The sequence below is a fragment of the Curtobacterium sp. CFBP9011 genome, from assembly GCF_034045095.1.
In the GTDB taxonomy this organism is placed as follows: Bacteria; Actinomycetota; Actinomycetes; order Actinomycetales; family Microbacteriaceae; genus Curtobacterium.
Map to the genome: position 1 here is coordinate 573,196 of NZ_JAXCWN010000002.1, position 56,991 is coordinate 630,186.

The window sequence follows — 56,991 nt, forward strand, 5'->3', positions numbered from 1 at the left end:
GCCGTCCGCTGCCGGTGGCGTCGAGCGCGGCGTCGATCCGGGCCGGGATCGCGTCGGCGGCGACGAAGCGCGCACCGCCGAGGACGTTCGCCGTCATGCCGGAGGACCGGTAGCGGCTCGGTGCGACGACGACCGGGTCCACGCCGAGCCCGGACGCCGCGGTGAACACCGTCTCGGAGCGCAGCCACCCGGCGGGCACCTCGGTGTCCCACCCGCTCAGCAGGTTCATCACGCGGGACTCCTCCGGGTTCCAGCCGCTGTAGCCGACGACGCCGTGCTCGCCGGGCTGCCGGCCGGTCGTCAGCGTGGTCAGCGCCGCGGCGGTCGTGGTCGGGAAACCGCTGCGCAGGCGCTTCTTCGTCGCGGTGAGGAACCGGGCGTGGCCGGCGCGTGCCGCGAGGGCGTTCGCACCGAGGCCGTCGACCAGGACGACGATCGCGGAACGGGCGGGGCGGAGGGTGATCCGGGCCTCCCGTCCGGTGTCCCGCAACCAGGCGTCGTCGGCGGCGCCCAGCGCGACCAGGCAACTCGGCAGCACGTCGGCGAGGTTCACGGCGGCGTCGGGGGCCGTCGGTACGCTTGTTCCCACCCCCAGAGTCTTCCAGATCGAGCTGGGTCGGCAGAGAGGTGTCATGGCACGCACGGACGTCGTCGGGCTGCCCGACGGTGAGCGCATCGAGGACGTCGACGTCTCGGAGGAGATGCAGGGGTCGTTCCTGGAGTACGCGTACTCGGTCATCTACTCCCGCGCCCTGCCCGACGCCCGCGACGGCCTGAAGCCGGTGCAGCGCCGCATCCTGTACCAGATGGCGGAGATGGGCCTGCGGCCGGACCGCGGTCACGTGAAGAGCGCCCGCGTCACCGGCGAGGTGATGGGCAAGCTGCACCCGCACGGTGACGGCGCCATCTACGACGCACTCGTCCGGCTCGCGCAGCCGTTCACCATGCGCGTGCCGCTCGTCGACGGCCACGGCAACTTCGGCTCGCTCGACGACGGCCCCGCTGCCGCCCGGTACACCGAGGCCCGCCTGGCCGAACCGTCGATGGCGATGACCGAGGGCCTGGGCGAGGACGTCGTCGACTTCGTCCCGAACTACGACAACCAGATCATGCAGCCGAGCGTGCTGCCGGCGGCGTTCCCGAACCTGCTCGTCAACGGCGCGTCGGGCATCGCGGTCGGCATGGCGACGAACATGGCGCCGCACAACCTGGGCGAGGTCGTCGAGGCCGCGAAGCACCTGCTCATGCACCCGCACGCGACCCTCGACGAGCTGATGGAGTTCGTCCCCGGGCCCGACCTGCCCTCCGGCGGCACGATCGTCGGGCTCTCCGGGGTCCGTGATGCCTACGCCACCGGCCGCGGCACGTTCCGCACCCGGGCGAAGGTCTCGGTCGAGAACCTCACCCCCCGGAAGACCGGGCTGGTCGTCACCGAACTGCCCTACCTGGTCGGCCCCGAGCGGGTCATCGAGAAGATCAAGGACGGGGTGCAGTCGAAGAAGCTCATCGGCATCTCGGACGTCAACGACCTGACGGACCGCAACCACGGCCTCCGGCTCGTCATCGGCATCAAGTCCGGCTTCAACCCGACGGCCGTGCTCGAGCAGCTGTACAAGCACACGCCGCTCGAGGAGAACTTCGGCATCAACAACGTCGCCCTGGTCGACGGCTCGCCCCGTACCCTCGGGCTCCGCGACCTGCTCGACGTCTACGTCAAGCACCGCCTGTCGGTCGTCACGCGGCGCTCCCAGTACCGGCTCGCCCGACGCCGAGAGCGCCTGCACCTGGTCGAGGGGCTGCTCATCGCGATCCTCGACATCGACGAGGTCATCCAGGTCATCCGCACCTCGGACGACTCCGAGGCCGCGCGGAGCCGACTGCGGGACGTGTTCGACCTGTCCGAGGTGCAGGCCGAGTACATCCTCGAACTCCGCCTGCGCCGCCTGACGAAGTTCTCGCGCATGGAGCTCGAGGGCGAACGCGACCAGCTGCTCGCCGACATCGCCGCGCTCGAGGAACTGCTGGCCTCGGACGACCGCCTCCGGACCCAGGTCGCGACCGAGCTCACCGAGGTGTCCGAGAAGTTCGCCACGCCCCGCCGCACGCTCCTGACCGAGGCCGACGCCCCGGTGCGTGGTGGTCGGAAGGCCACGGTCGACCCGGAGTCGCTGCAGGTCGCCGACGCCCCCTGCCGGGTGATGCTCTCGACCACCGGGCGCCTGGTCCGCGTCGACATCCCGGCGGCGGAGTCCGGCATCGTCCACGTGCCGAAGCGCTCGAAGCACGACGCCGTCCGTTCCACCGTCGTCAGCACCGTCCGCGGGCAGGTCGGGGCGCTGACCTCCACCGGGCGTGTCGTGCGGTTCTCCCCCGTCGACGTCCCCGCCGTGCCGCCCGCGTCGGTGCGACTCGACGCCGGGGTCCGGGTCACCGAGTACCTCGGCGTGCCGAAGAGCGAGACCGTCGTCGCCCTCGTGTCCCTCGACGCCGCCGTCGCGGACTCCGTCGCCATCGGAACCGCCCAGGGCGTCGTCAAGCGCGTCGTCCCGGCCGCCTGGCCCGACAAGCCGGACTTCCCCGCCATCGGACTGAAGCCCGGCGACCACGTCGTCGGCGCCGCCCAGGCACCGGAGTCCGACGACCTGGTCTTCGTCACCTCGAACGCCCAGCTGCTCCGGTTCCCGGCTGGCGCGGTCCGTCCGCAGGGGCTCCCCGCCGGAGGCGTCGCGGGCGTGTCGCTGGCCGGGAGCGCCAGCGTCATCTGGTTCGGCTCCGTCGCCGTCACCGAGGACACCGTCGTCGCCACCGTCTCGACCACCTCGAGCGCCCTGCCGGGTACCGACGCCGGTCGCGCCAAGGTCTCGGCGCTGACGGAGTTCCCGGCGAAGGGCCGCGGCACCCAGGGAGTCCGGGCACACGCGTTCCTCAAGGGCGAGGACGGGCTCTCGGTCGCGTGGGCCGGCGTCGCGCCCCCGCACGCGGTCGGGTCGGACGGCGCCGCTCGGACGCTGCCGGACTGGCTGTCCAAGCGCGACGGATCGGGTAGCCCGCTCGACGCCGAGGTCGTCACCATCGGTGGCAGTGCCGCCGCGGTGGACGGCACGCGCGGCGAGGCCTGACGCGGGCGTTCCGTCGTCGGGCGCTACGTCGGCGCCGGGTCAGGCGTCGATGCGCTCGCGGTCCAGGCCCTCGCCCGCCAGGATGAACTCCTTGCGCGGCGCGACGTCGTTGCCCATGAGCAGCTCGAACACCTTCGCGGCCGACTCGGCGTGCGACACGTTCACCCGGCGCAAGGTGCGGTGCGCGCGGTCCATCGTCGTCTCGGCGAGCTGGTCGGCGTCCATCTCCCCCAGGCCCTTGTAGCGCTGGATCGGCTCGAGGTACTTCTTGTTCGACCGCTCGAGCTTCTTCAACAGGGTCGTCAGCTCCTGCTCGGAGTACGTGTACAGCGTGTCGTTCGGCTTGCCGCGGTTCACGACCACGACCCGGTGCAGCGGCGGCACCGCGGCGAACACCCGGCCCTGCTCGATCATCGGGCGCATGTAGCGGAAGAACAGCGTCAGCAGCAGGGTCCGGATGTGGGCACCGTCGACGTCGGCGTCCGACATGATGATGACCTTGCCGTACCGTGCCTGGTCGAGCTCGAACGTGCGGCCGGAGCCGGCGCCGATCACCTGGATGATCGACGCGCACTCGACGTTCGAGAGCATGTCCGACACGGACGCCTTCTGCACGTTGAGGATCTTGCCGCGGATCGGCAGCAGCGCCTGGTACTCGCTGTTCCGCGCGAGCTTCGCGGTGCCCAGGGCCGAGTCGCCCTCGACGATGAACAGCTCGGTGCCCTCGACGTCGTTCGACCGGCAGTCGGCGAGCTTGGTCGGCAGAGAGGAGTTCTCGAGCGCGTTCTTGCGGCGCTGCGTCTCCTTGTGCGCGCGAGCGGAGATGCGGGTCTTCATCTCGGCCACGACCTTCTCGAGCAGCCCGGCGGCCTGCGCCTTCTCGGTGCGCTGGGTCGACGTCAGGATCTCGGTCATCCGCTTCGACACGACCGAGTCGACGATGCGGCGGACGGCCGGCGTGCCGAGGATCTCCTTCGTCTGCCCCTCGAACTGCGGCTCCGGCAGCCGGACGGTCAGCACGGCGGTGAGGCCGGCGAGCACGTCGTCCTTCTCGAGCTTGTCCTGGCCGACCTTGAGCTTGCGGGCGTTCGCCTCGACCTGGGTGCGCACGGCCTTGACCAGTCCGGCCTCGAAGCCCGCCTGGTGCGTGCCGCCCTTCGGCGTGGCGATGATGTTGACGAAGCTGCGGAACACCGTCTCGTAGCCGTCGCCCCAGCGCAGGGCCACGTCGACCTCGCAGGTGCGCTCGACCTCGGTCGAGACCATGTGGCCCTTGTCGTCGAGCATCGGCACGGTCTCCTTGAACGTGCCCGAGCCCTGGATGCGCCAGACGTCGGTCTTCGCGCCGTCCACGGCCAGGTGCTCGACGAACTCGCCGATCCCGCCCTCGTAGCGGAACCGCTCGATGACGGGGCCCTGCTCGACGAGCGCACTCGGCTCGGCGTCGGCGTCGGCGTCGGTCGTGGCCAGCGCCGGCGCTGGTGCCGCCAACGCGGCTCGCTCCGCCGCGGCCCGGATGGACGCGGGACGGGCGTCGGTGATCGTCAGCCCCAGGCCGGGGACCAGGAACGCCGTCTGGCGCGCCCGGTTCACCAGGTCGCCGGTGCTGAACGCGGCGTCCTTCGTGAAGATCTGCCGGTCGGCCCAGTACCGCACCCGGGTGCCGGTGACGCCCTTCTTCACCTTGCCGATGACGCGGAGTTCGCTGCCCGACGTGAACGGCGCGAACGGGGCGTCCGGGCCGATGCCCTGCGCGTCGTCGAAGACGCCGGGCTCGCCACGGTGGAACGACATGGCGTAGGTCTTGCCGCCACGGTCGACCTCGACGTCCAGACGCTCCGACAGCGCGTTCACGACCGAGGCACCGACGCCGTGCAGTCCGCCCGACGCCGCGTACGACCCCGAGCCGAACTTGCCGCCGGCGTGCAGCTTAGTGAACACGACCTCCACCCCGGTCAGGCCGGTCTTCGGTTCGACGTCGACCGGGATGCCGCGTGCGACGTCGGAGACCTCGACCGACCCGTCGGCGTGCAGGATCACGCCGATCTCGTCCCCGTGTCCGGCGAGGGCTTCGTCGACCGAGTTGTCGATGACCTCCCACAGGCAGTGCATGAGGCCGCGGGAGTCCGTCGAGCCGATGTACATGCCGGGACGCTTCCGGACCGCCTCGAGTCCTTCGAGGACGGAGAGATGCCGTGCGGAGTAGTCGGAGCTCACCTGACGAGCGTAGCGATCGAGACCGACACTGCCGGGGCGCACGGCCGGTGTGCCTCGGCCTGGGGACAACCCTTGCGCGCAGAGCGAACGAGGGGCCTCAGGATGCCGGGCATCCAGCCAGGACGTGTTGGAATGGGTGCATTCACCGCACCGTACTGCGATCCGTGAGGAGCACAGCAATGACCCAGACCGTGCAGGACCTCCCCGTCGACGAACTCAACGACAACCACCAGCTCACCGCGGCCGACCGCTGCGACAGCTGCGGTGCGCAGGCCTACATCCGCGCCACCATGGCCAGTGGTGAACTCCTGTTCTGCGCCCACCACGGCGCCGAGTTCAAGGACAAGCTCGCTGCGACCGCGCTCGAGTGGCACGACGAATCGTCCCGGCTCCGCGAGTCCAAGTAGGCGACACACCCGCAACGCACTGGAGGCCCGGTGCCGGTTCTGAGAACCGGCACTGGGCCTCCAGTGCGTTGCCCTGGCGGGCGGGCCTGTCGTGTTGCCCTGGCGGGCGAACCTGGGCGTCAGGCGATGCGCTTGAACGCCTTGTCGACGTAGCGGTCGATCGTCGCGCGAGCCTCGCTGGCGTAGCGGTCGATCGTCGCGGTCCGCGCCGGGTCCGGCGTGTAGCCGCGGCCGAGGCGTGTCGTCGCGGCGGCGAGCACACCGTCGGTCAGCTGCGGGTTGAGCGGCAGGATCGGCCCCTGGGTGTGGGTGCCGAACGAGTTGCCGCTGACCGCACCCTCGACCGGCGAGCCGGCCTGGTTGCCACCACCGGAGACGACGTCCGCGAACGGCGACACCCCGTCGGCCAGCTCGATGCGGGCGGCGTGGTCCTCGAAGCCGGCCAGTCGGGTCGACGCGCCCGGCAGCAACGGGTACCGCGACTCCAGGACGAAGTAGTTGACCCGACGCTCGGCACCGCGGACCGCGCGGGCGTCGAACACGCCGAAGCCGTCGATCGGGGCACCGTCGGTCGGGACGACCTGGTTGGTGGCGAGGTCGAACCCGCCGCCGACCGCGATCACCGGCACACCGGCGACTGCGAAGTCACGCAGGGCAGCGCCGACGCGACCGACGTCGGCCCCGAGCGAGCGAATCGCGCTGAGCGGGCCGTTGCCGACGACGACCACGTCGGCCGTCGCGGGCAGGGCGTCGCCCGGCGCGTACTCGATGACCTCGGTCGCGATGTCGGCGGCGTCAGCGCGGCGGACGAGGGCTGCGACGTTGCCGCGGTCCCCCGAGACGCCCATCTGACGCGGGTAGACGTGCAGGATGGTCAGTCGATCGGCCGTCATGCGGTCTTCTCCATGTCCGGGTGGCCGAGGGCCTTCCGGGCGATCATCATGATCTCGTAGTTGACGATGAAGTTCTTCGTGCCGGTCGTGGTCGACCCGAGCCCCTGCATGTGGCGGATCGCCGACTCGACGTCGGGCTCGACGCGACCGATGCGGACACCGGCGTGCTCGAGCGCGATCGCGATCTGCCAGGCCTTGTCACCGGACACGACGTCGACGTGGTCGAGCTTCGAGAAGTCGATGTCGTAGATCCACGAGATGTCGGGCGTGCCCTCGTCGATCGCCATGAGGACCTGCTCCGGGTGCGCCGGCAGGGCGTCCAGGTTGAGCTGCAGGCTCGCGGCGTTCTTGAACATCGTGAACTCCGCGGACTCCCCAGCGATCGGCAGACGCTCGCCACGCCCGTAGGCCGGCTTCATCCGCTCGAACGCCTTGGTGACGGCGGCCGGACGGAACTGGTCGCCGAGGGCCGCGCTGGCCGTCGCGGCGGCCGCGGCGGCGTCCACCGCGTAGTGGAGGCCCCGGGCCGGGAGGCGGACCGGGATCTCGGAACCGGCGAAGGCGATGGTCGCGGCGTCACCGGTGAAGGTCACGATCTCGGCGTCGGCGGTCGTCTGTGCCCGATCGGCGCCGGCCACGAAGTCGTCGGCGTTCTGCAGGCCGTTCGGGGCCGCGGCGACCACGGCGGTGCTCGCTCCGAAGCGCAGGACCCGCTGGCCGTCGACGGCCGGGTAGGCGTCGAGGAACTGGTCGTCGTGGTTCGTGATGACGTTCGCCGTCGACAGTGCGGCGGTGTCGAGCATCATCGTCGCGACACGCTCGGTCTCGAAGAACCGGTAGAGCTGGTCGACCTGGACGTTGAGCATCGTCACCGTGGACGGCGACAGGATGCCGGCGAGCTCGACCGCGAAGGCCTCGTCGACCTCGAGGATCCCGATGTCCGCCTTGAGCTTGCCGCCCAGCGAGACCTCGGACAGCAGCGCCGACGCGATGCCCTGCGGCAGGTTCGCGCCGGACGGGTTCGTGAACACCCGGAGGCCGTGCGCCCGCACGATCTCCGAGATCATGTGGGTCGTCGTCGACTTGCCGTTCGACCCGAGCACGAAGACGACGCCGTTCGGGAACTGCCGCGTCACGTGCTGCAGGAAGTCCGGCACGAGCTTGAGGACGATGTATCCCGGGTAGGCGGACCCGCCGCCCCGCGCTCGCGCGAGGGCACGGAGGATCCGCCCGACCAGGATCGGGACCACGAAACGCACCGGTCGGCCTACTCGAGGTAGTCGCGGAGCGACTGCGACCGGGACGGGTGGCGGAGCTTCGCCATCGTCTTCGACTCGATCTGGCGGATCCGCTCACGCGTGACGCCGAACGTGTCGCCGATCTGGTCGAGGGTCTTCGGCTGACCGTCACCCAGGCCGAAGCGCATCCGGATCACGCCGGCCTCACGCTCGGAGAGGGAGTCGAGCAGGCTCTCGAGCTGCTTCTGCAGCATCGTGAAGCCCACCGCGTCGGCCGGCACGACCGCCTCGGTGTCCTCGATGAGGTCACCGAACTCGGAGTCGCCGTCTTCACCGAGCGGGGTGTGCAGGGAGATCGGCTCGCGACCGTACTTCTGGACCTCGACGACCTTCTCGGGCGTCATGTCGAGCTCGCGGGCGAGCTCTTCCGGCGTGGGCTCGCGTCCGAGGTCCTGCAGCATCTGCCGCTGGACACGGGCGAGCTTGTTGATGACCTCGACCATGTGCACCGGGATGCGGATGGTGCGTGCCTGGTCCGCCATCGCGCGGGTGATGGCCTGTCGGATCCACCACGTCGCGTAGGTCGAGAACTTGAAGCCCTTCGTGTAGTCGAACTTCTCGACGGCACGGATCAGGCCCAGGTTGCCTTCCTGGATGAGGTCGAGGAACTGCATCCCACGACCCGTGTAGCGCTTGGCGAGCGAGACGACCAGGCGGAGGTTCGCGCCGAGCAGGTGCGACTTCGCACGCTGCCCGTCACGGGCCACCCAGCGCAGCTCGCGCTCGGCCGGCTTCGACAGCCCGGTCGAGTGCTGCAGCTTGTCCTCGGCGAACAGGCCGGCCTCGATGCGCATCGCGAGCTCGACCTCCTGCTCGGCGTTGAGCAGCGCGACCTTGCCGATCTGCTTGAGGTAGTCCTTCACCGGGTCCGCCGTGGCACCCGTGATGGTCGTCGAGTAGACCGGCGCTTCGTCGTCGTCGGTCTGCGAGATGACGAGCGCTCCGGCGGCGACCGCGGCCGCTTCCGTCGCGGGCTTCGCAGCCGAGTCGTCGTCCGAGTCCTCGGTCGCGTCGTCGGTGGCGTCCTCGGCCACCTCGACCGGCGTCTCGTCGTCGGCGCTCGCGTCGTCGTCCTCTGACGATGCGGCCTTCTTGCCGCTCGCCTTCTTCGGGGCCGCCTTCTTCGGGGCGGCCTTCTTGGCGGCGGTGGTGGTCCTGGGGGCGCGCTTCTTCGGCGCGGCCGTGCCCTCCGTCGTGGTCGTGGCGTCTTCCGCCACGACGCCGTCGGGCGTGGTGTCCTTCGTGGGATCGACCGTCGTGCTCCGGGCAGCCATGCGATCACCTTCCTCGTCGTGCCACGTTCCTGGGGTCGTGGCCTTCCCTCGCCACCCAGGGCCACCGCCGCAGTCCCCCACGTCGTCTGGTCCTACCGTTCCGGGCAGCACTAGGACCCATGTCAAGTCCCCCGACGCTGAACGCGAGGAACCCGAAAGGGTCCGTGGTCATTATTGCACGCGACCGTTCCGCAAGCGTGCAACCAGTGCAACCCACAGCGGACCCACCCGTATTCCGTCCTCCGCGTGCAGCCGTGCGCGCGTCCGTCGGCGGGCCAGCAGCAGCATCACGACGCCGAACCCGACCACCACGTACTGCACGGTCATCGCCACGCGGAAGTTCTGCCACGCGAACGTGTCGGTGCCGGACGCCGCCGCCAGGACGTCGAGCAGCGAGCCGATCGCGAACATCATCACGAAGGCCGCCAGGAACCCGCCGACGTTCACCACGCCGTTCGCGGACCCGAGCGAACCGACCGGGTTGAACGAGCGCGCGAAGTCGAACCCGATGAGGGAGCCCGGACCGCCGACGCCCATCGCCACGACCAGCAGGACGAGCAGCCAGGTCGGCGGCTGCCCCGGCCAGAGCAGCACCGCCGTCCAGACGACGCCGAGCGCGGTCACGATCCCGAGCACCAGGTTCGACCGACGCATCGGGAACCGGGCGCAGAGCAGACCGAGTACCGGGCCGGCGACGAACCCGACGAGGACGATCACGGTCAGGAAGGTCGCGGCCTCGGTCGCCGAGTAGCCGAGCCCCCGGAGCATCGGGACCCCCCAGAGCAGGCTGAACACCGTGCCGGACGACTGCGTCACGTAGTGCGACCAGAAGCCCAGCTGCGTGCCCGGGCGTCGGAGCGCGTGCCCGAAGGTGCGGAAGGCCGCTCCCCACGAGTGCGGCAGTGGGATCGTGTCGGTCCGCACGGCCACCGGCCCGGCACGGACGAACACCACCGCCAGGACGAGCCCCACCGCACTGGCGATCGCCGCCACGCCGAACGCCGCGTCCCAGCCGACGGAGTGCAGGAGCAGGGCGAACGGGAACGCCGAGACGATCTGGCCGATCTGCCCGAGGTTGCCCGTCCACTGCGAGATCTGCGGCAGGAGCGACCCGCTGAACCACATCGGCAGCAGGCGCATCACCGAGATGAAGGTCATCGCGTCCCCGGCGCCGACCAGCACCCGGCCCACGATGGCCGGCCCGATCGTCGGGGACAGCGCGACGACCGCCTGGCCGATCGTCAGCAGCAGTGCGCCGAGCAGCACCAGGCGCCGCGGTCCGACCCGGTCGAGCGCGATGCCCACCGGGATCTGCAGCCCCGCGTAGACCGCGATCTGCACGACCGCGAGCGTGGACAGGACGGCGGCGGAGACGGCGAAGCGGTCCTGCGCGTCGACCCCGGAGACCCCGAGGGACGACCGCTGCATGACCGCCAGGACGTAGGCCAGGACGGCGACGCCCCAGACGACGAAGGCACGGCGGGACTTCACCGGACCAGGCTAGCGATCGGTCGGCAGTCAGCCGTCCGGACGCAGCAGCCGGTTCTCAGTCCTCGTCGGCTGCGGTGCGGCGGTCCGCCAGGAAGCGCTCGAGCTCGGCGGCGATCGAGTCGGCGGTCGGCACCTGTCCGTCCGCCCCGGTCAGCGGCGAGGCGACCGGGTTGCCCTCCATGTAGGTGTCGTGGCGCTGCTCGAGCGTCCCGACCAGGCGCTGCAGTTCCGCGTTGCCGGCGACCTGCTCGTCGACGCGCGCCAGGAACTCACGTCCTTCTTCACGCAGGGCATCGGTCGGGAAGATCAGTCCGGTGGCGGCCGAGATGCCGGAGAGCGCCGCCACGGCTGCGTCCGGGAACTCCGTGTCCGCCAGGTAGTGCGGGACGAGCAGCACCAGCCCGGTGACCTGCTGGCCGATCTCGGACAGGCGGTGTTCGACCAGGTGCAGGACGTTCGCCGGCGCCTGGGTCTCGGGCTTCCAGACGCTCATCGACTCGACCAGGTCGGCGCGGGTGCCGGAGACCGTGACGCCGATGGCCCGGGTGTGCGGGACGGGCATCGGGATCGCCTGGACCCACGTCGTGTCGGTCACCTGCAGGTCCTCGGCCAGGTCGAGGACGGCCTGCACGAAGCGGTTCCACTGGAAGTCGGGCTCGTACCCGGAGAGGAACAGGAAGGGCTGCCCGAGTTCGTCGCGCACCAGGTGCAGCGTGAGCCGCGGTGGTTCGACGGCCGTGATGTGGTCGTGCTCGAACGTGATGACCGGGCGACGGGCACGCCAGTCGAGCAGCACGTCGGGGTCGAACTCGGCGACGAGCTGCGACTCGAGCGATCCGGTGATCGACGTCGTGATCTGCGCCACCGCCGAGCCCGCGTCTGCGAAGCCCGTCAGGGCAGCGACGAGGTGCAGCCCGGCGGGCACCGTCGGGGCGGATGCGTCGAGCGTGTAGAGGTCCTCGGGGTGGTTCATCACGCCAATGCTAGGCGGGGGCACCGACGCGACCCGTGTCGGGTCGCGACGCCGACAGCGAACAGGTGACGGGCCTCCAGTCCGACAGCCTGACTGGAGGCGCGTCACCCGTCCGGCGGTCCCCACCGCCTGGCAGGACGCCGTCAGTAGGCTGGACGCATGGTCCGACCGACGCTCTCCACCACCTCTTCCGCCCCCTCCTCCGTCGACGCCGACGTGCTCGTCCTGGGCGTCCGCCCCGGCGCCGACGGCGCGCCCGCCACCCTCGTGCCTTCCGCGGCCGGCCCCGTCGACGGACTGGCCGACCTCGACCTCGCCGCCGTCGGCGCCACCGGCGCGAAGGACCAGCTCGTGCGCATCCCCGGCGGCTCGGCCGTCGGCGTCGCCGCCGCGGGCATCGCGCTCGTCGGGCTCGGCAGTGCCACCGGTCCGGCCGCCGTGCGCAGCGCCGCCGGCAGTGCCGTGCGCCAGCTGCCGCACGTCGCCGCCATCGCACTCGCCCTGCCCACCGAGGACGACGCCACCGTCGCCGCCGCACTCGAGGGTGCCGCACTCGGCGCCTACTCGTTCACCCGCCACAAGGGCGCCGGCACGACCGGTCCGACCCGTGGCGACCAGCGCATCACGGTCGTCGCACCGGCCTCGGTCAGCGCCGACGCCACCGTCCGCCCCGCGATCGTCGCTGACGCGGCGGCGCTGGTCCGCGACCTCGTGAACACCGCCGCCGGGGACCTCGGGCCGTCCGACGTCGCCGACGTCGCGCACGCGCAGGCCGACGGTCTGCCCCTCACCGTCGAGGTCCTCGACGAGACCGAACTCGCAGAGCAGGGCTTCGGCGGGATCGCCGGTGTCGGCCAGGGCTCGGTCCGCCCGCCGCGGCTCGTCGTCGTGCGGTACGAGCCGGCCGGTGCGACCAAGCACCTCGCGCTCGTCGGCAAGGGCATCACGTTCGACTCCGGCGGGCTCTCGCTCAAGCCGGCTGCCTCCATGCTCGGCATGAAGACCGACATGACCGGTGCCGCCACCGTCCTCGCAGCGACGGTCGCCGCCGCTCGCCTCGGCCTCGACACGAAGGTCACCGCCTGGCTCTGCCTCGCCGAGAACATGCCCTCCGGTTCCGCCATCCGTCCGGGTGACGTCCTGACCCTGAAGAACGGCAAGACCGTCGAGGTCACGAACACCGACGCCGAGGGCCGACTCGTCCTCGGCGACGGCATGGCCGCGGCGTCGCTCGAGCAGCCCGACGCGATCGTCGACATCGCCACCCTGACGGGCGCGCAGATGGTCGCCCTCGGTGACCGGACCACCGGCCTGATGGGCAGCGACGACCTCGTCGCCCGGGTCCGCACGCTCGCCGACACGGTCGCGGAGCCGATCTGGCCGATGCCGATGCCGGAAGAGCTCGACGGCCGCCTGAGCAGCGACGTCGCCGACATGGTCAACGCCACCGTCGGGCAGACCGCGGGCGGCATGCTGCTCGCCGCGAAGTTCCTCGAGCGCTTCGTCGGACAGACCGCCGAGGGCACCACGATCCCGTGGGCGCACCTCGACATCGCCGGCCCGTCGGAGAACCGCGGCGCCGGGTACGGCTGGCTCGGCAAGGGCGCCACCGGTGTGATGGTCCGCACCCTGGTCGCACTCGCAGAAGACCTGCAGTCCAAGTAGTAGGTTGGGTTCCGGCGGGGCCGCCGCGTCCGCGCGCGCTCCCCGCCGGAACTGACGGGACGGGACCGGTACAGACGGTCCGACCGCCGGACGCCGCCGCGCGGTGTCCACCGGGACGGCGTCCATGAGACACGAAGCCGCCCCCGACACGCACGAGGGAGTTGCACCAGGTGACGGAACAGACTTACGACGTCGTGGTCCTCGGTGGCGGCAGCGGCGGCTACGCCGCAGCGCTCCGAGCCGCTGAACTCGGGATGAGCGTCGCGCTCATCGAGGGCGACAAGCTCGGAGGGACCTGCCTGCACCGCGGCTGCATCCCGACGAAGGCGCTGCTGCACTCGGCCGAGATCGCGGACGGCGCCCGTGACGCGGAGAAGTACGGCGTCATCGCCGAGTTCGCCGGCGTCGACGTGCCCAAGGTCATCGAGTACCAGCAGGGCGTCATCAACTCGAAGTACAAGGGCCTTCAGGGCCTGATCAAGGCCCGCGGCATCACCGTCGTCGAGGGCTGGGGTCGTCTGACCTCGCAGAACACCGTGCAGGTCGGCGACCAGACCGTCACCGGTCGCAACATCGTCCTGGCCACCGGGTCCTACTCGAAGTCGCTGCCCGGACTCGAGATCGGTGGGCGCGTCATCACCTCCGAGACCGCGCTCCGCATGGACTACGTGCCGAACAAGGTCGTCATCCTCGGCGGCGGCGTCATCGGCGTCGAGTTCGCCAGCGTCTGGAAGTCCTTCGGCGCCGAGGTCACGATCGTCGAGGGCCTGCCGCACCTGATCCCGGCCGAGGACGAATCGATGTCCAAGCAGCTCGAGCGTGCGTTCCGCAAGCGCGGCATCGAGTTCTCGCTGGGTGTCCGGTTCCAGGGCGTCGAGCAGCACGAGAACGGCGTCGTCGTGACGCTCGAGAACGGCAAGACCTACGACGGCGACGTCCTGCTGGTCGCCGTCGGTCGTGGCCCGCTCACGCAGAACGTCGGCTACGAAGAGGTCGGTGTGGCCATGGACCGCGGTTTCGTCACCACGAACGAGCGCCTCGCCACCAACCTGCCGAACGTGTACGCCGTCGGCGACATCGTCCCCGGCCTGCAGCTGGCCCACCGCGGCTTCCAGCAGGGCATCTTCGTCGCCGAGGAGATCGCGGGTCTGAACCCCGTCGTCATCTCGGACACGAACATCCCGAAGGTCACGTACTCCGACCCCGAGGTCGCCTCGGTCGGCCTTCCGCAGTCGAAGGCCGAAGAGCAGTACGGCGCCGACAAGGTCGACTCGTACGAGTACAACCTGGCCGGCAACGGCAAGAGCCACATCATCGGCACGTCCGGTGCGGTCAAGGTCGTGCGCGTCATCGACGGTCCCGTCGTCGGCATCAGCATGATCGGCGCCCGCGTCGGTGAGCTCATCGCCGAAGCCCAGCTCGCCGTGAACTGGGAAGCGCACCCGGAAGACGTCGCGCCGCTCATCCACGCACACCCGACGCAGAGCGAAGCCCTCGGCGAAGCGCTCCTGCACCTCGCGGGCAAGCCGCTCCACGCACTGTGAGCAGCACCGTCGTGCGCACCACGAACACCACAAACCAGAACCACGCCTGCGAGAAGGAGTCCACCCGATGAGCGAATCCGTCAACCTCCCGGCGCTCGGAGAGAGCGTCACCGAGGGCACGGTCACCCGATGGCTGAAGAACGTCGGTGACCGGATCGAGGTCGACGAGCCGCTGCTCGAGGTCTCCACCGACAAGGTCGACACCGAGATCCCGTCGCCGGTCGCCGGCGTCATCGAGGAGATCCTCGTCCAGGAGGACGAGACCGTCGAGGTCGGCACCGCCCTCGTGAAGATCGGTGACGGCTCCGGTGGCGGTGACTCGTCCGACCAGGGTGGGTCCGAGTCCGCCGACGACCAGACCGAGGCCGCCGCCGAGGACACCGAGCCCGAGGCCGCACCGAGCACGGAGCAGGACACCGAGGCCAAGGCCCCGGAGCCCACCGAGCCCGAGCCGACGCCGGCCGGCCAGACCCAGCCCGCAGCACCCCAGGCGCCGTCGGCCCCGCCGGCCGCGTCGCCGGTGCCGCAGGCAGCCCCGGTCCCGCCGCCCGCCGCCGCACCGCCGGCCGCGGTCCCCGCACCGGCCAAGGCTGCTCCGGCCGCTGCCCCCGCCGCCGCGGCTCCGTCGTCGACGCCGTCCGCTGCGGTCCCGAACCCCACCGCCAACGGTGCGGCGTCCGGCTACGTCACCCCGCTGGTGCGCAAGCTCGCCAATGAGCAGGGTGTCGACCTCGCGACCGTCACCGGTACCGGTGTCGGTGGGCGCATCCGCAAGGAGGACGTGCTCGCCGCGGCCTCCGCTGCTGCTGCCGCCCCGGCCGCATCCGGTTCGGGTTCGTCCACGCCGGCACAGTCCGGTCCGTTCGTCGCCGAGGTCTCGCCGCTCCGCGGGACGCGCGAGAAGATGACCCGCCTGCGCAAGGTCGTCGCCGAGCGTGCCGTGCAGTCGATGACCTCGACGGCACAGCTCACCAGCGTGGTCGAGGTCGACGTGACCAAGGTCGCGCAGTTCCGCGACGCTCACAAGGCGGAGTTCCTCGAGAAGACCGGCTCGAAGCTCTCCTTCATGCCGTTCTTCGCCCTGGCGGCGTCCGAGGCGCTCAAGGCCCACCCGAAGATCAACTCGACCGTGGACGGCGACGAGATCGTCTACCCGGAGTCCGAGAACGTCTCCATCGCGGTGGACACCGAGCGCGGCCTGCTCACCCCGGTGATCAAGGACGCGGCGTCGCTCGACCTCGCCCAGTTCTCGAAGTCGATCGCGGACCTGGCGGAGCGCACGCGCAACAACCAGCTCAAGCCCGACGAGCTCGCCGGTGGCACGTTCACGCTGACCAACACCGGTTCGCGTGGCGCGCTGTTCGACACCCCGGTGGTCTTCCTGCCGCAGTCGGCGATCCTCGGCACCGGCATCGTCACCAAGCGCCCGGCGGTCGTCAAGGTCGACGGGCAGGAAGCGATCGCGATCCGGTCGTTCGTCTACCTGGCGCTCTCCTACGACCACCGCATCATCGACGGCGCTGACGCGTCCCGGTACCTGGTGGCCGTGAAGAACCGTCTCGAAGAGGGCAACTTCGCACCCAACCTCGGCTACTGATCTCCAGGAGCTGACAGGTTCGACGGCGGCCCCGTCTCCCCCGGTGGGAGGCGGGGCCGCCGTCGTCCGCGCTTCCGGCGTGACTCACCCGACACCCCACAGCCCGGCCACGACGACCCCGGTCACGACGACGCCCGCGGTGATCAGCCCGCGCAGCCCGATCCGGTGCGATCCGACCGGCAGGCCGGTCCGGAGGAGCGCGCGCACCGCCGCGAGCAGCCGGCCGACCACCGACTCCGGAGCCGTGGGCGCTGCAGCACCCGCATCGAGGGCGAACGTGAACGTCATCGGCGGCGGTTCCCACCGGACCGGCCGGGGCGGGGCGGTCGCACGGACCATCCGGTCGAGCGCGAGGAGTGCTGCTCCGCCGTCACGACGGGCCAGGGTGCACGCCTGGTCGATGGCGTCGCGGCTCGGCTCGCGCGGATCAACCCGGTCCCAGACCGCCCGGACGGCGAGCACCAGCGCCTCGGCACCCGTGACCACGCCGGGTCCACGCTCCCTGGTGGAGCCCGGCGGATGGTCGACCAGGACGACCGCTCCCGCGTCGTCGACCAGGACGTCCTCCACCCCGGCGCGACCGAGCAGCAGCGCCCCGGCATCGGCGAGCAGGGCGATCTCGAGCAGCGGGAGCGTCAGCGTGACGGCGACGCCCACGGTCGGTGCTCCGATGCGGTCGAGGGCGGCGGCCAGTGCGAGGCCGGCGGGTGCCGATGCCCGAGCGACCAGCGCGCCGGTCTCGTCACGACCGACCTCGGCGACCCCCACCAGGTGGTCGTGCGTCATGGTGCTCCGGTCGGCGAGCCACTCGGCGAACGCGTCGGCGGGCTCCGGCACGCGCCAACAGAGGTCGATCTGTTCCCACAATTCCATGGCGACCATCGTGTCGGGGGCTGGGCGCGCCTCCCGGCCGGGGCGGTGCCCTGTGGACAACTCCTGTTCGCCCACAGCCTGGCGGCGGGCGGTCCCCGATCGACGTGCCAGGCCGTATCCTTGTCGGCATGGCACGCAGCAGTTCCTCCAGCTCCCCGGCGAAGGAGCCCGGTCGTCTCAAGCAGATGTACCAGGTCTTCACCATGACCCGTCGGGCCGACCCCAGCTCCGTCTGGTGGTTCGCCCTCGCGTTCCTCGGACCGGTCGTGGTCGGCGTCCTCGCGGCGCTGCTCATCCCGGGTCAGAACTGGCTCGCGATCACGCTCTGGATCATCGCCGGCGTGATGCTCGGTGTGCTGCTCTTCCTGATCGTGCTCAGCCGTCTCGCCGAGCGTGCCGCGTACTCGCAGATCGAGGGCCAGCCCGGTGCCGTCGGCGCCGTCCTGTCGAACTCGCTGCGTCGGCAGTGGCGCTCCAGCGAGATGCCCGTCGCCGTCCACGGCCGGTCGCAGGCGGCCGTCTACCGTGCCGTCGGCACCCCGGGTGTCGTCCTGATCACCGAGGGCCCTGTCACGAACCTCAAGCGCCAGGTCGAGGAAGAGCGGCGCAAGGTCGCGCGCATCGTGCCGAACGTCCCGATCCACGTCGTCAACGTCGGTGACGGGAAGGACGAGGTCACCCTCCACAAGCTGCCGCGTGCCATGAACAAGTACAAGAAGGCGCTGAACCGCAACGAGGTCTTGGCGGTCTCGAACCGTCTCGACTCCCTCACCCACGGTCCGGCTGCGGCGATCCCGAAGGGCATCGACCCGACGCGGGTCCGTGCCGGTCGCCCGCGCTGACCTCGGTCGTCCGAGCACCTCGACGCCCTCGATCCCGTTGCGGATCGGGGGCGTCGTGCTGTGTGCGGCGCTGGCTGGCGGGGCGTGGCGCCGGTCGAGGTCGCACGATGTGCCGCGCGCCTGGCGTCCCGGCGGCAGGTCGTGCGAACTCGGCCGAGCGGCCACGGCGGGTCGTGCGACCCCGGCGGACGAGGCCGGGCAGGTCGTGCGACCTCTGCGCGGGGCGCCGACAGGGCCTCAGCGGCGGACGAGCACCGTGCCGGCGACCGCGTCGTGCAGCGGCCGACCGTCCTTCGCGTGGATGAGCACCGGCACGACGATGCAGAGCAGCACCGTGCGGACGAGCGGCCGCCACACCCCGACGTAGCCGCCACGGACCGGGACGACCCGGAGCCCGAGGCACACGTGCCCGAACGACCCGGACAGCAGCGCGATGAACACGACCTGCAGTGCCGCGAAGATGCCGAGCGTCACGAAGTTGCCCGCCGCCCCGTACGTCCCGAAGGCCAGGGACAGCAGCGACGCCAGTGCCCAGTCGATCACGAGCGCCAGGAACCGGCGGCCGAACGAGCCCATGCTGCGCGGTCCGGATTCGGGGAGACCGAGGATCTTGCCCGGCCACTCGGTGCGCCCGGAACCGGCATCGGGCGAGGAGGGCAAAGTGGAGCGGGCCATGTCACCAGCGTAGGCGGTCCCCCGGCACGTAACACGCTGGAAACAACCCAGTCACGTCCGGGAAACTCCATGTCAATACCCTCGTCGGAGGGTGCCTCCTGGTTCCCTCGACACCACCCAACCCCACAGGAGACCGACTCGTATGTTCAGCGATTCCTCCGAGGTGCTTGCCTTCATCAAGGACACGGACGTCAAGTTCCTCGACATCCGCTTCACGGACCTCCCCGGGGTCCAGCAGCACTTCAACATCCCCGCATCAACGGTCGACGAGGACTTCTTCGCCGTCGGTCAGCTCTTCGACGGCTCCTCGATCCGCGGCTTCGCGTCGATCCACGAGTCGGACATGCAGCTCATCCCCGACGTGACGACGGCGTACGTGGACCCGTTCCGTGCGGAGCGCACGCTGATCATGGTGTTCGACATCTACAACCCGCGCAACGGCGAGATCTACGGCCGTGACCCGCGCCAGGTCGCCAAGAAGGCGGAGAAGTACCTCGCCTCGACCGGCATCGCGGACACCGCGTTCTTCGCCCCCGAAGCCGAGTTCTACATCTTCGACGACGTCCGCTACTCGGTCACCCAGAACGAGGCGTTCTTCTCGGTCGACTCCGAAGAGGGCGCCTGGAACACCGGTCGCGAAGAAGAGGGCGGCAACCTCGCCAACAAGACCCCGTACAAGGGTGGCTACTTCCCGGTGTCGCCGGTCGACAAGACCGCTGACCTCCGCGACGACATCTCCCTGAAGCTCATCGACGCGGGCCTCGAGCTCGAGCGTGCGCACCACGAGGTGGGCACCGGCGGCCAGCAGGAGATCAACTACAAGTTCGACACGCTGGTCCACGCCGCGGACGACATCCTCAAGTTCAAGTACATCGTGAAGAACACGGCCGAGCAGTGGGGCAAGGTCGCGACCTTCATGCCGAAGCCGCTCTTCGGTGACAACGGCTCGGGCATGCACACCCACCAGTCGCTGTGGTCCGACGGCACCCCGCTGTTCTACGACGAGAACGGCTACGGCGGCCTGTCCGACCTGGCCCGCTGGTACATCGGTGGCTTGCTCAAGCACGCCCCGGCCGTCCTGGCGTTCACGAACCCGACGATCAACTCGTACCACCGTCTGATCCCGGGCTTCGAGGCCCCCGTCAACCTGGTCTACTCGGCGGGCAACCGCTCGGCGTCGATCCGCATCCCGATCACCGGCACGAACCCGAAGGCCAAGCGCATCGAGTTCCGTGCGCCCGACGCCTCCGGCAACCCGTACCTGGCGTTCGCCGTGCAGCTGATGGCGGGCCTCGACGGCATCCAGAACCGCATCGAGCCGCACGAGCCGGTCGACAAGGACCTCTACGAGCTCCCCCCGGAAGAGGCGAAGAACATCCCGCAGGTGCCGGCCTCGCTCGGTGCCGCGCTGGACGCGCTCGAGGCGGACCACGAGTTCCTCCTCAAGGGCAACGTCTTCACCGAGGACCTGATCCAGACCTGGATCGACTACAAGCGCGAGAAGGAGATCCTCCCGATGGCGCAGCGTCCGCACCCGTTCGAGTACGAGCTGTACTTCGGCGTCTGACGCTCCACGCACCACCGCGAAGGGCCCCGCACCGTCAGGTGCGGGGCCCTTCCGCGTACCCGCTCGCCCGCGCGAGGCGTGCGAACGGCGGGCGGGCGGCCTCCGGCGGGCGGCCTCCGGCGGGTGGCCTCCGGCGGAGCCGAGCCTCGGCTGGGCGGACGGTTCGTGGCACACGGACGGCGCAGGGTGTCCGCCAGGCCGAGGCTCGGCCACGCGCGCGGCGCCCGGCGGACACTCTGGAGGCCCGGCGCCAGCCCGACGGACCGGCACCGGGCCTCCAGGCCGTCACCTCCACCGCAGCGCCGAGCCTCGGCTGGGCGGACACTTCGCGGCACGCGGACGGCGCACAGTGTCCGCCGGACCGAGCCTCGGCCACGCGCGCGGCCGACCTGCGGGACACCGGCGCGCACGAGAACGGGGCCCGCGCCGCCCCCGGCACGGGCCCCGCTCCACCTCGGGACGGTCAGCGGCTGGTGGCCAGCGCGTCGATCGTGCCCGCGGCGTCGCTCACGGGAGCACCCGCGACCGGGGTGGGCCGGCCCAGGGAACGGACGGTCCACCCCGCCCCGACCCAGCGTCCGGTCGGGAGGCAGTTGCGCGCGTCGATCACGACGCGCTGGCCGACGACGGCCGCGAGGGCGACGGGATCGGCCTCGACGACCTCGTCCCACTCGGTGAGCACGAGGACGAGGTCGGCGCCCTCGATCGCCTCCGTCATCGACCCGGCGTAGGTGAGGGTCGGGAACGAGCGGCGAGCGGTCTCCATCGCCTCCGGGTCCCACAGCGTCACCTGCGCACCGCGGAGGTGCAGCGCGGCGGCGACGTTGAGCGCCGGGGAGTCGCGGACGTCGTCGGTGAGGGGCTTGAACGCGGCCCCGACGACGGCGATGCGACGGTTCAGCACCGATCCCCCGGCGGACTCGATCGCCATGTCGATGACCCGCTGGCGCTGGCCCATGTTGATCTCGTCCACCTGCTGCATGAGCCCGACGACCCGGCCCGCGCCGATCTCGTTGGCGCGGTGCATGAGGGCTCGGATGTCCTTCGGCAGGCAGCCGCCACCGAACCCGAGGCCGGCGTTGAGGAACTTCCGACCGATGCGGGCGTCGTGGCCCAGGGCGTCGGCGAGCGTCGTGACGTCGGCCCCGGCGATCGCGCACATCTCGGAGATCGCGTTGATGAACGAGATCTTCGTGGCGAGGAACGCGTTCGCACTGACCTTGACGAGCTCGGCGGTGGCGAGGTCGGTCGTGATGACCGGGGTGCCCTCGCTGATCGGGGCGGCGTAGACCTCGCGGATCACGGCGTCGGCAGCCTCGGAGGCACCGCCCCAGACCAGGCGGTCCGGGTGCAGCGTGTCCTCGACGGCCTTGCCCTCGCGGAGGAACTCGGGGTTCCAGACGAGCTCGGCGTCGATGCCGGCGGGCGTGAACTCGCTGACGATGCCGCGCAGTCGGGCGGCGGTGCCGACGGGCACGGTCGACTTGCCGACGATGAGGCCCGGGTGGGTGAGGTTCTCCGCCACACCGCGGGTGGCGCTCTCGACGTAGGCCAGGTTTGCGGCGTGCGACCCGGCCTTCTGCGGGGTGCCGACGCAGACGAAGTGGACGTCCGCCGCGGCCACGGCCGACGCGATGTCGGCGGTGAAGCGGAGCAGGCCGCTGGCGACGTGCTTCGTGATGAGCTCGGGCAGTCCGGGCTCGTAGAACGGCACCTGGCCGGCGGAGAGCGCGGCGAGCTTGGCCGGGTCGACGTCCACGCCGATGGTCTCGAACCCCATCTCGGCCATGGCTGCGGCGTGCGTGGCGCCGAGGTACCCGGTGCCGATGACGCTGATCACGGGTGCGGGTCGGGTGTCGGCGGACTTCTTCGGTGCGGTCACTTCTTGACCTCCTGCAGGTCGTAGTCGGTGTCGGTGCGGGCGATGCCGGCGACGAACGTCGCCAGGCTGTCGGCACGGGAGTTCAGCCGCCAGTCGTTGGTGGTGCGGACGCCGTCGACGATGGTGGTCGCGGTCTCGCTGAAGTACGCGAAGCCGATGACGTCCGAGTTCGCGGGGTCGGCGAGGGCGTCGAAGAGCGAGTCGATCCACTGCGACTTCTGCCCGTTCGACACCGCGGAACCCGTCTCGGTCGCACCGATCTCGCTGAGCAGGATCCGCTTGTCCGGCGCGATCTGCCGGATCTGCTCGAGCGTGCGGCCGAAGGTGGTGGCGAAGGTCGGCGCTTCCTCGGCCTTGCGGTAGTAGCCGCTCATGCCGACCCAGTCGACGTAGTCGGCACCCGGGTAGTACGCCTGCATGTAGTCGACGGTCTGGTAGGCCGGGTTGCCCAGGGCGTCGATGCGCGTCGGGGACCAGTTCCAGATGACGTAGTCGTTCGCGCCCTCGCGCTGGAACACGTCGTGCACGTGCTTCCACATGGCGACGAACGAGCCCGGGGCGTTCTGCTGCGCGGTGCCGTCCGACCAGTTGTACCAACTGCCGTTCATCTCGTGGTCGAGACGGATGACGACGGGCTGCCCGTTCGCCTTGAGCGCGTCGGCGTACTTCGTCAGGTAGGCGTCGAAGGCGCCGCCGGTGATGTCGGCGTTCGTGTACCCGGCGACGTACTCCTGGTCGTTGCCGGTCGACGCGGGCCGGGTCTCCCAGGTCATCATCGGCACGCGGCCGTTGGCCCACGACCGCTGGACCCCCTTGGTGTTGAAGTCCTGGTCGAAGCCCTGGAAGAAGCCCACCATGTTGGTCGCCTTGCCGACCTGCTGCGAGACGTCGTCGTACTCGGCCCAGTTGAAGGGCGACTGGGCCGTGTAGAGGCCGTACCAGCGTGCCTGCTGGGCGAGGACCTCGGCCTTCGTCGGGACCACTGTCGGGGTGGCGGGGTCCGGGTCGGTCGAGGGGCCGCCGGTGCCGGGGACGACGGTCGGACCGCCGCCGTGCCCGCCCGAGCCGCCGGAGCCCGACCCGCCGGACGCAGATCCACCGGACGTGGCGCCGCCGGAGCCGGCCCCCTTGCCCGCCGTGATGGTCGTGCCGGAGGAGGACGAGCCTCCCGAAGCGTGGCCCGCCCCGTGGCCGGAGGCCGCAGAACGGGCGTGCCCGAGCTGCGACCGCAGGTCCGCGATCTGCGCCTTGAGCTGGGTGACCTGGTCGCTGCGGGAGCCGGACTGCGCGGCGGTGCTCTGCAGCTTCCCCTCGAGCTTCCAGATCTGCTGCTGCGCGGCGTCGAGCTTGGCCTGCATCGCCTTGACGTCGGCCGACGGCTCCTGCTTGGTCGGGACGCCGAGCGCTCGGCTGACCGCGGTGGAGACCGGGCCGGAGGGCGAGATCCAGACGGACCAGGTGATCAGGGCGAGGACGGCGACGATCGCCGCCATGCCGAGCGCGGTGCGCTTGGCGTGCTTGGTGGACGGTGCCCACCAGGTGCCGGTGGTGCGGTCGAGATCAGACAATGAGGAACGCCTCCAGAGCGAAGACCGCGATCCCGATGACGTACGGGATCGATGCGTAGGGGTTGAGTCGGCGACGGGCGGGCTTGGCCGCACGCTGCGGCGCACGGTCGGTCGCGGTGGCGACGTCTGGTCGGGTGGCGAGCACGGTCGAGGTGGAGGCCGTGGTCGCGTCCGGTCCGAACAGCTCGTCGAACGCGCGGTCGACGTCGGCCTGGTCGGCCGGTCGATCGGCGGCTCGGTCCGATCCGGCCGTCAGACCGCGGTCCGACCCAGCCGTCGGCCCGCGGTCCGACCCAGCCGTCGGCCCGCGGTCCACCGGGCTCAGCGGCACGGTGCTGCCGGCGAGCTGCGGCTGCGCCGGGTCCTCCTCCATCGGTCCGCCGGCGTAGGCCCCGGCCCGGGTCCCCCAACCGCTGGCGTGGGCCAGGCGGAAGAACCCGATCAGACGGATCGGCATGAGGAAGAACGTCGAGACGATGATGAACATCGGCAGGCGGAAGAAGTCCGAGGGCTTCTCGGCCAGGTGTCGCATCTGGCGGATCGCCATGCTCAGCACGCTCGAGACCACCATGAGTCCGGCCACGTAGACGAAGCCGGTGGAGAAGCCGTACTGGTGCAGGATCCCCTGGTAGAGGTTCTGCCCCTGCCCGGTGAGTGCCCGGTAGATCCAGCCCGCGATCACGCCGAAGAGCATGAACGGCAGGATGATGTCGGTCAGGAAGAACACGGCCAGGATCGGCGCGTGGCCGAGCATCCAGGGCAGCATCCGCAGCGTGTTGTACTGCGAGCCGCGGGCCCAGCGGAGCTGCTGCTTGAACAGCTTCTTCACCTGCAGCGGAGCGTCCGTGTACACGAGCGACGTGTACTGGTAGACGGTCCGGTAGCCCTCCTTGAGCGTCAGGTTCGTGAGCGTCCGGTCGTCGGACACCTCGAGGAAGACCCCCATGAACTCCTCGTGCATGAACCGGTCCATGACGCGCACCAGGATGTTCCGGCGGAACGCGATCGTGCGGCCGGGCAGGCAGCCGATCTGCCCGAGGACGCTCTGCGCGGGCATCGAGTACAGCGCGCGGGAGTTCTCGAGCCAGTCGGCCCAGCGGGTGATCCAGGAGCGCGTCGGCTCGAGGATGCGCTGGCGGGTCGTGACGCCGCCGACGGACTCGTCGGCGAACGGCTTGAGCAGTTCGACGAGCGTGCCGGGCGTCCACACCGTGTCCGAGTCGACGAGCACGGTGATGTCGCCGTTCGACATCTCGGTGCCGACCTTGACGGCGTTGCGCTTGCCGGGGATCGGGGTGTGGGTCCAGCGGACGAGGGGGGCGAACTCGTCGCAGACGGCTTCGAGCGCCTCGTTCCGGGCGCCGTTGATGACGACGATGATCTCGCCGGGACGCTGTTCGACCATGCGGCCGATCACGTCACGGAAAAGGTCGAGCGGCTCGTCCACCACGGGGACGACGACGCTCGTCGTGCCGGTGTACGTGCCGGTGAAGGGGCGGTACCGGGCGGAGAGGACGACTTTGAGCAGCCAGAGCAACCAGATCACCAGTGAGTACACGGTGAACAGGTAGAACTCGGGGTGGCCGTCGACCATCTGCCGGATCTGGAGGATGAAGGTGAACATCGATCCCTGCTTCAACGTTCGGGGGAGATTCCACGCCATCGGGAAATCGGGGTCGGTTCGGGTGTCCTCATTCAGACAGACCGCACAGGACCCCTGCAACGTGTCCCTCGGGCGGGGGTGGCCGCGGTGTCGATCGGGGGACAGAGTGGTCCGCTGCACGTCGGACAGCCCCGTGTCCTCACTGGTGCTGACAGCAGTTGGGTGGACCGGTCCCACGGTGATCGACCGTCGGTCGGGTGCCGGACACGATCGGGAGGCGCGTCACCGGTCTGCCAGGAACCCCCGGTCACGGGCCGGTTGCGTCACGCCGTTCCGAACACGTCCGAGCTCGGAGCGCCCGTGTTCCGAAACCCTGGTCGTGGGCTGGCAGCAGTTCCGACCGGGTACCGACCGGGGTACGGGGATCGAAGCGAAGGGGTACGGATCGCGTTCGGCGGAAATTGTCTTTGACAACTCGTCACCTTGGCCTGGGTCGCGGCGTCCCGGGCGTGTCGCTCCCCCGGGGAACTCGCTCGGCCCGACGCTCAGGCGCCGTAGAACTCGCGCTCGAAGACCTGACGGGCACGACGTGTGACGGCGAGGTAGTCCTCTTCGAGCTGCGACGCCGACCCCGGCGGGTACTCGAGCAGCCGCGCGATGCCCTCGAGCTGCGTCCGCTCGACGGGCAGCACGTCCGTCGTCTTGCCCGACCACAGCACCAGCGCGCTGCGGGTCCGGGAGGCGAACCGCCACGCGGCAGCCAGTCGTTCGGCGTCCTCCGGGCCGACCCAGCCGGCCTCCGTAGCTGCATGGAGGGCCTCGAGCGTCGAGGTGGTCCGGAGCGCGGGCTGCTCGCGCCCGTGCTGGAGCTGCAGGAGCTGGACGAACCACTCGACGTCGCTCAACGACCCCCGGCCGAGCTTGAGGTGACGAGCGGGATCGGCGCCGCGGGGCAGCCGTTCGGACTCGACGCGGGCCTTGATGCGCCGGACCTCACGGACCTCGCGGTCCTCGATCGCCACCGGGTACCGGGTCCGGTCCGCTAGGTGCTCGAAGTCGCGGAGGAGCTGCTCGTCCCCCACGGCACCGCGGGCACGGAGGAGCGCCTGGGCCTCCCACGTCAGCGACCAACGGGCGTAGTAGGCCGCGTACGAGTCGAACGAGCGCACCACGGGGCCGTTCTTCCCCTCGGGCCGCAGGTCGATGTCGAGGTCGAGGGGGTGCAGGGCGTCCTCGGTCAGCCGGTTCAGCTCGCGCACCACGACCTGTGACGCCCGCGAGGCCACGTCGTTCGGCACCGTCGACGACCGGTAGACGAACAGCACGTCGGCGTCCGACCCGAACCCGAGCTCACGCCCGCCGTACCGCCCCATCGCGATCACGCCGAACTCCAGGCCGTCCGGAGCGTCCCGACGGGCCAGGTCGAGGGCGCCGCTCAGCGTGGCCTCCGTGACGTCGCTGAGTGCCGGGCCGAGGCCGTCGACGTCCAGGTGCCCGAGCACCGCGGCCATGCCGAGCCGGAGCGTCTCCCGCCGCCGGACCCCGCGCAGCAGCGAGGCCGCGGTGTCCACGGCGTCCCCGTGCCGGGCCGTCGTCGCCCCTGTCTCGGCGAGCAACGCCGGCAGCGGGCGGGGCTTGAGCAGGGTGTCCGGCTCGTCCAACCACGCCACGGCCTCCGGGAAACGCTCGAGCAGACCCGAGAGGAACGCGGACTCGGACAGCACGGTCGTCAGGCTGTGCGCGGCGCCGGACGAGTCGCGGAGCATCCGGAGGAACCAGCTCGACTCCCCCAGGACGTCGCTGAGCCGCCGGAAGGCCAGGAGTGCCCGGTCCGGTGCCGGTCCCTCCGCCATCCAGCGCAGGAGCACCGGCAGGAGGTTCCGCTGGATCGCCGCCCGCCGGGTCGTCCCCTGCGTCAGCGCACGGATGTGGGTGACGGCACCGTCCGGGTCGGCGAACCCGATCGCGGTGAGCCGGTCACGGACCTGGCTGCTCGTCAGGACGATCTCGCCCTCGGTCGAGGCCACCGCAGCGAGCATCGGCCGGTAGAACAGCCGCTCGTGGAGGCCCCGGACCTCGAGCTTCACCGAGCGCCAGCGGTCCTGCAGTGCCGACGCCGAGGACGCCAGCCGGGTGGAGCGGGCGAGGACCCGGAGTTCGTCCTCGTCGGAGGGCATCAGGTGCGTGCGCTGCAGCCGCCGGAGCTGGATGTGGTGCTCGAGCACCCGGAGCAGAGCGTAGTCCGGACCGAAGCGTGCGGCCTCTGGTCGTCCGACGTACCCGGCGGTCGCCAGCGCGTCCATCGCCTCGAGGGTGGAGCGCACCCGCACGGACTCGTCGTCCCGCCCGTGCACGAGCTGCAGCAGCTGCACGGTGAACTCCACGTCGCGCAGGCCGCCGGGGCCGAGCTTCAGCTGTCGGTCGACCTGGGCGTCCGGGATGTGCGCCGTGACCCGCTCCCGCATCCGCTGGACCGACTCCACGAACCCCGGGCGTTTCGACGACTCCCACACGAACGGGGCCACCGCGGCGACGTAGCGTTCGCCGAGGTCCGTCGAGCCGGCGATCGCCCGTGCCTTGAGCAGCGCCTGGAACTCCCACCCCTTCGCCCAGCGCTCGTAGTACGCCACGTGCGACTCGAGCGTCCGGACGAGTGCCCCGTCCTTGCCCTCTGGCCGCAGGTTCGCGTCGACCTCCCACAGTGCGGGCTCGGCGGCGAGGTCGGTGATGACGTGGGTCGCGGCGATCGCCAGACGTGTCGCGATGAGCACGGCACGGTCGGTGCTGATCGCGGGGGCGTCGTCCCCGTCGGCCGGCTCGGTGGGCTCCGTCACGAAGATGACGTCGACGTCGCTGACGTAGTTGAGTTCCCGCGCTCCGGCCTTGCCCATCGCGATCACGGCGAGCGGCGTGGCGGCGACGTCCGCGGCGGGGAACGGGACTTCGCGACGTGCGACCGTCACGGCCGCGTCGAGTGCGGCACCGGCCAGGTCGGCGAGGCCCGCAGCGACGTCCGGGAACGCCTCGGTCGGCGACGGGTGCAGGACGTCGAACAGGGCGATCTGCGCCAGGTGGCGTCGGTAGCGGACCCGCAGTCGACGGCGGGCGGTCTCCCCCGAGCTACCGTCGACGGCCTCGTCGAGCGACGCCGTGTACCGCTCCTGCGACCACGGCGGCGCCACGGGTGCGAGCAGCAGGGCGAGTTCGTCCGGCCGGCGCTGCAGGAACTCGGCCAGCCCGATCGAGGCGCCGAGCAACCGGACCAGGCGCTCGGTCGCGCCGGCGTCCGCCAGGACCGGCCGCAGCTGGTCCGGTGCGGCCTCGATGAGCCGCTCGAGCGCGAGCAGTGCGCCGTCCGGGTCCGCCGTGGCGGCCCACACCGACTCGGCGTCCGCGATCGGGACCCGCAGGTCGGACGCGGGGCGGGCCTCCAGGGCGGCGATCCGTTCGAGCGTGCCGGACAGGTCGGCGAACCCGAGCCGCGCCAGCTGCGACCGCGAGGTCGCCGTCCTGCTGGTCATCGCGTGCGCTCCCGTGGTGTGTCCTGACCGGCGGGGTCAGAGCATGCCGAGGTTGGTGTCCAGCTCGAAGGGGGTGACCTGGTCGCGGTACCGCTTCCACTCCTGGCGCTTGTTGAGGAGCACGAAGTTGAAGACCTGCTCGCCCAGGGTCTCGGCGACGAGCTCCGAGTCCTCCATCAGCGACAGTGCGTGGTCGAGGCTCGCCGGCAGCTGGCTGTAGCCGAGTGCCTTGCGCTCGGAGTCGGACAGGCTCCAGACGTTGTCCTCGGCCTCGGCGGGGAGCTCGTAGCCCTCCTCGATGCCCTTGAGACCGGCGGCGAGCAGGAGCGAGTACGCCAGGTACGGGTTCGCAGCCGAGTCGATGCCGCGGTACTCGATGCGGGCGGACTGGCCCTTGTTCGGCTTGTACAGCGGCACGCGGACCAGCGCGGACCGGTTGTTGTGGCCCCAGGTGACGAAGGACGGGGCCTCGTCGCCACCCCAGAGACGCTTGTACGAGTTGACGAACTGGTTCGTCACCGCGGTGATCTCCGGCGCGTGCTTGAGGACACCGGCGATGAACTGCTTCGCGGTGGGCGAGAGCTGGTACTCGCCGCCGGGCTCGTAGAACGCGTTCTGGTCGCCCTCGAAGAGCGAGACGTGCGTGTGCATGCCGGAGCCGGGCTGCCCGGAGAGCGGCTTCGGCATGAAGGTCGCGTAGACGCCCTGCTCGATCGCGACCTCTTTGACGACCGTGCGGAACGTCATGATGTTGTCCGCCATGGTCAGCGCGTCGGCGTAGCGGAGGTCGATCTCGTTCTGCCCCGGGCCGGCCTCGTGGTGGCTGAACTCCACCGAGATGCCGAGGTCCTCGAGCATCCGGACGGAGCGGCGACGGAAGTCGTGCGCGCTGCCGCCGGGGACGTTGTCGAAGTAGCCGGCCTGGTCGACGGGCTTCGGGCCGCCGTCCTTCCAGTCGCGGTCCTTGAGGAGGTAGAACTCGATCTCGGGGTGCGTGTAGAACGTGAACCCGCGGTCGCTCGCCCGGGCCAGGGTCCGCTTCAGGACGTTGCGGGGGTCGGCCACGGCGGGCTGCCCGTCCGGCGTCGTGATGTCGCAGAACATCCGGGCGGTCGGGTCGATCTCCCCGCGCCACGGCAGGATCTGGAACGTCGAGGGGTCCGGGTGCGCGAGCACGTCGGCCTCGTACGAGCGGGTCAGGCCCTCGATCGCGGAGCCGTCGAACCCGATGCCCTCGGCGAACGCACCCTCCACCTCAGCCGGCGCGATGGCGACCGACTTGAGGGTGCCGATCACGTCGGTGAACCAGAGTCGGATGAACTTGATCCCGCGCTCCTCGATGGTGCGGAGCACGAAGTCCGTCTGCTTGTCCATGCACGACCTTTCCGAGTTCAGCTGGTCCGGTCCACGACCGTTGTCACAGGCTAGTGGTCAACCTTCCGTGTCCGCGGCGTCGGCGCGCTCGTTGTTGGACTGGATGCGGTCCAGGGCGTGCGCGGCCTCGTCACGGGTGGCGAAGGGGCCGATGTGGTGACGGTTGGTCGACTTGAGGCCCTGCTCGACCTCGCCGGTCTTGTCGTTGTACCACCACTGGGATTCGATGCGCTCGTCGGTCATGGGGCCGACCGTACCCGGGCCGGCCCGGGTCGTCCGGGAGGCCGGGCCCGGGTCATCCGGCAGGCCCCGGTCGTCCGTGCCCGGCTCCACGGCCGGGAGGCGGCGGTCGGCTCCGACACGCCGCTAGAGTGGAGCGCATGCCCCGGGACGAACACGGACACCTGACCGCTGGCCGCATCTCCCCGCAGCGGCCGGTCCCACGGGACATCGAGCGCCCCGAGTACGTCGGCAAGGTCGAACCGCACGAGCACGGCCTCGGCGACACCTACACTCCGGACGAGGTCGAGCGCATCCGCACCGCGGGCCGCATCGCCTCGCAGGCCATCGACGCCGTCGGCGTGGCGATCCGCCCCGGCGTCACGACCGACGAACTCGACCGGATCGGCCACGAGTTCATCGTCGGCCACGGTGCCTACCCCTCGACGCTCGGCTACCGCGGGTACCCGAAGTCGCTCTGCTCGTCGTTGAACGAGGTGATCTGCCACGGCATCCCCGACGACACCGTGCTGCAGGACGGCGACATCGTGAACATCGACATCACCGCGTACAAGGACGGCATGCACGGCGACACCAACCGGACCTTCGTGGTCGGGCAGGCGGCGCCCGAGGTCCAGGACCTCGTCACCCGGACGGAAGAGGCGATGCACCGCGGCATCCGCGCCGTCGCGCCGGGTCGGCAGGTCAACGTCATCGGCCGCGCGATCGAGTCCTACGCCAAGCGCTTCGGGTACGGGGTCGTCCGCGACTACACCGGACACGGGGTCGGTCGGGCGTTCCACTCCGGGCTCGTCATCCCGCACGTCGACGACGTCCGCTACGACACCGTGATCGAGCCGGGCATGGTCTTCACGATCGAGCCGATGCTGACCCTGGGCGGGATCGAGGCCGACATCTGGGCCGACGACTGGACCGTCACCACGCGCGACCGCTCCTGGACCGCGCAGTTCGAGCACACGCTCCTGGTGACCGAACGCGGCACCGAACTCCTCACCGTCTCCTGACCACCCGCGGCGCACCCGATCCCGGGACCGTGCCGGACACGAGCCACCTACGGAAGGCACCGCTCCCCATGACCTCACTCGCAGTCGGCGTCGACATCGGCGGAACAGGCATCAAGGGCGCGATCGTCGACACGGCGACCGGCGAACTCACCACCGACCGGATCAAGAAGGCGACGCCCGAGGGTGGCAAGCCGCACGACATCGTCGAGGTCGCCAAGTCGATCCTGGACGACCTGTCCCCCGCGTCGGACGTCGCGGTGGGTGTCTGCTTCCCGGCGATCGTGCGTGACGGCAAGACCATGTCGGCCGCCAACGTGTCGAAGAAGTGGATCGGCTTCGAGGCTGAGGCGCTCTTCGAGAAGGAGCTCGGCCGGTCCATCCACTTCGTCAACGACGCCGACGCCGCCGGGTTCGCCGAGCAGCAGTTCGGTGCCGCGAAGGGCCGCGACGGACTCGTCATCATGACGACGCTCGGCACCGGCATCGGCACGGCGCTCATCAACGACGGCGTGCTCATCGTGAACGCGGAGCTCGGCCATCTGGAGATCGAGGGCGTCGACTACGAGACGAAGGCGTCCTTCGCGGCCAAGGAGCGGGACGACCTGACCTGGAAGCACTGGGCGAAGCGCCTGCAGAAGTACTACTCCCGGCTCGAGGCGCTGCTGTCCCCGGAGCTCTTCGTCGTCGGCGGTGGCGTGTCGAAGCAGTACGAGGAGTTCCTGCCGCTGCTCGACCTGCAGGCGGAGATCATCCCCGCGACGCTCCGGAACAACGCGGGCATCATCGGCGCGGCGACCCTGGCGGCACGCAGCTCCCGCTGACCTGCCGGTGCCTCCGGCGCGCTCGTCCGTCCGGCGCGCCCGTCTGCTCCGCGCCGAGCGGTCACGACACCCCGTGTGCTCCGCGCCGACCGGTCACGAAACGTCGTTCTCCGCGTGCGGGACCGACGTTTCGTGACCGCTCGGCGGACGACGTGCGGGGTGTCGGGACCGGCCGACGGGACGCACCTCGGAGTCGGAGCCCGGCGGCGTGGGCGGGCCGGTAGACTCCTCGGAGCGAACGGGTCGGTGAGACGGTCGCGTCACTCCCCCGGGAGTGCCGAGGAACGTCCGGGCTCCACAGAGCAGGGCGGTGGGTAACACCCACCCGGAGCAATCCGCGAGACAGTGCCACAGAGAACAGACCGCCGGCGGTGACGTCGGTAAGGGTGAAACGGTGGTGTAAGAGACCACCAGGGATCCGGGTGACCGGATCTGCTCGGTAAACCTCGCCCGGAGCAAGGTCAGACAGAGGACGCTGAGGCTGCTCGCCGAGTCCTCGGGTAGACCGCTGGAGGCCGACGGCAACGTCGGTCCGAGAGAGATGGCCGTCACCGCGGTGCAAGCCGCGGGACAGAACCCGGCGTACGGCCGGCCCGTTCGCCCCAGTCCGTACCGACACGACAGCCCGGCACCGCGAGGTGCCGGGCTGTCGTGCTCACGCCGCGACGCCGCAGAGCGCACGAGACGCCCCCGAATTCCGCGGCGTCTCGCCCGGACGACGGCGGCGCATGCAGACGGGCGCGTCTCGGCGGCCGGGAGGCACGCGGCCAGCCCGCACCGCGCCTCCCGCCCGGCACGCCCCAGGACACCGGCCGGCGCCCGCCGCCGCGCGACACCGCGGAACGCGCGAGACGCCCCCGGATTCGGCGGCGTCTCACGCACGCAGCGGCGTTTCGCGTCGGCAGCGGCGTCTCGACCCGCCGACGGCGCATGCAGACGGGCGCGTCTCGGCGGCCGGGAGGCACGCAACCAGCCCGCACCGCGCCTCCCGCCCGGCACGCCCCAGGACACCGGCCGGCGTCCACCGCCGCGAGACACCGCGGAACACACGAGACGCCGCCGGGTTCGGCGGCGTCTCGCAGAAGCGGCGGCGTTCCGCGGAAGCAGCGGAAGCGGCGGCGGCGCCGCCCCGCGCCTACAGGCCGGACTCGGCCGTCCGCACCAAGATCGCGTCGCTGTCCGGGCAGAGCAGGACGTCGTCCGGCGCCGCAGCCCGGATCGTGGCCAGGTCGGAGTTGTTCAGCGCCACGCCGGACGCCGTCGACACGCCGCCCTGCAGCAGCGACGCCCCGAAGCCGTACCGGGCACGCTGGCGCTCGTACAGTGCGAGGAGGTCGGCCGGCACCTTCGCGGCGACGTCGGCGCGGGACTGCACGGCGGCGACGCGGTCCTTCTCGAACCGGGCGATGCCGTCGTCGCGGACGCCCATCAGCCGGCCGCGCTCGGCGTCGATGTCGGCGAGCTGCTTCTCGATGTCGCCGACCCGGGCGCGGAGACGGTCGAGCGTCTCCATCACCTCGAGCTCCTGCGTCTCGAGGTCGTTCGTCCGGCGGTTCAACGAGTCGAGCTCGTTCTGCAGTCCAGCGGCGTCCTTGGCGTTGCCGACGTTCTGCAGCAGCGTGGTGTCGCGTTCGATGCGTGCCTGGGCGGTGGCGGTGTCCGACTCGAGGCGGGCGAGGTCGCGCTCGGCGTCCTCGACGTCCCCGGTGGCGGCGGCGAGTTGGCTGCGCAGGCCGGCGGCACGGGTGCCGAGCTCGGTGAGGTGCTCGCCCTTCTGCAGGGAGCTGATCCGGTGGGCCAGCCGGGTGATGTCGTTGTCCAGTCGCTGGACGTCGAGCAGGATGGCCTGGTCCTCGGGTGCTGCCTTCATGGTCAGGCTCCTTCGTTGGGGGCGGATGGCAGGACGGCGAAGTCCCACGGGTCGGTTCGGAGGTCGCTCACGGTGACGCGGACCCCGGTGGCGGCGCGGAGCTGCTCGGCGGCGACGTCGAGCCAGAGCCACTCGGTCGCCCAGTGCGAGGTGTCGATGAGCGCGGGGCCCTCGGCCACCATCGCCTGCTCGCGGAACTCGGAGGCGGGGTGGTGCCGTAGGTCGCTCGTGACGTAGACGTCGGCGGCCCGGACCTCGGCGTTGCCGAGGTACGCGTCACCCGCGCCGGCGCAGAGGGCGACCGTGCGGACGGGTCGGTCGTACTCCCCCGACACGCGGACCCCGGTCGCGGTGGCGGGCAGGACGTCGACGATCCGTCGGGCGAGCACGCCGAGGGGCACCGGTTCGGCGAGCACACCGACCCGGCCGATCCCGCTCACACCGTCGGACGCGGGTTCGAGCGGACGCGGGTCCTGCAGTCCGATCCGGTCGGCGAGGACGGCGGAGGTGCCGGTGGTCACGACGTCGGCGTTGGTGTGCGCGGCGAGGAGTGCACACCCACCACGGACGAGGGTGGCGAGGACGGAGCCCTTGTAGGTGGACTCGTCGATCGTGGTCACGCCCCGGAGCAGCAGCGGGTGGTGCGTCAGGAGCAGGTCCGCCCCGGCTGCGACGGCTTCGCGCGCGGTGTCCGGCACGGCGTCGACGGCGAGGTGGACGTGCTCGACCAGGGCGTCCGGGTCGCCGGAGACGAGGCCGACGGAGTCCCAGGACTCCGCCCCGGCCGCCGGCCACAGGGACTCGACGGCGGACTGCAGTTCTCGGAGCGTCGGCATCCCGTCAGTGTACCGAGACGGCGGGGTCGACCCGGGTGTCAGCGACGGCCGACGAGGTGCAGCAGGCGGGCGACGAGACGCGACCACCAGCCGGTCGGTGCGGTCGACGCGGCGTCGGCACGGGCCTCCCGGTCGGGTGCGTCCACGATGTCCGTCGCGACGGTGTCGTCGGCGGACTGCGTCGCGCCGACCGGTGCGGTCACCGGGACCTCGACGGAGACGACGGGCTGCTCGCCCGTGTGGGCGCGGAGCACGGCGGCGAAGGCCTCGCGGTCGATGACCGTCGGGCCGGTCACCGGCTGCACCAGCGGGGTCGGGCGGCCGGACGCGGCGACCGGCGGCGACGAGGGCGAAACGGTCTGGAGGCTCGACACCGGTCGGACGGCGGCCTGCGGTCCGACGGGCGCTGCGACCAGGTCGGCGTCGTCGGCCGGGACGTCGACCGACACCGGCTCGGCGACCGCGCGGTGCGGGGCCGGCAGGAGCGGACGCACGGCGCCGACGCGGACCGGTGCGGTGGCGGCGCGGCGGAGGGCGGCACGCTTGCGGCGCTCGGCGTCGCGGGCGGCGTCGGCCAGGAGGTCGGCGAAGACCTCGCGAGCGAACGCCCGCGCGCCGTCGACCTCGGCGTCGGTGCTGTCGGCGACCACGGCCTCCCAGGCGGCCAGGCGGGCGAGGTCCTCGTCACGGACGCGGACCTCGTCCTCGAGCAGGTCGATGCGCTCGATGGTCGTGCGGCCGCTCGAGGCATCGAGTGCGACGGCGAGGTCGTCGAACCGGAGGGCCAGGCGCTCGGGCGGCTCGGGGAAGGAGGGGGCGCAGACGGCGACGTGGCGCGCGCGGTCGCGGTCGCGGCGGAAGGCGCGGTCGTCGCCGGAGACGACGCGAGCCGGTTCGGGAGCGGTCTCGGCGAGTTCGACGACCGGCTCGTCCGCGACCGGCTGCTCGACGGCCGGTGCGTCCGCGACCGGCTCCTCGACGTCCACCGGCGGGAGCACGGGGCGTCGAACCGGACCGGTGACCGGCGGGACGACGAGGTCTGCGAGGTACGGCGACCGCGTGGCCGGGGCGTCGTGCAACCACTCCTCGAGTTCGCGACCGAAGGGGTCCACGAGGGGCGTGCGTGCTCCGGACTGCGTCTCCATGTGAGGAGTATGAATATCGCACGCTCCATCAGCGCGGACATCCGCGGAGTGTCGCGGGATCCGGTGGCATGTCGCCCGGAGTCGAGCGGCGTGTCGCGACTCAGGCGCCCGCGGTCGGTCCCGCCGTGCTCGTCAGCTGTGCAGGGTGTCGCGGGGGTACTCGTCGAACCGTCGTGCGTACGCGGCCGAGAACCGACCGAGGTGCGCGAAGCCCCACTGCACGGCGACGCTCGCCACCGTGGTGTCGGCCGGCGTGCCCTCGCGCAGTTCGTCGCGGACCCGGTCCAGCCGGATGCCCCGCAGCATGGCGTTCGGTGCGATGCCGACCTGCCGCTGGAACGCCTGCTGCAGGCCGCGGATGCTCAGGCCGACGTGCTCGGCGACGTCGGTCGTGGTGATCGGGGTGTGCGCGGCGGCGTGCATGTACTCGATCGCTGAACGCACACGGCCGGTGGCGCCCGCGGGCAGCGGGACCTGGCGGGCGGCGACGTGGTGCGGGAAGGTGCTGAGGAGCGCCAGAGCCGTCCGACGAGCGGTGTCGGCGAAGGCCAGCACGGACATCGGGGTGTTGCCGAGCACGACGCGGGAGGCCTCCTGCACCTGGTGGTTCCAGGCGCGCACGGCCTCGGCACCGGGGACCACCGTGTGGTCGAACACCAGGGTGCCGGGCTCGGTGCCGTACGCCTCGGCGGCCACCCGTTCGAGGAAGGTGCGGTCGAACTGCACGACGCTCTGCCGGACGTCGGCCAGGTCGAAGCGGTACGGACGTCCGACGGGGAACACCACCGGCCGACCGGGCGTCAGGGCGACCTCGTCACGACCGACGTCGAGCACGCCACCGCCGTCCGTCACCCAGGCGACGCTGATCTGGTCGCCGGAGTCGACGTCGCCCACCATGCGGGCGTCGAACCGCGTCGACCGCAGGGACATCGCCTGGTCGCCGACGGTCCGGAAGCGGTACCCGAAGGCCCGCTCGGTCCGCTCGGGCAGGAACCCGGACGCTTCGTAGGTCTGCTCGAACATCGACCGAGCGGCGTCGAGATCGGCTCCGGACGTCTCGAAGACGGTCCGGGGGTCCATGGTGGCGGTCATCCGGGGAATCGTGACACGCGCCGCGCGAACTTCATGCATCTGGATGGACCCGACGCGGGAAGCGGCTCACACCGCGCGGGTGGCCTTCCGGACCGTCCAGCGGTTCTCGTCACCCAGACGGTCGTAGCGCAGCTCGTCGACGACCATCTGCACGAGGGCGAGTCCACGCCCGCCCTCCGCCATGTCGTCCGGCAGGGTGGCGCCGGCCACGTCGACGGACGCGGGCTGGCCGTCGTCGGTGATCCGGGCCTCCAGAGCGTCGCTGGCGACCGCGAGCGTCAGCGAACACGTGACCTGCCCGCCCGCCGCCGCGTGCTCGATCACGTTGGAGGCGAGCTCGATGATCGCGAGTTCGAGGGCCATGCGGTCCTCGACACTGACGGCGGGCTCGGCCGTCCAGACGTCACTGAGGAAGTCGTGCACCGAGGAGACGTCGTCGGGCGGCGACGCGAAGTCCAGCCGGTGCTCGCCCACGACGGCCCCGGTCAGACCCATTCGCGGACGGCTTCGTCACCGTCGGCGTAGCTGCGGAGGATCTTGTCGATGTTCGACAGCTTCAGCACCATCGCGACCTGCTCGGACGGTGCGGCGATCCGGAGGTCACCACCGGCCTGCCGAGCGGTCTTCAACGCACCGACGAGCGCACCGAGACCCGAGGAGTCGAGGAACTCGACGCGCGACAGCTCGACGGCGACACGGGGACGGCCGCCCTCGATCACCGTGGCGACGGTCTCGCGGAAGGCTGGTGCCGACACCATGTTCAGGCGGCCGGAGCACTCCAACACCGCCGCTTCGGTGCCGGCTTCGTGTACGACGATGTCCATTGTGTGTGGGGCCCCCTCGAGAGTCTGCGCGTGCCTCATCGGAGGCTAACGGGTCGTGGCGACCGGGGGAACAGGACGCGCTGGCGTCCGTGCCCCCGGTCCGGGGGATCACCCCGTGTTCTGCAGGCCGGCGGCGATGCCGTTCACCGTCAGCAGGAGCAGCCGGTGGTCGCCGTCGGTGGTGTCGGAACTGCCGGACGACCGGATCGCCCGGAGCGCGCGCAGCTGCAGGTGCGACAGGGCGTCGACGTACGGGGAGCGCAGTCGGACGGCGCGCGCGAGCACGGGCCGGTCCTCGAGCACGTCCTCGGCGCCGCTGATCAGGAGGACCCACGAGCGGGTCCGATCCATCTCGTCCAGGACCTTGCGACCGAGGTCGTCGCGGTCCGCGAGCTCGAGGTACCGACGGGCGATCTGGACATCGGTCTTCGCGAGCGACATCTCGACGTTCTTGATCAGCGCCGCGAAGAGGGGCCACTCGGCGGCCGCGGTGCGGAGCAGGTCGAGGTCACCGACCGCTTCGAGCGCCGAACCCAGGCCGTACCAGCCGGCCAGGTTGATCCGGGCCTGCGTCCACGAGAACACCCACGGGATCGCCCGGAGGTCCTCGAGCGACTCGACGCTGAGACCACGGCGGGCCGGACGGGACCCGAGCGGCAGCAGCCCGAGCTCCTCCATCGGGGTGACGCGGGCGAACCACGGGGCGAAGCCGTCGGCCTTGACCAGGTCGTAGAACGCCGCGCGGGACACGTCGTCGAGCTGCTGCGCCAGGTCGGCGAAGCGCTCGGCGGCGACGGCGGTGCGAGCCTCGTTCGAGGGCGACGACGCGAAGAGCGTGGCCGAGGCCATCTGCTCCAGGTGGCGGGCCGCGATGTCCTGGTCGCCGTACTGGGCGAAGATGACCTCACCCTGCTCGGTGAGCTTCAGGCGGCCGTCGATGGACCCCGGCGGCTGCGCGAGCACGGCTTCGTTCGCCGGACCGCCGCCGCGGCCGAGGGAGCCGCCGCGGCCGTGGAACAGCGTCAGCTCGACGTCCTGCTCCGCCGCCCAGGACGCGATCCGGGCCTGGGCGTCGTAGAGCGCCAGGTTCGCCGACACCGGGCCGACGTCCTTCGAGGAGTCCGAGTAGCCGAGCATGACCTCGAGCCGGCGCCCGGTCGCACCGAGGCGACGCTGGAACGGCTCGGTGCGGACGGCTTCGTCGAGGATGTCGACGCTGGCGTGCAGGTCGGCGAAGGTCTCGAACAGCGGGATGACGTCGAGCACCGGGGCGGCTTCGACCGACCCGAGTGCGGCGACGGCGAGTTCGTGCACGTTCGCCAGGTCCTCGGCGGACTGGGTGAACGACACGATGTACCGGCTGGCCGACCGGACGCCGTAGCGGCGCTGCAGGTCGGCGATGGTGCGGAAGACGGCGAGGACCTCCTCGGTCATCTCGCTCAGGGCACCACCGGCACGGATCTCGGCGAGGGCGGTGCGGTGCACCTGGGAGTGCTGGCGGATCTCGAGTTCGGCCAGGTGGAACCCGAACGTCTCGACCTGCCACACGAGGTTCTGCAGCTCGCCGTTCGCGGCACGGAGCGCCCCGGCGGCCGTCAGTGACGCCTGCACCACGTGCAGGTCGGCGAGGAGCTCGTCCGGGCCGCGGTACGCCAGCGGTCGGTCGTCGCGACGGGTCGCGTCGATGCGGGCGGCGATGAACAGCAGCGCGCGGCGGTGGGTCTCGGTGGGCGCACGGATGCCGATGCGCTCGGCGACGTCGGGGTCCAAGGACTCCTGCGCGGCGACCAGCGCGGTGAGGCCGGCGTCCCCCGGGGTGTGGTCGGCGTCGAGGGTCAGGGCGCTGCCGATGCGGGTCGCGGCCCGGGTCAGCCCGAGCAGGATGTGCTCAGCCGCGATCTCGGCGGCCTGGCGCGTGACGTCGGCGGTGACGTGCGGGTTGCCGTCGCGGTCGCCGCCGATCCAGGTGCCGAAGCGCACGAACGCCGGAGCCTGCACCGGGGCACGGCCGGCGTCGTCGCCCTGCAGCCGGTCGTCGAGCAGCCGGTACACCTGCGGCACGATCTCGAACAGGGTCTGGTCGAACACGCTCATCGCGGTGCGGACCTCGTCGAGCGGGGTCGGCCGGGTGGTGCGGAGCGGCGAGGTACGCAGGAGCGTCGCGATCTCCTCGAGCAGACGGCGCTCGTTCTCGGCGCGGGCGGTCGCGTTCTTCGTGCGGTCGCGCTCGTCGATGAGGTCGGTGATGCGGCGGACGCCCGTGGTCACCGCACGACGGCGGGCCTCGGTCGGGTGCGCGGTGAGGACCGGGTGGAACCGCAGGCCCTCGAGCCGGGCAGCGGCCTCGTCGGCGCCGACCTGCTCGACGAGCTCGACGAACGTGGCGGGGAACGAGTCCCCCGGCTGGCCGCCGTCGTCCCCGCGGGCACGGAGGACCCGGACGCGGTGGTGCTCCTCGGCCAGGTTGACCAGGTGGAAGTACGAGGTGAACGCCCGGGCGACCTCTTCGGCACGCTCGGCGGAGAACGTGGCCACCACCGCTTCGGCGCGGGTGGCGCCGTCCTCGTCGGTGCCCTCGTACGCGTCGATCACCGCCTGGCGCAGCGACTCGACGTCGCGCAGCAGGTCGTCACCGCCGGTCTCGCGGAGCACCCGTCCGAGCAGGTTGCCGAGGTACCGCACGTCAGCACGCAGGTCGCTGTCGACCGCTCCGCTGACGTCGTCACGCGCGCGTCCGAAGCGCGTCGAACCGTCGATCGCCGTCATCTCGTCCTTCCCGGGTCGGTCCGGGCTGTCCCGGCGTGGCAGCAGCGTACCGGGCGCCGACGTCACGTGACGACGACCGTCCGGACGGCCTGCTGGGACCGTCGCGACTCGCGCTCAGGCCGGGTCGGCGAGGGCGGACGGCAGACGCATCCCGTCCACCGCGGCGAGCAGCCCGGCGTCGAGCCGGTAGGCCAGCTCCACCTCCGCGATCACGCGCTCCCGCTCGTCGTCGCTCCACGGCGCCGCGTCGAGTTCGGCGCGGTACGTGTCGGTGAACGCGGCGGGGTCGGCGACCTGGTCGAAGATCCAGAGCAGGACGCCGTTGGTCTCGAACCCGAACTGGTCGGCGAGCAGGCGTCCGATGGCGTGACCGCCGGTCAGGTCGCCGAGGTAGCGCGTGTAGTGGTGGGCGACGAACCCGCCGGGCCACGTCGCCGCGACCTCGTTGAGTCGCCGGACGTACGCCGTCGTGGCGGGCAGCGGGGTGAGCAGCTCGTCCCAGTCCGGGCCGACCAGGAACTCCAGGTCCGCGCGGATGCCCGGCATGCGCGTGAGTCGGCTGGTCACGAACGGGGCGGCGACCGGGTGGTCGGCCATCCGGTCGGCTGCGCACTCGAGCGCGTCGTAGACGAAGGCGTACTGCCCGAGGAGCGTCGCGTAGTCGGCGACGTCACACCGGCCCTCCGCCAGGTCGTGCATGAAGCCGTGGCCGGCCGTGACCCCGTGCGAGCGCCGTGTCCGGACCCGCAGGGCCTCGGAGAACGGGACGACGTTCGTGCTCATGAGGTGAGGCTAACCTCACAAGGTGTCCGTCGTCACCCTCCGGCGGGAAGACCCAGGAAAGGAGGCTCGTCCGACGATGAGCCCGAAGCCGAACCGCCCGCAGCACGTCCTGGTCGTCGACCGCACCGAGCGCCTCAGCCCGCACATGGTCCGCGTCCACCTCGGCGGCCCCGGGTACGACGCGTTCGTCGAGTCCGCCGACCCCGAACGCCTGGCGACCACCGACAAGTACGTCAAGCTCATGCTGCCGAAGCCGGGTACCGGCCTGCAGCCGCCCTACGACCTCGACGCCCTCCGCGCCACGATGCCGAAGTCGGACCTGCCCGCTCGCCGCACCTACACCGTCCGCGCCGTCGACCCCGTCACCCGGACCATCGCGATCGACTTCGTCGTGCACGGCACCGACGGCCTCGCCGGACCGTGGGCCGCGGCGGCCCGCCCCGGCGACCGCATCGCGCTGTCCGGTCCGGGCGGCGGCTGGGCACCCTCCACGGACCCCGAGGTCACCCACGTGCTGCTCGGTGACGACAGCGCCCTGCCCGCGATCGGCGCCGCCCTGGAGGCCATGCTCCCGTCCGCCACGGGTGTCGCCCTGGTCGAGGTGGCCGGCCCCGCCGACGAACAGCCGCTCGTGCACCCGGCCGGCGTCGAGCTGCGCTGGCTGCACCGCGACGCGGCGGGTGCCGAGCCGGGCACGCTGCTGCTGGCCGCGACCCGGGAGCTGCCCCGTCCCTCCCGAGCGGTGAGGGTCTTCGCGCACGGCGAGCGGGCCGCGGTGAAGGCGATCCGTCGGGTGCTGCAGGACGACTGGGGGCTCGAGAAGGCCGACCTGTCGCTGTCGGCGTACTGGGCGCTCGGACGCGCCGAGGACCGGTTCCAGGAGGAGAAGCGCGAACCGATCGGCGTGGTCTTCGAGGACTGAGCCCGGCAGTGCCCACCGACCCGGCGGCGTCGGTGGCCGTCGGTAGCGTGCCGCGCATGGTCCGGTCGGAGAGTCCCGCGCGCTGCTGCATCCCCGGCTGCACGGCAGCGGTCTCCCCCGAGGCCCCGGTGCCGCTGTGCACCGGACACGTCACGCTGGTCGCCGAGTTCGCGGCCGAGCACGTCGGGGTCGAGGACCTCTTGCCCGGGCCGTGCTTGGTCTGCGGCGGCCGGATCGGGGTGCGGTTCCCGTCCGGCTCGGTCTGCGCCGTCTGCGAGTGGCGCTTCGGGGACGTGCCGGACGGTGAGCTCGGCGCACCGCGGGTCGACGTCGTGTACTACCTGCGGATGCGCGACGACACCGGCGACCGGGTCAAGATCGGTACGACCGCGAACCCGCGGCAGCGCCTCGGTCGGATCGCCCACCAGGACCTGCTCGGGTTCGAGCGCGGTGACCGTTCCCTCGAGCGGCAGCGGCACGCGGAGTTCGCCGCCTCGCGGTACCCGGGCACCGAGTGGTTCCGGGTGACGCCGGAGCTGCTGGCGCACATCGACGTCGTGGCCGCCGGTGTGCCGGACCCGTGGGCGCTGCACACGCGGTGGATGAGCGAGGCGCTGGCGCTCCGGGGCTGAGCCGGGCCCGGACGGACGCCCGTCAGCGCGCGTAGGCGTCGACGAACAGCGGGCCGCGGATCTCGCGGAGGACGTCCACGAGCCGGTCGATCGTGCGGCCCGACACCCCGGACTCCTGCAGGTCCCACGGGCCGAGGACGGGCAGCCGACCCGTGCGGATCCGGACGACCTCCCACCCGACGGCCCGGGTGGCGCGGTCCTTCCGGCGGTCGGACTCCTCGCGCGAACCCACGTGCTCGAGCCCGTGCCGGCCGGTGGAGTCGTACTCGATCGCGACGCGCAGCTCCGGCAGGATGATGTCCGGCCAGACCTCGACGTGCTCGTGGAACGGCCGGTCCAGGCGGATCGCGGTGTGCTCGAACGTCAGGTCCAGGCGGGCGCGCAGCCCGGCGCGGAGCTCGGCTTCGACCGCGGAGGCCGGCGCCGGCGCGCACTGGCTGACGAACGACTCCCCCGACGGCAGCCGCGGGGTCTTCGGGCAGATCGTCCGGGGCGCGGCCGTCCGGGTACTGCGCCCGCGGCCGGCCGTGCTGCCGGTGCGCGTGCGGGCGGGCGTCCGGCGCGACGAGGCGACCGCGCCTCCCGGCAGTCCCCGAGCGGGCGCGGCGGGCAGGGTCTGTCGCCCGCTCGACCGCACGGCGCGCTGCGGGACCGGGACGGCGGACGGCCAGTCCTCGGGCAGCACCGGCCACCGCTGCGGCTGGGCGAGGACGGCGCACTCCGGGCACCAGACGGACCGACGGCGCTCACGACCAGGACGGGACCGCTGCTCGCTGGGGGTGGCGACGAAGACGTGACCGACGTCGCACTCCCACGTCAGCAGCACGTCGGCGGCCGGCGGGATCTGGGTCAGGACGACGCCCGCGTTCCAGTCCGGGTGGTACTGCCGGACCAGGACGGGCCACGACGCCCACTCAGCGCGGAACTCGCCGACGGCGTACGGCACCGGGACACCGCGCGACCACTGTCGCCGGCGCCACCACGCATCCACTGGTTCGGCCACGACCCGCACGGTAGGACGAGCCACCGACAGCAGCGGGAGCGGTGTCCCTCAGCGCGGCGGCGTGACGAACGTGAACCGCTCCGGTCCGGCCTGTGCGCCGTCTTCGAGCACCCGGATGCCGGACTCCCGACACGCGGCGATGCCGTCCCGGTGGACCCGCTCCGGCCGGGGCTTGCGCGGGATGCCGGCGTCGCCGAACACCGCCCAGGCATTGGCTGCGGCGGCGCTGGTGAACCGGGTGCTGTAGCGGACGCCGGCGAACCCGGACGCATCGAACGCCCGGGCCCAGGCCTGGGGGACGCGGTAGTCCCCCATCGTCTGCAGTTCCGCCCCGACCCCCGACCGCACGGCTGCCGGGTCCGTGACGTCGGCGAAGCGTCGCCCCCGGGAGGCCCGTGCCGCCACGACGACCATCTCGCGCGCCCGTGCGGCGAACACGGTGTTCGTGGTGAGCGTGTGGTGGGCGAGCCGTTCGCGCACCGCGACCTCGACCGAGTCCGCCCAGTAGCAGGTGCCCCGCGGGTCGGCGAGGTCGAACCGGCCGCCGTCCACGCCGTCGGCGTCGGCGGGTGTCGATGCGAACCACCACGCCCCGCGGTCGTGCCGCTTGGCCCGGTAGAACGTCGTTCCGCGCGACTCGGCAGCCGGGAAGCCGGTCAGGTCGAGGTCGTCGGCCGGTGGCTGCTGCGCGACGTCGGTCCGCGCCGGTTCCCGCTCAGGCGTCGGCATGCCAGGCGTGGGCGGCTCGGCGAGCGGCGATCAGGACCGGTTCGACCCGCCCGTCGCGGAGTGCCTGCGCGGCGGTCGTCCCGCCGAACTCGTCGGCGACCGTGTTGAGCCAGAGCGCACTGCCCCAGGGGTCGATGGCGTCGCGGTCGATGAGGTCGAGCACGTCGCGCAGATGCGGCAGCGGTGTCCCGGTCCGACCGAACTGGAACGCGGGGAACACCCGGGTGCCGTCGCCGATCTTCAGCCCGATCAGGTCGCGCTTCTGGGTCGCCTTGTGGATCGCCTGCCGGGTGACGCCCCGCCAGTTCGCCAGTGAAGCGGTGTCGTAGAACGGCCCGATCAGCGCGTCGGTCTCGTGCTTGACGGTCGGCAGCGCGGCGAGCATCCGCTCGGCCAACGCATCGACGTCCGCGGTGTCGGTGAGGGCGGCGTCCGCCTCACCGAGACGGATCCGCTCGGTCAGTGCCTGCAGCAGCGCGGACTCGGCCGGGCTCAGGTCCTCGGCCGCGGATCGCGTGCGGTGCAGTGTCGATTCCATCGGACCCCTCTCGTCAACCGTGTCAACCTGACGGTACTCGCCCATCGACAACCGCGTCAACCACACCTGACGGCACCCACACCGGACGGGAGGCGCGGCACCGGTCCGGCACCGCGCCTCCCGTCCGGCAGGCGCCCGCGCCACGATCAGCGCCGGGCGTCACCAGCGAGGATCAGTGCTCGTCGTAGTGGTCCTCGTGACGTGCGTGGCGGTGGCCGTCGTGCACGAAGTCGACGTGGTCGCCGTGCTCGACCTGCGCGTGCTCGCCGCCGTCCTGCTCGTGGTCGTGCTCGGCCACGCCGTGTTCGGCGATGCGGTGCTCGTCGGCCTGGGGCGTCTCGGGGGTGGTGTCGGTCATGGTTGCCGTCCTTTCGTGAGATCGGTTCTCAGGTGCAGCGTAGGGGACGTCGGGCGGATCCGGCAGTGGCCCGAGTGGACGCTCAGCCGACGCTCGCGGTCTGATCCCATCCCATCCGATCCACAGCGGTCACCTTCCGCCGAGCGGGACGCCGTGCCAGGGTCGGAACGTGTACACCGACATCACCGGACCCGACCTCACCTCGTACCGCGGCAGCGTCGCCGAACCGGACGACTTCGACGACTTCTGGCGACGCACCCTCACCGCCGCGCGCGAACACCCGATCGCCGTGCAGGCCGACCGGGTCGACACGGGCCTGACCACCGTCGACACCTACGACGTCTCGTTCGCCGGGTGGGACGGGCAGCGCATCGCCGCGTGGCTCACCGTCCCCGCCGGCAGCAGCGCCGACGCACCGCTCCCCGCTGTCGTCGAGTACATCGGCTACGGCGGCGGTCGCGGCCTGCCCACCGAGCGGCTGCTCTGGGCCTCAGCCGGCGTCGCGCACCTGCTCATGGACACCCGCGGCCAGGGCTCGGGCTGGGCGACCGGCGACACTCCCGACCCGGACGGCACCGGGCCCGCGATCCCCGGGGTCATGACGCGCGGGATCGAGTCCCCCGAGACCTACTACTACCGGCGCCTGACCACCGACGCCGTCCGTGCCGTGGATGCCGCACGCGACCTCGACCTGATCGACAGCGACCGGATCGCGGTCCTCGGCGGCAGCCAGGGCGGCGGGCTGGCGATCGCCGTCGCCGGTCTGGTCGAGGGGCTGGCCGGGGTCTTCCCGCGCGTGCCGTTCCTGTGCGACCACCGGCACGCGACACAGATCACCGACGCCTACCCGTACCACGAGCTGGTCGACTACCTGGCGACGCACCGCACCGCGACGGACCGGGTCTTCGGCACGCTCGCGTACTTCGACGGGGTGCTGCACGCGGCCCGCGCGACCGCCCCGGCGTGGTTCTCGGTCGCGCTGATGGACCCGATCTGCCCACCGTCGACCGTGTACGCCGCGTACAACGCGTGGGCGGGGCCGAAGGAGATCACCGTCTGGGAGTACAACGGCCACGAGGGCGGCGGTCCGCACGAGGACGCCGACACGCTCCCCCGGCTGCGCGAGCTGTTCGGCTGACGCGTCCCTCGTCACCAGGCGATGCGGTCGAACTCCTCGCGCAGCCGGAGGGCCCGCGCCGGGTGCACCTGGGCGACCCAGCCGATCCGGCCGAGCAGGTGCGCTCGGAAGTCCGCGTGCCCGCCGCGGTCCTGCGACGCCGGACCGTGCACGACGCAGTTGTGCAGGATCGCGTGCAGCCGGTCGACCTCGCGGCGGCCGGGAGCGGTCCGCTCGTTGACGACGACGCCGGTCACCGACTGACGGACAGCGGCACGGCGGACCCGGGTCTTCCGGGCGTTGAGCCTGTACCCCTGGTCGGAGACGATCCGCTCGACACCACGGAGGAACGCGTCCGGTCGTCGTGCCAGCTCGCCACCGCCGCTGAACGTCAGGTCGTCGGCGTACCGCGTGTACGCGGCACCGACCGATGCCGCCCAGCCCGCCAGCCGCGCGTCGAGGTTTCGCAGCACGGTGTTCGCCAACGCCGGCGAGGTCGGTGCCCCCTGCGGCAGGTGCGAGTCGGCGAGCACCCGACGGAGCGCACCCCGCTCGTCCGCGTCACCACCGGCCGGCATCGCGGTGAGGACGTGCACCGGCACCCGGTGCGTGCAGAGGCCGGTGAGGACGTGTGCGAGCGGTTCGGCGAACCCGGCGCTCCGGAACACCCCGTACACCGACTGCGCCCGGACGCTCGCGAAGAACGTGGTGAGGTCCGCCGACACCACGACCGGCTGACCGACGTGCACTGCGGCGCCCGTGACGACGCTGCGACCGGGGACGAACCCGTGCGCCGCGTCGTGCACGGGCAGGACCGCGAGCAACTCGTCGAGCACGGTGCGCTGCGTCCGACGGAGCAGGTCCATCGGCTTCTCGAGCAGCCGCGGGGTCCGTCCGGGCCGTCGCACCCATTCGTGACGGTGGTGGTGCAGCGGGCTCGACGGGCCCGGGCGCCGGTTCCAGCCGCGGGTGTCGGCGAGCCAGAGCAGCCGCCCGACGGTCACGTCGAGTTCCCGCGCGAGCTCGGGCAGCGTGTCGACGAGCAGGCGGCTCGACACGGTCGGGACCGCCTGCACCGCGACCGCGCGGCGGAGCAGCACCCGCACCGGTCGGCGGTCGCGCCGCGCGTCGTGCAGCCGCACCAGCGGCGGGGACCCGGCCAGCACCGCGGCCAGCTGACGCGGCGCACCGACGGGAGGCCGTGGGTACGTCTCGAGCGCCGCCCGGACCGCCAGTCCCACGTACGCACGCTCCAGGCCGAGGACGTCGTACCCGGCGGCGGTCAGGTGGTCGGCGTCCCACCCGCCCGAGGCGAGGAACGCGTCGGCCAGCGCGGTGGCGACGACGTCGAGGGGCGTGGGGTTCCCGGGGGACCTGTCGGTGCCTCCGTGAGGGCGAGCGCGCGGAGCGCGCCGAGCCTCTCGGGGCGTGTGGTCCTGCTGGTACTGCGTGCCCCGGGGTGACCCCGGAGAGGTCGACGCGTCACGCGCGCCGTCCGCCTCCCCCGGGAACTCCACGTGCCCACCATAGGAGGAAGCCGCTACCGTGACGAGCGACACCGCCGTCCCTGTGAGGAGCACCATGCCCGACACCACCGGAGCCCGCTACCGCGACCTGCCGACCGACGAGAAGCTCGCCGTGCTGCTGGCCGAGGAGCGCGAACTCGACCACGATGCGTTCGACCTCGACGACGCCTGGGCGGTGGGGACGTGGTTGCGGTCGACCGCTCTCGAACGCGGTCTCGGCGTGGGCTTCGCGGTGTCCTTCGGTGAGCAGCGGGTCTTCCACGCCGCGACGCCCGGGTCCGCGGCGGTCAACGACGCCTGGCTCGACCGGAAGTTCCGCGTCGTCCGTCACTTCGCGCACAGCACCCTGGCGGTGCGGACGCAGTACGAGCTCGGCGGGTCCTCGTTCGACGAGGCCGCGGCGCTCGACCCCCGGCAGTACCAGGCGGCCGGCGGCGGGTTCCCGCTGCTCGTCCGCGGCGCCCTCGTCGGAGCGGTCGGTGTCAGCGGCCTCGAGATGCACGACGACCACGCGCTCGTGGTCGAGGCCCTGCGCGCACACCGCGCACGACGGGACGAGCGCGCGTGACGGGGGTGGGCCTCCCGGACGACTGCGTCTTCTGCCACCTCATCGAGCACGACGACCAGGGCACGGCCTGGGTCGAGCGCGAGCCGGACGCCGTCGCGTTCCGGCCGCTGCCCGAGTCGGAACTCGCCCCGGGACACACGCTGGTGGTCCCGCGCGAGCACGCCACGGGCCTGCTGGACGTCTCCCCGGACGCGCTGCGGGCGACGAACCTGCTCGCGCAACGGGTCGGGCGGGCGATGCGTGCGGCGCTCGGGGCGACCGGGGTCGTCGTGCTCAGCGCGACCGGGGCGGACGCGGGGCAGAGCGTGCCGCACCTGCACCTCCACGTGGTCCCGTGCTGGCCGGACGACGGGGTCCTGCGCTGGCCGGAGGCGCGGTCCGCCCACGTGGTGGACGGGGACGCGACAGCGATGCTCGCGGACATGTTCGAGTGACGGTCGGCGGACGGCCCGGCGCCGTCGAGCTGATCCGCTCCAGCGTGCTCAGCCCGGCGGAGTACGCGCACGCCGCGACGGCGCAGGCCGACGCCCGACTCGTCTTCCTGGCCGGGTCGTGCCCGCTGGATGAGGACGGCAGGACCGTCGCCCCGGGCGACCACGCGGCGCAGGCCGCGCAGTGCATCGCGAACCTCCGGCAGGCACTGGCGGATGCCGACGCGCGCCTGACGGACGTGATCAGCACCCGCGTGCTCGTGGCGTCGTCGCGGCAGGCGGATCTGGTCACCGCCTGGCGGGTCGTGCGTGACGCGTTCGGCGAGCACGACGTCCCGAGCACGCTGCTCGGCGTCACCGTCCTCGGGTACGACGACCAGCTGGTCGAGGTGGAGGCGGTGGCCGCGGTCCTCGACGCCCACTGACACGGCCTGCGACACTGGTCGCACCAGTCGGTCCGCAGTCGCGTGCCCGACAGCGGTGACGGCGGCGCCGAGAGCGCCACGGGCGGAGGCGGGGGCCGATGGGGAACGACGGGTGGCGCGACCGCCGACGGGAACGGCGCGTGCGCAAGGGCAACGGGGAGCCGCTCCGGCCGCTGCGCTGGTGGCAGGTGGCGACCCGGTCGCTGTTCCAGATCGACCTGACCGACCCGGGCACCACGCTGACGGCGAGCTACACGGTCGACGTGAACCACCTGGGCGACCGTGACGACGGCGCCGTCCGCGCCCGGCTGTACCGCGACGGCCGACTGCTCGCACTCTCGTCGCTCCCGACGCGGTTCCCGGTCCCCGGGGGTCACATCGAGGTCGCCGTCGGCACCTTCGGGCTGCGTCGGTGCCACTTCGTCGCCGCCACGGGCGAGGCGCGCCAACTGACGCCGCTCCCCGGGAGCGCCGAGGGCCGCCGAGCCCGCCTGGCGGCCGAGCACCCCGGACTGAGTCGGACGATCGGCACCACGTCGACCCTGGTCGTGCTGGCGGGTGTGGGGCTCGCCGTGCCCCAGTTGCTCGAGGGCATCACGGCGATCCCGCCGGTCGAACAGGCCGTGGGCGCGTTCGAACTGGCGATCGAGATCCCGCTCGTCGTCAACATCGCGGCCGGGGTCGCGGCGGTCGCCGGGAGCATCGAGCGGGCACTCCGGCTGCGGTCGAACTGGTTGGACGACCTGGCGAACTGACCGGTCAGTCCTCGGCCGGGGCAGCGCGGCGGCGGCTCGCCACGACCGCGACGCCGCCGAGGACGACGACGAGGACCACCCCGCCGACCACCCACGGCAGTGCGCCTGGCGACGCGTCGGCGGCGGTCCCGTCGGCGACGCCCGCGACCGGGGTGGGCGTCGCCGTGACCGACGTGTCGGAGGACCCACGGCCCTCCCGGCTCGGTGTCGCGGTCGGTGAGGCCGTCGGGGTCTCCGCCGCCTGCACCGTGAACGCGACCTGCCCGTCGATCGGGTGGCCGTCCGGCGAGACGTACCGCCAGAGCACCGTGTGCGGTCCGGCGGACAGGTCCACCGGCTTCGACATGGTCGTTCCGGCGACGGTGACGTCCCCGGTCGACTCGTCCTGGCCGGCCTGGTCGCGGACCTCGATGCGGAGGCCCGCGTCGAGTCCGGCGAGGGGCGCCTCGGTGAACGTCAGGTCCACCTGGCGCAGGTCGCTCGTCACGACGGCACCCTCGGCCGGCGTGCTGCCGGTGAGGCCGGAGTGAGCCGATGCCGGTGCCGCGGTCGCGAGGCCGGCGAGGACGGTGGCGAGACCGACCAGTGAGCCGAGCGCGCGGCGAAGGGTCGGCGTGGTCCGGGTACGGCTGCTGCTGCTGGCGGTCGATGACACGACTCGACCCTACGGGTGGGCGGATGAGCGCCCGGGCCGCCGGTAGTGTCCGACGGATGGGGAACCAGCTGACACTGCTCATCCGTCCGGGCTCGGCCGACGAGGCACGGGCGGTGACCGCGGCCGCGACGGAGGACCTGACGGCGACCACCGGCACGTGGGACGTGCAGAACGTCCTGCCGTTCCTCTGGGTCGGCCTCGTCCCCACGGCGACATGGGACGCCCACCTCGCGCGGCTCCGGACCGCGGTCGAGCACGGCGACGAGCCGGACGCGTCGGTCACCGACGTCGTCATCGACTGGCGGGAGGCCCGTGGTGCGTTCGAACGTCGGCTGCCGGCCGTCGCCGCGGCCTGGCCCGAGGTCGACGAGCCCGCCCGTGCCTTCCTGGCGGACGTGGCCTCGGTCGCCGAGCGGACCGAGCACGCCGTCGTGCACCTGGCACTGGACCAACTCGTCACCATGTCCTGGGGTGATGCCGAGGACGTCGAACAGTACGGCGACGAGGTCCGCCGCGAGGCATCGAACTGGGACGAGCCGTCCGAGGGGGCACCGGTCTCGCCGCTCACGGACCTGGCGCAGGCACTGGCCCTCGCGGAACCGGACCGGTCGTTCCTGCTCGGCGGCGAGTGGACCTTCGGTGGCTCCCCCGCGCCCCGCAGCCGTCCGCCGCTGCTGCCGGCCGCATCCGTCCTGTCGGTGGACGCCGACGCTGCGCTGGAGCGGGCCGGGGACGAGGCCCGGGCCCTGGACGAGGAAGGCCGGCGGAAGGCCTAGGAGCACTGCCAGAGGACCGCGGCCCGCTGCCCGTCCGAGAACACGTAGGCGGACCCGCCGTCACCGAAGTCGAACTCAAGCGGACCGGACTCGATCGAGGCGACGAAGCGCAGGCCGTCGGGGGTCTCGTCGTCCTGGATCCAGTCGGGCTCCCCGCCGTACTGCCCGGCGAACCAGACGTCGTCGGGCACCCCGAGCTGCTCGTCCTCGTCCGACGGGGTGGTCGCCGCAGCGAGCCCGAGCAGGTACTCGTCGTCGGTGACCGGCGGCCAGGCCGGTTCCGGGTCGTCGGGGTCCCCGTGCGGCGACGCCGGGTACTCGGCGAGCCGGAGGTCCCGACCGGAGAACACGAAGGCCGCGTTGGCCCCGGAGTCCGCCTCCCACGAGGCGCACGTGCCGGGATCGAACTGGCAGACGAAGACACTGACGAGGGCACCCTCGTGTTCGATCTGCGCGGTGAACTGCATCGGTTCGCCGTGGTGCCGGCACTCGGGCCACTCGAAGTCCTCGGGCACCGCGGGCAGGCCGCCGATCCGGGTCGCTGCGATCGGCGCGGGGACCGTGGAGCGGTAGGCGCCGAGGACCGCGATCGCGCCGGCCTCGAGGGCCGCGGCCGTCGCGCGAGCGTCGCCGGCAGCGGGTGGGCGGTCAGTGGCGATCGGCGTCGTCGACGACCCCGACGCTGCTGCGGGCCGCGACGTCGGCGGACCCGCGACGGTCGGGACGGCAGCGTGGACCGCGTCGGCCGCTCGACGGGCGGCCCGACGCCGGACGGCCCAGTGCACCAGGTGCAGAACGACCAGGGGCGGCAGCGCGACGAGCGCGGCACGGCCGAACGACGGTCCGACGTCCACGAGCTCGAAGGCGTTCCACCAGATCGCGAGCGCCAGGAAGCCCAGCCCGAACACCGTCCATGCGAGGACCAGGACCGCCGTCCAGGCCGACCCGCCCGGATCCCGTTCGTGGAACTCGCCCGCCTGCGCCTCGTGACCGTCCATCAGTGCCCCTCCCGCCCGATCTCAGCAGAGTACCGGGATCGGGAGGGGCAGCGACGTCAGCGCCGGCCGCGCCGCACGACGAGCGTCACGAGGCCGGCGAGACCGAGCCACACGAGCGGCCGGGTGACCCGGCGGCGCTTCGCGACCCAGCCGCCGTCGGTGGCGTTGCCGGCGTCGTTCGGCGCGTAGAGGTTGCCGTCCGTCGGTGCCTGGTGTCCGCGGAGCGCGAAGACCTCCACCGCGGGCGTCGTGATCCGGTGGAACAGCCACGGCACGACGAACTCGGCGATGACGAACGTGGCCTGCAGACGACCGACGTAGCGGTTCCGCTTCGGGTGCACGGCCTGCGCGACGACGGCCTTCGCAGCACGTTGCACCGAGACGGTCGGCGGCAGCGGGTGCGAGGCCTTGTCGGTGTAGTTCGCGCCGTTCTGGTAGATCGGGGTGTCGATCGTCGACGGCAGGACCGCGCCGAACCGGATGCCGGTGCCCTGGTGCTCGTCGGCCAGGACGTCGATCAGCCCGAGGGCGGCGTGCTTGCTCGTGACGTACGCCGACTGGTACGGCGCCGAGAGCAGCGACTGGATCGACCCGACCAGGACGTAGGTGCCCTTGCCGCGCTGCTTCCAGTGCGGCAGCAGCGCCTTCACGGCGTGGACGTGGCCGTGCAGGTTCGTGTCGACGACCCGCTTGAAGGCCTCGGTCGGCGTCTGCTCGAACAGGCCGTACACGAAGAGCGCCGCGTTGCCGACGAACACGTCGATGCGGCCGAAGCGGGCGGTGACGGTGGCGACGAGGTCGTTGACCTGCCGCTCCTCGGCGACGTCGGTGGGGATCGCGACGGCTTCGGCACCGAGCGCACGGCACTCGGCGGCGGCGGCCTCCAGGCTCTCCTTCCCGCGTGCGGCGAGGACGAGCGTGGCGCCCTGCTTGGCGAACTCGTGCGCAGCGGCTCGGCCGATGCCGCTCGATGCTCCGGTGATGACGACGACCTTGCCGCGGAAACGATGACCCATGCGTCCTGACTACCCGGCCGCTCTGTCCGCGGGCACAGCCCCGTCCCCAGGCCGCAGCACCTCAGGGCTCGCGGGCAGCGCGGAGCGCCGCGTCCGTCCGCCGACCGAGCGCCCCGACGAGCGTGCTCACGTAGGTGCGGGTGAGGTGCTGCGAGTCCCGGTAGACCAACACGTTGCCGATCACCGCCGGGCAGGTCCCATCGGCACAGAACGACGGCGTCATCTCCGCCACGACCGCGCCCGGCGTCGCCCGTGCTGCCGCGACCAGCCGGTCCCCCGCGGCGAAGGCCCGGTCGGTGCTGATCCGGCAGGCTCCGGGGTCGCCCGGGTGCGTGTCGACGCAGTGCTGCACGCCGCTACCGGCAGCCGGGGTGTCCGGGATGGCGACGATCCTCGCCCCGCGGTCGATGAGCGGCTGCCAGGAGGCCCGGTACCCGTCGAGCGCGCTCCGCACCGGGTCCGTCCCCACGGGTGCACCCCGGAGGTCGGCGCGGGAGGACGTGAACACCAGCGAGTAGGGCGCGGAGGCGGCGAGTGACCAGTCGACGGCCCGGTTCCAGGCGCCGCAGCGTCGGTCGTCGGCGGCGGAGACGTCGCTCCAGCGGACGTGGGAGAACTCGCACCCGCCCTTCACCATCAAGTGCAGCTCCCACCCCCGCTGCTCGGCGAGGGTGATGAGGGCGGAGGACCACTGGTGGGCGTGCGAGTCCCCGATGAGCGCGACGCGGGTGCCGCCGCGGACGCCGACGACGCAGCTGCGGGCATCGGTCGCCTCGGCCTGGCAGTCGTCCCACGTGGGGTCGACGTCGTAGGCGGCGGTCATCGTCGACGGGGTCGTGCCGCGCCGGGGGTCCCCGACGACGGCGCACCCGCTGCCGGGGGCGATGGCGGCGGCTCCCCAGCACCGGTCCCCGTCGGTGCTGAGTTCGGCGGCGAGGGCGCGGTCCGCCCCGAGCTGCGCGGTGACGGCGCCCCACCCGACGGCGGGGACGACGAGGACGAGGGCGGTGGCCGCGGCCACGACGGCCAGGGTGACGCGCGGGCGGAGGCGGGCGAGCCTCCCGACCGTGACGGGTCGTTCGACGAGGACGGTCGTGAGGTGCGCGAGCGCGGCGGCGAGGGCGACCGTGACGGCGACGCGCGCCGGGGTGGGCAGGTCGAGGACCCGTGGGAGCAGGAGGGCGACCGGCCAGTGCCAGAGGTAGAGCGGGTACGAGACGCGGCCGAGCCAACGGACGGGCGGGAGGCCCGTGGCACGGCCGAGGACGCCGGTCTCGGTCCGTCCCGCGATGACGAGGGCGGTGGCCGCGACGGGCAGGACGGCGGCGGTCCCCGGGTACGGGACCGCCGGGGTGAGGAGGAGTCCGCAGGCGACGAGACCGAGCCAGCCGGTGCCGGCGAGCGCGGCCCGGACCCGGGGCGATCCGGGCAGGACGCCCGGGGCGAGGGCGAGGAGCGCACCGACGCCGAACTCCCACGCCCGGGTGTGCGGCCAGAAGTAGGCGGGTGCGGGGTCGGTGGCGGTGAGCACGACCGAGCAGGTGAGGGAGGCGGCGATGACGACCAGGACGGTGACGAGGACGGCGCGTTCGCGGACTCCTCGGGTCATGCCGCGACGTCGTCGGGCGGCCCACCACACGGCGAGGAGCAGCAGGGGCCACAGGAGGTAGAACTGCTCCTCGACCCCGAGGGACCAGAAGTGTTCGAACGGGGTGGACGGGTCCCCGGCGGCCAGGTAGTCGGTGCTGGACGCGGCGAGTGCCCAGTTCTCGACGGCGAGGGCGCTGGCGGCGAGCTGGGTGCCGAGGGTGGGCCAGTCCTCGCGCGGGGTGAGCAGCACGGCGGCGGTCGCGGTGGTGGCGAGGACGAGCAGTGCGGCGGGGGCGAGTCGGCGTGCTCGGCGGGCCCAGAAGGCGGGGAGGTCGATGTGTCCGGTGTCGCGGAGCTGGCGGACGAGTTGCCCGGTGATGAGGAACCCGGAGACGACGAAGAACGCGTCGACCCCGACGAAACCGCCGCGCAGCCAGCCGAGGTCGAGGTGGTACCCGAGCACGAGCACGACGGCCACGGCGCGGACGGCGTGGACGTCGGTGCGGAAGGGGGTGTGCTGCGGCGGCATCAGGGGTGACGGTAGGCAGGCAGGGTGAACGGCAGGGGACGTGGTCGCGGCGCCCTCCGGGTCCGGTACGGTCGGGGCGGGTCGTCGCTGCCGTCGCCCGTCCACCTGCAGCGGCACGGCTCCGTCGTCGTGCCGCGCTGATCGTCCGGAGCGCCATGCCCTTCCTCCGCCACGCCTCGTCGTCGACGACCCCGGACGCAGTCCCCGGACGTCGGTCACCCTGGTCGGACGGCTTCGGCCGTCTGGCGGTCCGGTGTTTCCAGGTCATCGGGGTGCTGATCGTCCTGGGCGTCCTGGTGACCGCCCTGTCCCAGGTCGGTGTGGTGACGATCCCGGTGCTGTTGGCGCTGATCATCGCGTCGGCCATGTACCCGATGGCGGGGTGGCTGCATCGACACGGGGTGCCGTCGTTGGTCGCGACCCTGGTGTGCTTCGTGGCGGTCCTGGCGGTCCTGACCGCGATCGGGTGGTTGCTCGTGGCGGCGGTGTCGCAGCAGATGCCGGCGTTGCGCGAGTCCGCGGTGGACGGGTTGCAGCAGCTGCACGACCGGGTGCAGCACCTGCCGGTGACGATCACGGACCGGCAGATCGACCAGTTCGTGGACACGGCCGTCGGCTTCGTGACGAGTTCCCGCTTCGGTGCGGGGGCGTTGGCGGGC

The 56,991-nt window shown here is 72.0% G+C and carries 50 protein-coding genes and 1 other RNA gene (2 of these 51 cut by a window edge); 19 read left to right on the plus strand and 32 right to left on the minus strand.

Features of this window, described 5'->3' with window-relative positions; all coding sequences use genetic code 11:
* Positions 1-589, minus strand: partial view of an alkaline phosphatase family protein gene (locus tag SOM35_RS06970; RefSeq protein ID WP_320514851.1) — the 5' portion only. Its footprint begins 563 nt before the window's first position; the window shows 589 of its 1,152 coding nt (coding positions 1-589); the start codon lies at positions 587-589; its stop codon lies beyond the left edge, outside the window.
* Positions 590-632: 43 nt separating this feature from the next.
* Here SOM35_RS06970 and SOM35_RS06975 point away from each other — a divergent pair, with 43 nt between their 5' ends.
* Entirely contained in the window at positions 633-3,119 is a 2,487-nt protein-coding gene (locus SOM35_RS06975; RefSeq protein WP_320514852.1) for a DNA gyrase/topoisomerase IV subunit A, read from the plus strand.
* 39 nt (positions 3,120-3,158) lie between these two features.
* On the opposite strand, the gene SOM35_RS06980 is transcribed toward SOM35_RS06975, so the two are convergent.
* Complete coding sequence (locus SOM35_RS06980) at positions 3,159-5,336, minus strand: DNA gyrase/topoisomerase IV subunit B (RefSeq protein ID WP_320514853.1); 2,178 nt, start codon at positions 5,334-5,336, stop codon at positions 3,159-3,161.
* Positions 5,337-5,515: 179 nt separating this feature from the next.
* Here SOM35_RS06980 and SOM35_RS06985 point away from each other — a divergent pair, with 179 nt between their 5' ends.
* The gene (locus SOM35_RS06985; RefSeq protein WP_111073283.1) at positions 5,516-5,743 is read left to right on the plus strand and encodes a DUF7455 domain-containing protein; all 228 of its coding nucleotides are present in this window, start codon (positions 5,516-5,518) and stop codon (positions 5,741-5,743) included.
* A 119-nt stretch (positions 5,744-5,862) separates the two neighbouring features.
* On the opposite strand, the gene SOM35_RS06990 is transcribed toward SOM35_RS06985, so the two are convergent.
* The 5 genes from SOM35_RS06990 to SOM35_RS07010 form a co-directional block, all read right to left on the minus strand.
* A complete protein-coding gene (locus SOM35_RS06990) occupies positions 5,863-6,636 on the minus strand; it encodes a type 1 glutamine amidotransferase (RefSeq protein WP_320514854.1) in 774 nt (257 codons plus the stop codon).
* Positions 6,633-7,895, minus strand: a complete 1,263-nt coding sequence (locus SOM35_RS06995; RefSeq protein WP_320514855.1) for a MurT ligase domain-containing protein — start codon at positions 7,893-7,895, stop codon at positions 6,633-6,635. Before SOM35_RS06995 ends, SOM35_RS06990 begins: the two co-directional genes overlap by 4 nt.
* 8 nt (positions 7,896-7,903) lie before the next feature.
* Positions 7,904-9,208, minus strand: a complete 1,305-nt coding sequence (locus tag SOM35_RS07000) for an RNA polymerase sigma factor (protein ID WP_320514856.1) — start codon at positions 9,206-9,208, stop codon at positions 7,904-7,906.
* 171 nt (positions 9,209-9,379) lie between these two features.
* Positions 9,380-10,699 (minus strand): MFS transporter, encoded by a 1,320-nt coding sequence (locus SOM35_RS07005; protein WP_320514857.1) that lies wholly within the window; start codon positions 10,697-10,699, stop codon positions 9,380-9,382.
* A 55-nt stretch (positions 10,700-10,754) separates the two neighbouring features.
* On the minus strand, positions 10,755-11,672 hold the full coding sequence (locus SOM35_RS07010; RefSeq protein WP_111073278.1) for a proteasome assembly chaperone family protein: 918 nt from the start codon (positions 11,670-11,672) through the stop codon (positions 10,755-10,757).
* A gap of 159 nt (positions 11,673-11,831) precedes the next feature.
* Between SOM35_RS07010 and SOM35_RS07015 the strand changes: the two genes are divergently transcribed.
* The 3 genes from SOM35_RS07015 to sucB all read left to right on the plus strand — a co-directional run bounded on the left by SOM35_RS07015 (position 11,832) and on the right by sucB (position 16,478).
* The gene (locus tag SOM35_RS07015) at positions 11,832-13,337 is read left to right on the plus strand and encodes a leucyl aminopeptidase (protein ID WP_320514858.1); all 1,506 of its coding nucleotides are present in this window, start codon (positions 11,832-11,834) and stop codon (positions 13,335-13,337) included.
* Positions 13,338-13,507: 170 nt separating this feature from the next.
* Complete coding sequence (gene lpdA / locus SOM35_RS07020) at positions 13,508-14,881, plus strand: dihydrolipoyl dehydrogenase (protein ID WP_320514859.1); 1,374 nt, start codon at positions 13,508-13,510, stop codon at positions 14,879-14,881.
* Positions 14,882-14,948: 67 nt separating this feature from the next.
* Positions 14,949-16,478, plus strand: a complete 1,530-nt coding sequence (gene sucB / locus SOM35_RS07025) for a 2-oxoglutarate dehydrogenase, E2 component, dihydrolipoamide succinyltransferase (protein ID WP_320514860.1) — start codon at positions 14,949-14,951, stop codon at positions 16,476-16,478.
* Between the two features lie 84 nt (positions 16,479-16,562).
* Here the strand turns inward: sucB and SOM35_RS07030 are convergent, their stop codons facing one another.
* Positions 16,563-17,351, minus strand: coding sequence for a hypothetical protein (locus tag SOM35_RS07030; RefSeq protein WP_320514861.1), 789 nt, complete (start codon positions 17,349-17,351; stop codon positions 16,563-16,565).
* Between the two features lie 128 nt (positions 17,352-17,479).
* Between SOM35_RS07030 and SOM35_RS07035 the strand changes: the two genes are divergently transcribed.
* On the plus strand, positions 17,480-18,193 hold the full coding sequence (locus SOM35_RS07035) for a DUF4191 domain-containing protein (protein ID WP_111073273.1): 714 nt from the start codon (positions 17,480-17,482) through the stop codon (positions 18,191-18,193).
* A 237-nt stretch (positions 18,194-18,430) separates the two neighbouring features.
* On the opposite strand, the gene SOM35_RS07040 is transcribed toward SOM35_RS07035, so the two are convergent.
* Positions 18,431-18,868, minus strand: a complete 438-nt coding sequence (locus tag SOM35_RS07040) for an RDD family protein (protein WP_111073272.1) — start codon at positions 18,866-18,868, stop codon at positions 18,431-18,433.
* A gap of 142 nt (positions 18,869-19,010) precedes the next feature.
* Here SOM35_RS07040 and glnA (SOM35_RS07045) point away from each other — a divergent pair, with 142 nt between their 5' ends.
* Complete coding sequence (gene glnA / locus SOM35_RS07045; RefSeq protein ID WP_110902453.1) at positions 19,011-20,435, plus strand: type I glutamate--ammonia ligase; 1,425 nt, start codon at positions 19,011-19,013, stop codon at positions 20,433-20,435.
* A 463-nt stretch (positions 20,436-20,898) separates the two neighbouring features.
* Here glnA (SOM35_RS07045) and SOM35_RS07050 read toward each other — a convergent pair whose 3' ends face one another.
* From SOM35_RS07050 to SOM35_RS07075, 6 genes are all read right to left on the minus strand, one after another.
* Positions 20,899-22,317 (minus strand): UDP-glucose dehydrogenase family protein, encoded by a 1,419-nt coding sequence (locus tag SOM35_RS07050; RefSeq protein ID WP_320514862.1) that lies wholly within the window; start codon positions 22,315-22,317, stop codon positions 20,899-20,901.
* Entirely contained in the window at positions 22,314-23,885 is a 1,572-nt protein-coding gene (locus tag SOM35_RS07055) for a glycoside hydrolase family 26 protein (protein WP_320514863.1), read from the minus strand. Before SOM35_RS07055 ends, SOM35_RS07050 begins: the two co-directional genes overlap by 4 nt.
* On the minus strand, positions 23,878-25,509 hold the full coding sequence (locus SOM35_RS07060; RefSeq protein WP_320514864.1) for a glycosyltransferase family 2 protein: 1,632 nt from the start codon (positions 25,507-25,509) through the stop codon (positions 23,878-23,880). The genes SOM35_RS07055 and SOM35_RS07060 overlap by 8 nt, the downstream gene beginning before the upstream one ends.
* A 524-nt stretch (positions 25,510-26,033) precedes the next feature.
* Positions 26,034-29,009, minus strand: a complete 2,976-nt coding sequence (locus SOM35_RS07065; RefSeq protein WP_320514865.1) for a bifunctional [glutamine synthetase] adenylyltransferase/[glutamine synthetase]-adenylyl-L-tyrosine phosphorylase — start codon at positions 29,007-29,009, stop codon at positions 26,034-26,036.
* Between the two features lie 36 nt (positions 29,010-29,045).
* Entirely contained in the window at positions 29,046-30,383 is a 1,338-nt protein-coding gene (gene glnA / locus SOM35_RS07070) for a type I glutamate--ammonia ligase (protein ID WP_111073267.1), read from the minus strand.
* A 57-nt stretch (positions 30,384-30,440) separates the two neighbouring features.
* Entirely contained in the window at positions 30,441-30,626 is a 186-nt protein-coding gene (locus tag SOM35_RS07075) for an SPOR domain-containing protein (RefSeq protein ID WP_111073266.1), read from the minus strand.
* Between the two features lie 137 nt (positions 30,627-30,763).
* On the opposite strand from SOM35_RS07075, the gene map reads away from it, so the two are divergent.
* The 3 genes from map to rnpB all read left to right on the plus strand — a co-directional run bounded on the left by map (position 30,764) and on the right by rnpB (position 33,048).
* Positions 30,764-31,627: a type I methionyl aminopeptidase gene (gene map / locus SOM35_RS07080; RefSeq protein WP_320514866.1), complete on the plus strand. Its 864-nt coding sequence runs from the start codon at positions 30,764-30,766 to the stop codon at positions 31,625-31,627.
* 68 nt (positions 31,628-31,695) lie between these two features.
* Complete coding sequence (ppgK, locus tag SOM35_RS07085) at positions 31,696-32,448, plus strand: polyphosphate--glucose phosphotransferase (protein ID WP_111073264.1); 753 nt, start codon at positions 31,696-31,698, stop codon at positions 32,446-32,448.
* Between the two features lie 239 nt (positions 32,449-32,687).
* An RNA gene (rnpB, locus tag SOM35_RS07090) (RNase P RNA component class A) lies at positions 32,688-33,048 on the plus strand.
* A gap of 535 nt (positions 33,049-33,583) precedes the next feature.
* Here rnpB and SOM35_RS07095 read toward each other — a convergent pair.
* The 8 genes from SOM35_RS07095 to SOM35_RS07130 all read right to left on the minus strand — a co-directional run bounded on the left by SOM35_RS07095 (position 33,584) and on the right by SOM35_RS07130 (position 41,764).
* The gene (locus SOM35_RS07095) at positions 33,584-34,318 is read right to left on the minus strand and encodes a zinc ribbon domain-containing protein (RefSeq protein WP_290156701.1); all 735 of its coding nucleotides are present in this window, start codon (positions 34,316-34,318) and stop codon (positions 33,584-33,586) included.
* Positions 34,319-34,320: 2 nt separating this feature from the next.
* A complete protein-coding gene (locus tag SOM35_RS07100; RefSeq protein WP_320514867.1) occupies positions 34,321-35,154 on the minus strand; it encodes a Nif3-like dinuclear metal center hexameric protein in 834 nt (277 codons plus the stop codon).
* Between the two features lie 38 nt (positions 35,155-35,192).
* Complete coding sequence (locus SOM35_RS07105; RefSeq protein WP_320514868.1) at positions 35,193-36,299, minus strand: hypothetical protein; 1,107 nt, start codon at positions 36,297-36,299, stop codon at positions 35,193-35,195.
* A gap of 132 nt (positions 36,300-36,431) precedes the next feature.
* Entirely contained in the window at positions 36,432-37,391 is a 960-nt protein-coding gene (locus SOM35_RS07110) for a helix-turn-helix domain-containing protein (protein WP_320514869.1), read from the minus strand.
* Positions 37,392-37,457: 66 nt separating this feature from the next.
* Positions 37,458-37,886 (minus strand): ATP-binding protein, encoded by a 429-nt coding sequence (locus tag SOM35_RS07115; protein ID WP_111073259.1) that lies wholly within the window; start codon positions 37,884-37,886, stop codon positions 37,458-37,460.
* Positions 37,877-38,215, minus strand: a complete 339-nt coding sequence (locus SOM35_RS07120) for an STAS domain-containing protein (protein ID WP_111073258.1) — start codon at positions 38,213-38,215, stop codon at positions 37,877-37,879. Before SOM35_RS07120 ends, SOM35_RS07115 begins: the two co-directional genes overlap by 10 nt.
* 108 nt (positions 38,216-38,323) lie before the next feature.
* Positions 38,324-40,981, minus strand: a complete 2,658-nt coding sequence (locus SOM35_RS07125) for a phosphoenolpyruvate carboxylase (protein ID WP_320514870.1) — start codon at positions 40,979-40,981, stop codon at positions 38,324-38,326.
* 114 nt (positions 40,982-41,095) lie between these two features.
* Entirely contained in the window at positions 41,096-41,764 is a 669-nt protein-coding gene (locus SOM35_RS07130; RefSeq protein WP_221850725.1) for a biliverdin-producing heme oxygenase, read from the minus strand.
* A gap of 76 nt (positions 41,765-41,840) precedes the next feature.
* Between SOM35_RS07130 and SOM35_RS07135 the strand changes: the two genes are divergently transcribed.
* Together SOM35_RS07135 and SOM35_RS07140 are read left to right on the plus strand one after the other, a co-directional pair.
* Positions 41,841-42,686: a siderophore-interacting protein gene (locus SOM35_RS07135; protein WP_320514871.1), complete on the plus strand. Its 846-nt coding sequence runs from the start codon at positions 41,841-41,843 to the stop codon at positions 42,684-42,686.
* 56 nt (positions 42,687-42,742) lie between these two features.
* On the plus strand, positions 42,743-43,318 hold the full coding sequence (locus SOM35_RS07140; RefSeq protein WP_320514872.1) for a GIY-YIG nuclease family protein: 576 nt from the start codon (positions 42,743-42,745) through the stop codon (positions 43,316-43,318).
* A 22-nt stretch (positions 43,319-43,340) separates the two neighbouring features.
* Here SOM35_RS07140 and SOM35_RS07145 read toward each other — a convergent pair whose 3' ends face one another.
* From SOM35_RS07145 to SOM35_RS07160, 4 genes are all read right to left on the minus strand, one after another.
* Positions 43,341-44,321, minus strand: a complete 981-nt coding sequence (locus tag SOM35_RS07145; protein ID WP_320514873.1) for a hypothetical protein — start codon at positions 44,319-44,321, stop codon at positions 43,341-43,343.
* Between the two features lie 48 nt (positions 44,322-44,369).
* Positions 44,370-45,050 (minus strand): RES family NAD+ phosphorylase, encoded by a 681-nt coding sequence (locus tag SOM35_RS07150; RefSeq protein ID WP_320514874.1) that lies wholly within the window; start codon positions 45,048-45,050, stop codon positions 44,370-44,372.
* On the minus strand, positions 45,037-45,588 hold the full coding sequence (locus SOM35_RS07155; protein WP_320514875.1) for a hypothetical protein: 552 nt from the start codon (positions 45,586-45,588) through the stop codon (positions 45,037-45,039). Before SOM35_RS07155 ends, SOM35_RS07150 begins: the two co-directional genes overlap by 14 nt.
* Positions 45,589-45,760: 172 nt before the next feature.
* On the minus strand, positions 45,761-45,946 hold the full coding sequence (locus tag SOM35_RS07160) for a zinc transporter permease (protein WP_320514876.1): 186 nt from the start codon (positions 45,944-45,946) through the stop codon (positions 45,761-45,763).
* Positions 45,947-46,115: 169 nt separating this feature from the next.
* Here SOM35_RS07160 and SOM35_RS07165 point away from each other — a divergent pair, with 169 nt between their 5' ends.
* A complete protein-coding gene (locus tag SOM35_RS07165) occupies positions 46,116-47,084 on the plus strand; it encodes an acetylxylan esterase (RefSeq protein ID WP_320514877.1) in 969 nt (322 codons plus the stop codon).
* An 11-nt stretch (positions 47,085-47,095) separates the two neighbouring features.
* Here SOM35_RS07165 and SOM35_RS07170 read toward each other — a convergent pair whose 3' ends face one another.
* Complete coding sequence (locus SOM35_RS07170; RefSeq protein WP_320514878.1) at positions 47,096-48,580, minus strand: reverse transcriptase family protein; 1,485 nt, start codon at positions 48,578-48,580, stop codon at positions 47,096-47,098.
* A 64-nt stretch (positions 48,581-48,644) separates the two neighbouring features.
* On the opposite strand from SOM35_RS07170, the gene SOM35_RS07175 reads away from it, so the two are divergent.
* The 4 genes from SOM35_RS07175 to SOM35_RS07190 all read left to right on the plus strand — a co-directional run bounded on the left by SOM35_RS07175 (position 48,645) and on the right by SOM35_RS07190 (position 50,768).
* On the plus strand, positions 48,645-49,157 hold the full coding sequence (locus SOM35_RS07175; protein WP_320514879.1) for a heme-degrading domain-containing protein: 513 nt from the start codon (positions 48,645-48,647) through the stop codon (positions 49,155-49,157).
* A complete protein-coding gene (locus tag SOM35_RS07180) occupies positions 49,154-49,591 on the plus strand; it encodes an HIT family protein (RefSeq protein ID WP_320514880.1) in 438 nt (145 codons plus the stop codon). The genes SOM35_RS07175 and SOM35_RS07180 overlap by 4 nt, the downstream gene beginning before the upstream one ends.
* Positions 49,588-50,013, plus strand: a complete 426-nt coding sequence (locus SOM35_RS07185) for a RidA family protein (protein ID WP_320514881.1) — start codon at positions 49,588-49,590, stop codon at positions 50,011-50,013. Before SOM35_RS07180 ends, SOM35_RS07185 begins: the two co-directional genes overlap by 4 nt.
* A gap of 98 nt (positions 50,014-50,111) precedes the next feature.
* Positions 50,112-50,768: a hypothetical protein gene (locus tag SOM35_RS07190; RefSeq protein WP_320514882.1), complete on the plus strand. Its 657-nt coding sequence runs from the start codon at positions 50,112-50,114 to the stop codon at positions 50,766-50,768.
* Between the two features lie 4 nt (positions 50,769-50,772).
* On the opposite strand, the gene SOM35_RS07195 is transcribed toward SOM35_RS07190, so the two are convergent.
* The gene (locus tag SOM35_RS07195) at positions 50,773-51,423 is read right to left on the minus strand and encodes a copper resistance CopC family protein (protein WP_320514883.1); all 651 of its coding nucleotides are present in this window, start codon (positions 51,421-51,423) and stop codon (positions 50,773-50,775) included.
* 56 nt (positions 51,424-51,479) lie between these two features.
* Here SOM35_RS07195 and SOM35_RS07200 point away from each other — a divergent pair, with 56 nt between their 5' ends.
* Positions 51,480-52,199 (plus strand): serine/threonine-protein kinase, encoded by a 720-nt coding sequence (locus SOM35_RS07200; protein WP_320514884.1) that lies wholly within the window; start codon positions 51,480-51,482, stop codon positions 52,197-52,199.
* Here SOM35_RS07200 and SOM35_RS07205 read toward each other — a convergent pair.
* From SOM35_RS07205 to SOM35_RS07215, 3 genes are all read right to left on the minus strand, one after another.
* Positions 52,196-53,197 (minus strand): DUF1963 domain-containing protein, encoded by a 1,002-nt coding sequence (locus SOM35_RS07205; RefSeq protein ID WP_320514885.1) that lies wholly within the window; start codon positions 53,195-53,197, stop codon positions 52,196-52,198. The genes SOM35_RS07200 and SOM35_RS07205 overlap by 4 nt on opposite strands.
* A 56-nt stretch (positions 53,198-53,253) precedes the next feature.
* Positions 53,254-54,213 (minus strand): SDR family NAD(P)-dependent oxidoreductase, encoded by a 960-nt coding sequence (locus tag SOM35_RS07210; protein ID WP_111073241.1) that lies wholly within the window; start codon positions 54,211-54,213, stop codon positions 53,254-53,256.
* A gap of 61 nt (positions 54,214-54,274) precedes the next feature.
* Positions 54,275-56,332 (minus strand): acyltransferase family protein, encoded by a 2,058-nt coding sequence (locus SOM35_RS07215; RefSeq protein ID WP_320514886.1) that lies wholly within the window; start codon positions 56,330-56,332, stop codon positions 54,275-54,277.
* A 155-nt stretch (positions 56,333-56,487) separates the two neighbouring features.
* Between SOM35_RS07215 and SOM35_RS07220 the strand changes: the two genes are divergently transcribed.
* Positions 56,488-56,991, plus strand: partial view of an AI-2E family transporter gene (locus SOM35_RS07220; protein ID WP_320514887.1) — the 5' end (the start) only. It continues 642 nt past the right edge of the window; the window shows 504 of its 1,146 coding nt (coding positions 1-504); the start codon lies at positions 56,488-56,490; the stop codon falls past the right edge of the window.

Bases quoted from the DNA above. Each gene is read 5' to 3' on its own strand.
- SOM35_RS06975 (WP_320514852.1), top strand. From the start codon at position 633: ATGGCACGCACGGACGTCGTCGGGCTGCCCGACGGTGAGCGCATCGAG.
- SOM35_RS06985 (WP_111073283.1), top strand. From the start codon at position 5,516: ATGACCCAGACCGTGCAGGACCTCCCCGTCGACGAACTCAACGACAAC.
- SOM35_RS06990 (WP_320514854.1), bottom strand. From the start codon at position 6,636: ATGACGGCCGATCGACTGACCATCCTGCACGTCTACCCGCGTCAGATG.
- SOM35_RS07000 (WP_320514856.1), bottom strand. From the start codon at position 9,208: ATGGCTGCCCGGAGCACGACGGTCGATCCCACGAAGGACACCACGCCC.
- SOM35_RS07010 (WP_111073278.1), bottom strand. From the start codon at position 11,672: ATGAACCACCCCGAGGACCTCTACACGCTCGACGCATCCGCCCCGACG.
- SOM35_RS07015 (WP_320514858.1), top strand. From the start codon at position 11,832: ATGGTCCGACCGACGCTCTCCACCACCTCTTCCGCCCCCTCCTCCGTC.
- sucB (WP_320514860.1), top strand. From the start codon at position 14,949: ATGAGCGAATCCGTCAACCTCCCGGCGCTCGGAGAGAGCGTCACCGAG.
- SOM35_RS07030 (WP_320514861.1), bottom strand. From the start codon at position 17,351: ATGGAATTGTGGGAACAGATCGACCTCTGTTGGCGCGTGCCGGAGCCC.
- SOM35_RS07035 (WP_111073273.1), top strand. From the start codon at position 17,480: ATGGCACGCAGCAGTTCCTCCAGCTCCCCGGCGAAGGAGCCCGGTCGT.
- SOM35_RS07040 (WP_111073272.1), bottom strand. From the start codon at position 18,868: ATGGCCCGCTCCACTTTGCCCTCCTCGCCCGATGCCGGTTCCGGGCGC.
- glnA (WP_110902453.1), top strand. From the start codon at position 19,011: ATGTTCAGCGATTCCTCCGAGGTGCTTGCCTTCATCAAGGACACGGAC.
- SOM35_RS07060 (WP_320514864.1), bottom strand. From the start codon at position 25,509: ATGTTCACCTTCATCCTCCAGATCCGGCAGATGGTCGACGGCCACCCC.
- SOM35_RS07065 (WP_320514865.1), bottom strand. From the start codon at position 29,009: ATGACCAGCAGGACGGCGACCTCGCGGTCGCAGCTGGCGCGGCTCGGG.
- glnA (WP_111073267.1), bottom strand. From the start codon at position 30,383: ATGGACAAGCAGACGGACTTCGTGCTCCGCACCATCGAGGAGCGCGGG.
- SOM35_RS07075 (WP_111073266.1), bottom strand. From the start codon at position 30,626: ATGACCGACGAGCGCATCGAATCCCAGTGGTGGTACAACGACAAGACC.
- map (WP_320514866.1), top strand. From the start codon at position 30,764: ATGCCCCGGGACGAACACGGACACCTGACCGCTGGCCGCATCTCCCCG.
- ppgK (WP_111073264.1), top strand. From the start codon at position 31,696: ATGACCTCACTCGCAGTCGGCGTCGACATCGGCGGAACAGGCATCAAG.
- SOM35_RS07095 (WP_290156701.1), bottom strand. From the start codon at position 34,318: ATGAAGGCAGCACCCGAGGACCAGGCCATCCTGCTCGACGTCCAGCGA.
- SOM35_RS07100 (WP_320514867.1), bottom strand. From the start codon at position 35,154: ATGCCGACGCTCCGAGAACTGCAGTCCGCCGTCGAGTCCCTGTGGCCG.
- SOM35_RS07105 (WP_320514868.1), bottom strand. From the start codon at position 36,299: ATGGAGACGCAGTCCGGAGCACGCACGCCCCTCGTGGACCCCTTCGGT.
- SOM35_RS07110 (WP_320514869.1), bottom strand. From the start codon at position 37,391: ATGACCGCCACCATGGACCCCCGGACCGTCTTCGAGACGTCCGGAGCC.
- SOM35_RS07115 (WP_111073259.1), bottom strand. From the start codon at position 37,886: ATGGGTCTGACCGGGGCCGTCGTGGGCGAGCACCGGCTGGACTTCGCG.
- SOM35_RS07120 (WP_111073258.1), bottom strand. From the start codon at position 38,215: ATGGACATCGTCGTACACGAAGCCGGCACCGAAGCGGCGGTGTTGGAG.
- SOM35_RS07125 (WP_320514870.1), bottom strand. From the start codon at position 40,981: ATGACGGCGATCGACGGTTCGACGCGCTTCGGACGCGCGCGTGACGAC.
- SOM35_RS07130 (WP_221850725.1), bottom strand. From the start codon at position 41,764: ATGAGCACGAACGTCGTCCCGTTCTCCGAGGCCCTGCGGGTCCGGACA.
- SOM35_RS07135 (WP_320514871.1), top strand. From the start codon at position 41,841: ATGAGCCCGAAGCCGAACCGCCCGCAGCACGTCCTGGTCGTCGACCGC.
- SOM35_RS07140 (WP_320514872.1), top strand. From the start codon at position 42,743: ATGGTCCGGTCGGAGAGTCCCGCGCGCTGCTGCATCCCCGGCTGCACG.
- SOM35_RS07150 (WP_320514874.1), bottom strand. From the start codon at position 45,050: ATGCCGACGCCTGAGCGGGAACCGGCGCGGACCGACGTCGCGCAGCAG.
- SOM35_RS07155 (WP_320514875.1), bottom strand. From the start codon at position 45,588: ATGGAATCGACACTGCACCGCACGCGATCCGCGGCCGAGGACCTGAGC.
- SOM35_RS07160 (WP_320514876.1), bottom strand. From the start codon at position 45,946: ATGACCGACACCACCCCCGAGACGCCCCAGGCCGACGAGCACCGCATC.
- SOM35_RS07175 (WP_320514879.1), top strand. From the start codon at position 48,645: ATGCCCGACACCACCGGAGCCCGCTACCGCGACCTGCCGACCGACGAG.
- SOM35_RS07190 (WP_320514882.1), top strand. From the start codon at position 50,112: ATGGGGAACGACGGGTGGCGCGACCGCCGACGGGAACGGCGCGTGCGC.
- SOM35_RS07200 (WP_320514884.1), top strand. From the start codon at position 51,480: ATGGGGAACCAGCTGACACTGCTCATCCGTCCGGGCTCGGCCGACGAG.
- SOM35_RS07205 (WP_320514885.1), bottom strand. From the start codon at position 53,197: ATGGACGGTCACGAGGCGCAGGCGGGCGAGTTCCACGAACGGGATCCG.
- SOM35_RS07210 (WP_111073241.1), bottom strand. From the start codon at position 54,213: ATGGGTCATCGTTTCCGCGGCAAGGTCGTCGTCATCACCGGAGCATCG.
- SOM35_RS07215 (WP_320514886.1), bottom strand. From the start codon at position 56,332: ATGCCGCCGCAGCACACCCCCTTCCGCACCGACGTCCACGCCGTCCGC.